Annotated in this window: 50 protein-coding genes and 2 pseudogenes (1 of these 52 cut by a window edge); 35 read left to right on the forward strand and 17 right to left on the reverse strand. The window is 72.9% G+C overall.

Annotated features, from left to right (window positions below; translation table 11 throughout):
- Positions 1-184: 184 nt before the first annotated feature.
- A complete protein-coding gene (locus tag AB0C46_RS25685) occupies positions 185-1,786 on the reverse strand; it encodes an oxidoreductase (RefSeq protein ID WP_362830583.1) in 1,602 nt (533 codons plus the stop codon).
- A gap of 263 nt (positions 1,787-2,049) precedes the next feature.
- Here AB0C46_RS25685 and hisD point away from each other — a divergent pair, with 263 nt between their 5' ends.
- The 8 genes from hisD to hisF are packed head-to-tail and all read left to right on the forward strand — an operon-like array spanning position 2,050 to position 7,818.
- Entirely contained in the window at positions 2,050-3,372 is a 1,323-nt protein-coding gene (gene hisD, locus AB0C46_RS25690) for a histidinol dehydrogenase (protein ID WP_362830585.1), read from the forward strand.
- An 8-nt stretch (positions 3,373-3,380) separates the two neighbouring features.
- Positions 3,381-4,499, forward strand: coding sequence for a histidinol-phosphate transaminase (locus tag AB0C46_RS25695; protein ID WP_362830586.1), 1,119 nt, complete (start codon positions 3,381-3,383; stop codon positions 4,497-4,499).
- The gene (gene hisB / locus AB0C46_RS25700) at positions 4,496-5,089 is read left to right on the forward strand and encodes an imidazoleglycerol-phosphate dehydratase HisB (RefSeq protein ID WP_086716854.1); all 594 of its coding nucleotides are present in this window, start codon (positions 4,496-4,498) and stop codon (positions 5,087-5,089) included. The genes AB0C46_RS25695 and hisB overlap by 4 nt, the downstream gene beginning before the upstream one ends.
- Positions 5,086-5,250, forward strand: a complete 165-nt coding sequence (locus tag AB0C46_RS25705; protein ID WP_362830587.1) for a hypothetical protein — start codon at positions 5,086-5,088, stop codon at positions 5,248-5,250. Before hisB ends, AB0C46_RS25705 begins: the two co-directional genes overlap by 4 nt.
- Entirely contained in the window at positions 5,241-5,897 is a 657-nt protein-coding gene (gene hisH, locus AB0C46_RS25710) for an imidazole glycerol phosphate synthase subunit HisH (protein WP_362830589.1), read from the forward strand. The genes AB0C46_RS25705 and hisH overlap by 10 nt, the downstream gene beginning before the upstream one ends.
- A gap of 8 nt (positions 5,898-5,905) precedes the next feature.
- On the forward strand, positions 5,906-6,628 hold the full coding sequence (gene priA / locus AB0C46_RS25715; RefSeq protein ID WP_085924869.1) for a bifunctional 1-(5-phosphoribosyl)-5-((5-phosphoribosylamino)methylideneamino)imidazole-4-carboxamide isomerase/phosphoribosylanthranilate isomerase PriA: 723 nt from the start codon (positions 5,906-5,908) through the stop codon (positions 6,626-6,628).
- A gap of 21 nt (positions 6,629-6,649) precedes the next feature.
- Positions 6,650-7,057 (forward strand): Rid family hydrolase, encoded by a 408-nt coding sequence (locus AB0C46_RS25720; RefSeq protein ID WP_208685020.1) that lies wholly within the window; start codon positions 6,650-6,652, stop codon positions 7,055-7,057.
- Entirely contained in the window at positions 7,054-7,818 is a 765-nt protein-coding gene (gene hisF, locus AB0C46_RS25725; RefSeq protein ID WP_362830590.1) for an imidazole glycerol phosphate synthase subunit HisF, read from the forward strand. Before AB0C46_RS25720 ends, hisF begins: the two co-directional genes overlap by 4 nt.
- A 126-nt stretch (positions 7,819-7,944) precedes the next feature.
- Here hisF and AB0C46_RS25730 read toward each other — a convergent pair whose 3' ends face one another.
- From AB0C46_RS25730 to AB0C46_RS25740, 3 genes are read right to left on the reverse strand one after another with little or no spacing between them, the layout of a single operon-like run.
- On the reverse strand, positions 7,945-8,688 hold the full coding sequence (locus tag AB0C46_RS25730; RefSeq protein WP_362830591.1) for a succinate dehydrogenase/fumarate reductase iron-sulfur subunit: 744 nt from the start codon (positions 8,686-8,688) through the stop codon (positions 7,945-7,947).
- Entirely contained in the window at positions 8,685-10,634 is a 1,950-nt protein-coding gene (locus AB0C46_RS25735) for a fumarate reductase/succinate dehydrogenase flavoprotein subunit (RefSeq protein WP_362830592.1), read from the reverse strand. The genes AB0C46_RS25730 and AB0C46_RS25735 overlap by 4 nt, the downstream gene beginning before the upstream one ends.
- A 1-nt stretch (position 10,635) precedes the next feature.
- The gene (locus tag AB0C46_RS25740) at positions 10,636-11,343 is read right to left on the reverse strand and encodes a succinate dehydrogenase (RefSeq protein ID WP_362830593.1); all 708 of its coding nucleotides are present in this window, start codon (positions 11,341-11,343) and stop codon (positions 10,636-10,638) included.
- A 95-nt stretch (positions 11,344-11,438) separates the two neighbouring features.
- Here AB0C46_RS25740 and AB0C46_RS25745 point away from each other — a divergent pair, with 95 nt between their 5' ends.
- The gene (locus tag AB0C46_RS25745) at positions 11,439-12,335 is read left to right on the forward strand and encodes a LysR substrate-binding domain-containing protein (RefSeq protein WP_362830594.1); all 897 of its coding nucleotides are present in this window, start codon (positions 11,439-11,441) and stop codon (positions 12,333-12,335) included.
- A gap of 102 nt (positions 12,336-12,437) precedes the next feature.
- A complete protein-coding gene (locus AB0C46_RS25750) occupies positions 12,438-13,070 on the forward strand; it encodes a TIGR03085 family metal-binding protein (RefSeq protein WP_362830595.1) in 633 nt (210 codons plus the stop codon).
- A 22-nt stretch (positions 13,071-13,092) separates the two neighbouring features.
- Here the strand turns inward: AB0C46_RS25750 and AB0C46_RS25755 are convergent, their stop codons facing one another.
- Complete coding sequence (locus AB0C46_RS25755; protein ID WP_362830596.1) at positions 13,093-13,236, reverse strand: hypothetical protein; 144 nt, start codon at positions 13,234-13,236, stop codon at positions 13,093-13,095.
- 33 nt (positions 13,237-13,269) lie between these two features.
- Between AB0C46_RS25755 and hisI the strand changes: the two genes are divergently transcribed.
- From hisI to lgt, 11 genes and pseudogenes are all read left to right on the forward strand, one after another.
- Positions 13,270-13,659, forward strand: a complete 390-nt coding sequence (gene hisI, locus AB0C46_RS25760; RefSeq protein WP_362830598.1) for a phosphoribosyl-AMP cyclohydrolase — start codon at positions 13,270-13,272, stop codon at positions 13,657-13,659.
- A gap of 11 nt (positions 13,660-13,670) precedes the next feature.
- Positions 13,671-15,215: an anthranilate synthase component I gene (locus AB0C46_RS25765; protein ID WP_362830599.1), complete on the forward strand. Its 1,545-nt coding sequence runs from the start codon at positions 13,671-13,673 to the stop codon at positions 15,213-15,215.
- A gap of 77 nt (positions 15,216-15,292) precedes the next feature.
- A complete protein-coding gene (locus AB0C46_RS25770) occupies positions 15,293-15,958 on the forward strand; it encodes a TIGR02234 family membrane protein (RefSeq protein WP_362830601.1) in 666 nt (221 codons plus the stop codon).
- A gap of 84 nt (positions 15,959-16,042) precedes the next feature.
- A complete protein-coding gene (locus tag AB0C46_RS25775) occupies positions 16,043-16,288 on the forward strand; it encodes an HGxxPAAW family protein (RefSeq protein ID WP_030988665.1) in 246 nt (81 codons plus the stop codon).
- 190 nt (positions 16,289-16,478) lie between these two features.
- The gene (locus AB0C46_RS25780) at positions 16,479-16,919 is read left to right on the forward strand and encodes a DUF2752 domain-containing protein (RefSeq protein WP_362830603.1); all 441 of its coding nucleotides are present in this window, start codon (positions 16,479-16,481) and stop codon (positions 16,917-16,919) included.
- A 181-nt stretch (positions 16,920-17,100) separates the two neighbouring features.
- Positions 17,101-17,910: an indole-3-glycerol phosphate synthase TrpC gene (gene trpC, locus AB0C46_RS25785; RefSeq protein ID WP_362830604.1), complete on the forward strand. Its 810-nt coding sequence runs from the start codon at positions 17,101-17,103 to the stop codon at positions 17,908-17,910.
- A gap of 84 nt (positions 17,911-17,994) precedes the next feature.
- Positions 17,995-18,224 (forward strand): annotated as a pseudogene (locus tag AB0C46_RS25790) (tryptophan synthase subunit(beta)).
- A gap of 228 nt (positions 18,225-18,452) precedes the next feature.
- Complete coding sequence (trpB, locus tag AB0C46_RS25795; protein ID WP_362830605.1) at positions 18,453-19,739, forward strand: tryptophan synthase subunit beta; 1,287 nt, start codon at positions 18,453-18,455, stop codon at positions 19,737-19,739.
- Positions 19,736-20,554 (forward strand): tryptophan synthase subunit alpha, encoded by an 819-nt coding sequence (gene trpA, locus AB0C46_RS25800; protein WP_362830606.1) that lies wholly within the window; start codon positions 19,736-19,738, stop codon positions 20,552-20,554. Before trpB ends, trpA begins: the two co-directional genes overlap by 4 nt.
- Before the next feature lie 115 nt (positions 20,555-20,669).
- Positions 20,670-21,668, forward strand: a complete 999-nt coding sequence (locus AB0C46_RS25805) for a thioredoxin domain-containing protein (RefSeq protein ID WP_362830608.1) — start codon at positions 20,670-20,672, stop codon at positions 21,666-21,668.
- Positions 21,669-21,798: 130 nt separating this feature from the next.
- On the forward strand, positions 21,799-22,887 hold the full coding sequence (lgt, locus tag AB0C46_RS25810) for a prolipoprotein diacylglyceryl transferase (RefSeq protein ID WP_362830609.1): 1,089 nt from the start codon (positions 21,799-21,801) through the stop codon (positions 22,885-22,887).
- Positions 22,888-22,974: 87 nt separating this feature from the next.
- Here lgt and AB0C46_RS25815 read toward each other — a convergent pair whose 3' ends face one another.
- The 6 genes from AB0C46_RS25815 to AB0C46_RS25840 are packed head-to-tail and all read right to left on the reverse strand — an operon-like array spanning position 22,975 to position 30,379.
- Entirely contained in the window at positions 22,975-23,994 is a 1,020-nt protein-coding gene (locus AB0C46_RS25815; RefSeq protein ID WP_362830610.1) for an aldolase/citrate lyase family protein, read from the reverse strand.
- Entirely contained in the window at positions 23,991-25,247 is a 1,257-nt protein-coding gene (locus AB0C46_RS25820; protein ID WP_362830611.1) for a CoA transferase, read from the reverse strand. The genes AB0C46_RS25815 and AB0C46_RS25820 overlap by 4 nt, the downstream gene beginning before the upstream one ends.
- Positions 25,244-26,704, reverse strand: a complete 1,461-nt coding sequence (locus AB0C46_RS25825; protein WP_362830612.1) for an ADP-ribosylglycohydrolase family protein — start codon at positions 26,702-26,704, stop codon at positions 25,244-25,246. The genes AB0C46_RS25820 and AB0C46_RS25825 overlap by 4 nt, the downstream gene beginning before the upstream one ends.
- Complete coding sequence (locus tag AB0C46_RS25830) at positions 26,701-28,005, reverse strand: ADP-ribosylglycohydrolase family protein (protein WP_362830613.1); 1,305 nt, start codon at positions 28,003-28,005, stop codon at positions 26,701-26,703. The genes AB0C46_RS25825 and AB0C46_RS25830 overlap by 4 nt, the downstream gene beginning before the upstream one ends.
- Positions 28,002-29,276 carry an ADP-ribosylglycohydrolase family protein gene (locus AB0C46_RS25835; protein ID WP_362830615.1) on the reverse strand — a complete coding sequence of 425 codons (1,275 nt, stop codon included), beginning with the start codon at positions 29,274-29,276 and terminating at the stop codon, positions 28,002-28,004. Before AB0C46_RS25835 ends, AB0C46_RS25830 begins: the two co-directional genes overlap by 4 nt.
- Positions 29,273-30,379, reverse strand: a complete 1,107-nt coding sequence (locus tag AB0C46_RS25840) for an ADP-ribosylglycohydrolase family protein (protein WP_362830616.1) — start codon at positions 30,377-30,379, stop codon at positions 29,273-29,275. The genes AB0C46_RS25835 and AB0C46_RS25840 overlap by 4 nt, the downstream gene beginning before the upstream one ends.
- 364 nt (positions 30,380-30,743) lie before the next feature.
- On the opposite strand from AB0C46_RS25840, the gene AB0C46_RS25845 reads away from it, so the two are divergent.
- The 3 genes from AB0C46_RS25845 (at position 30,744) to AB0C46_RS25855 (ending at position 37,862) form a co-directional block, all read left to right on the forward strand.
- Positions 30,744-31,475, forward strand: coding sequence for a VIT1/CCC1 transporter family protein (locus AB0C46_RS25845; protein WP_362830726.1), 732 nt, complete (start codon positions 30,744-30,746; stop codon positions 31,473-31,475).
- Positions 31,476-31,795: 320 nt separating this feature from the next.
- Complete coding sequence (gene gltB / locus AB0C46_RS25850) at positions 31,796-36,409, forward strand: glutamate synthase large subunit (RefSeq protein WP_362830618.1); 4,614 nt, start codon at positions 31,796-31,798, stop codon at positions 36,407-36,409.
- On the forward strand, positions 36,402-37,862 hold the full coding sequence (locus tag AB0C46_RS25855; protein ID WP_362830619.1) for a glutamate synthase subunit beta: 1,461 nt from the start codon (positions 36,402-36,404) through the stop codon (positions 37,860-37,862). The genes gltB and AB0C46_RS25855 overlap by 8 nt, the downstream gene beginning before the upstream one ends.
- A gap of 126 nt (positions 37,863-37,988) precedes the next feature.
- On the opposite strand, the gene AB0C46_RS25860 is transcribed toward AB0C46_RS25855, so the two are convergent.
- Positions 37,989-38,561, reverse strand: a complete 573-nt coding sequence (locus AB0C46_RS25860) for a hypothetical protein (RefSeq protein WP_362830620.1) — start codon at positions 38,559-38,561, stop codon at positions 37,989-37,991.
- 67 nt (positions 38,562-38,628) lie between these two features.
- Here AB0C46_RS25860 and AB0C46_RS25865 point away from each other — a divergent pair, with 67 nt between their 5' ends.
- Complete coding sequence (locus tag AB0C46_RS25865) at positions 38,629-39,363, forward strand: winged helix-turn-helix domain-containing protein (RefSeq protein ID WP_362830621.1); 735 nt, start codon at positions 38,629-38,631, stop codon at positions 39,361-39,363.
- Positions 39,364-39,490: 127 nt separating this feature from the next.
- On the opposite strand, the gene AB0C46_RS25870 is transcribed toward AB0C46_RS25865, so the two are convergent.
- Both AB0C46_RS25870 and AB0C46_RS25875 read right to left on the reverse strand, forming a co-directional pair.
- On the reverse strand, positions 39,491-39,967 hold the full coding sequence (locus AB0C46_RS25870) for a PPOX class F420-dependent oxidoreductase (protein WP_362830623.1): 477 nt from the start codon (positions 39,965-39,967) through the stop codon (positions 39,491-39,493).
- A 75-nt stretch (positions 39,968-40,042) separates the two neighbouring features.
- The gene (locus AB0C46_RS25875; protein WP_362830624.1) at positions 40,043-40,534 is read right to left on the reverse strand and encodes a hypothetical protein; all 492 of its coding nucleotides are present in this window, start codon (positions 40,532-40,534) and stop codon (positions 40,043-40,045) included.
- Positions 40,535-40,677: 143 nt separating this feature from the next.
- Here AB0C46_RS25875 and AB0C46_RS25880 point away from each other — a divergent pair, with 143 nt between their 5' ends.
- Together AB0C46_RS25880 and AB0C46_RS25885 are read left to right on the forward strand one after the other, a co-directional pair.
- Positions 40,678-41,412 (forward strand): MBL fold metallo-hydrolase, encoded by a 735-nt coding sequence (locus tag AB0C46_RS25880; RefSeq protein ID WP_362830626.1) that lies wholly within the window; start codon positions 40,678-40,680, stop codon positions 41,410-41,412.
- On the forward strand, positions 41,409-41,531 hold the full coding sequence (locus AB0C46_RS25885) for a hypothetical protein (protein WP_362830628.1): 123 nt from the start codon (positions 41,409-41,411) through the stop codon (positions 41,529-41,531). The genes AB0C46_RS25880 and AB0C46_RS25885 overlap by 4 nt, the downstream gene beginning before the upstream one ends.
- Positions 41,532-41,550: 19 nt before the next feature.
- On the opposite strand, the gene AB0C46_RS25890 is transcribed toward AB0C46_RS25885, so the two are convergent.
- A complete protein-coding gene (locus tag AB0C46_RS25890) occupies positions 41,551-42,597 on the reverse strand; it encodes a LacI family DNA-binding transcriptional regulator (RefSeq protein ID WP_362830629.1) in 1,047 nt (348 codons plus the stop codon).
- A gap of 181 nt (positions 42,598-42,778) precedes the next feature.
- Between AB0C46_RS25890 and AB0C46_RS25895 the strand changes: the two genes are divergently transcribed.
- Entirely contained in the window at positions 42,779-43,474 is a 696-nt protein-coding gene (locus tag AB0C46_RS25895) for an alpha/beta hydrolase (RefSeq protein WP_362830630.1), read from the forward strand.
- 45 nt (positions 43,475-43,519) lie between these two features.
- Here the strand turns inward: AB0C46_RS25895 and AB0C46_RS25900 are convergent, their stop codons facing one another.
- Positions 43,520-44,419, reverse strand: coding sequence for a hypothetical protein (locus AB0C46_RS25900; RefSeq protein ID WP_362830631.1), 900 nt, complete (start codon positions 44,417-44,419; stop codon positions 43,520-43,522).
- Positions 44,420-44,684: 265 nt separating this feature from the next.
- Between AB0C46_RS25900 and AB0C46_RS25905 the strand changes: the two genes are divergently transcribed.
- The 4 genes from AB0C46_RS25905 (at position 44,685) to AB0C46_RS25920 (ending at position 50,340) form a co-directional block, all read left to right on the forward strand.
- Positions 44,685-45,488 carry a serine protease gene (locus tag AB0C46_RS25905; protein ID WP_362830632.1) on the forward strand — a complete coding sequence of 268 codons (804 nt, stop codon included), beginning with the start codon at positions 44,685-44,687 and terminating at the stop codon, positions 45,486-45,488.
- Positions 45,489-45,706: 218 nt separating this feature from the next.
- On the forward strand, positions 45,707-45,883 hold the full coding sequence (locus AB0C46_RS25910; RefSeq protein WP_362830633.1) for a hypothetical protein: 177 nt from the start codon (positions 45,707-45,709) through the stop codon (positions 45,881-45,883).
- 76 nt (positions 45,884-45,959) lie between these two features.
- Positions 45,960-47,117: a histidine kinase gene (locus tag AB0C46_RS25915; RefSeq protein ID WP_362830635.1), complete on the forward strand. Its 1,158-nt coding sequence runs from the start codon at positions 45,960-45,962 to the stop codon at positions 47,115-47,117.
- A 130-nt stretch (positions 47,118-47,247) separates the two neighbouring features.
- Complete coding sequence (locus tag AB0C46_RS25920) at positions 47,248-50,340, forward strand: endo-alpha-N-acetylgalactosaminidase family protein (RefSeq protein ID WP_362830636.1); 3,093 nt, start codon at positions 47,248-47,250, stop codon at positions 50,338-50,340.
- 61 nt (positions 50,341-50,401) lie between these two features.
- Here the strand turns inward: AB0C46_RS25920 and AB0C46_RS25925 are convergent.
- Positions 50,402-52,190 (reverse strand): annotated as a pseudogene (locus AB0C46_RS25925) (beta-galactosidase family protein).
- Positions 52,191-52,326: 136 nt separating this feature from the next.
- Between AB0C46_RS25925 and AB0C46_RS25930 the strand changes: the two are divergent.
- The 3 genes from AB0C46_RS25930 to AB0C46_RS25940 form a co-directional block, all read left to right on the forward strand.
- Positions 52,327-53,205: an AraC family transcriptional regulator gene (locus AB0C46_RS25930; protein WP_362830637.1), complete on the forward strand. Its 879-nt coding sequence runs from the start codon at positions 52,327-52,329 to the stop codon at positions 53,203-53,205.
- A 728-nt stretch (positions 53,206-53,933) separates the two neighbouring features.
- Positions 53,934-56,468: an aminopeptidase N gene (pepN, locus tag AB0C46_RS25935; protein WP_362830639.1), complete on the forward strand. Its 2,535-nt coding sequence runs from the start codon at positions 53,934-53,936 to the stop codon at positions 56,466-56,468.
- Between the two features lie 198 nt (positions 56,469-56,666).
- Positions 56,667-57,211: the 5' end (the start) of a pyridoxal-dependent decarboxylase gene (locus tag AB0C46_RS25940; RefSeq protein ID WP_362830640.1), read on the forward strand. Its footprint extends 889 nt past the window's final position; only the first 545 of its 1,434 coding nucleotides appear in the window; its start codon is at positions 56,667-56,669; its stop codon lies beyond the right edge, outside the window.

The raw sequence follows: 57,211 nt of genomic DNA on the forward strand, positions 1-57,211 counted from the left end.
GTCCTGCTGGCCATCGAGGGGCACCGCCTGCCGCGTTCGATGACCCATGTCGTGGACATCGGGGCGCTTTACGTCCCGCACCCCTGCCCCTCCGGCCCGTCCCCTCCCGTTGTGGGGTGGGGGAGAAGGCCGGCGGGGGTGCATGGAGGTGGTCGGGTGCGCCTCGTTGGTCACAGTGAACTGGCTATTGCCGCCGCAGCAGCCGGGACGCACCGGCCGCGACCGTCGTGGCCAGCACCCAGCCCGCCAGGATGAGCACCGCGGCCGCCCACTGCGCACCGCCGCCCGGCTTCCAGGCGGCGCTCTGATTGAGGTCTATCACCGGCAGCAGCAGGTCGAGGGAGTAGAGATACGGATTCCAGGGCGGCGCCTCGCCCGGCTTGAGGGGCGGCGGCGGGGACATCGAGAAGTAGAGCGTGCCGATCGCCCACAGGATGGCCATCCACACCGCGGCCCGCCCCGGGCGGTAGCCGTAGGCCACCGTCCAGTCCTGCAGGAACCCCCAGGCCTTCGCCGCCAGCGGCAGCGTCTCGCGGCGGCGCCGCTGCTTGGCGAGCAGGACCTCACGGGCGCCTGCGTCCTCACCGGTGGTGCGCAGCGAGGTGGCGAGCATCTCGTACGGCTCGGGTGCGTACTCGGGGGTCGCCGCGGCCACCCACTGCAGCCGCAGCGAGAGCGGGAAGTGGCCGCGCGGGATCAGCGTCTCGTAGGCGAAGCCGGCCATCCACAGCCCGCCGAGCCCCGGCCAGCTCGCCGACTTGTCGACGAGATTGACCACCCGGGCGCCGGAGAGGATCACCCGGCCGCGCTGCGGCCGCTCACCGAGGAACCGCAGCTCGGGCGTCTGGATGCGGCGCAGCGACAGCTCCTGGTCGGACTCCATGATGAACCGGGCGTGCTCAAAGTCGACCGCGTCGCCGAACCGCCCGTCGTCCAGGCGCATCCCGCCCTCGCACTCGAAGCGCTGCACCCGGGTGCCGCGTGACGGGGTGTACACGGTGCCGTACGGGGGAGTGGCGCTGCTGGAGAACGGGGAGTTGGCCAGCCCGGCGGCGGTGAGATAGAGGGTGCGCTCGACGGTCAGCTGCGGGGCGTTCAGGGCCCGGCGGCCGAAGGGGTTGCTCAGCCGGCTGCCGCGCAGGCTCAGCGACACGCCGATGGTGGCGCCGCGCAGCGACAGCTCCCCGTAGGACTCCAGCATCTCGGCCTGCAGGTCCTGGGTGACGGTCATCCCGTCCGCCATGATCGACCGGCCCTGCCGGTCCTTGTGCACCACGGCCTGATTGAGCATCAGGTCCGTGCCGATGTGGGCGTCGGTGAGCCGGATGCCGGAGTGCACCACACAGCGCGGCAGATGGAGGTCGCCCTCGGTGTGCAGCCGGGCCGCCTCCACCCGGGGTATCGCGCAGTTCACCAGCCGCAGGGTGGTGAACCGGCTCTCGGGGAGTACCAGCTCGGCCTCGAAGCGGCAGTCCCGCAGCTCCACGAATGGCTTGATCGTGCCGCCCGCGACGTCGAGCGTGTCCGTGATGTATGCGCCGGTGAGCTTGAGCGCGGTGACTCGCCCGGGCTGCGCGGGCGGCCCGTCGAGCAGCAGCAGCGCGACGACCCGGCCCCGCACCCGGCGCTCCGGGCCCCACAGATGCTGCCCGTGCGGATCGTCCCTGGCCGGATCGCCGATGTGCAGATCGCAGGTGCTGCCGTTGCGGAAGGCCTGCCACATGCTCCATTCCGCGGAGGTCAGCTGCAGGTCGGCGGGCGCGTCGCCGTCCCCGGGCTCGGTCACAGTGGGTCCCCCTTGCTCTCCCGTGGTGTGTCGCAACCTGTTCGGACGCATTTCGTGCACCGGTCGTGGTGCGTCCCGCAGGTTTCCCCGTACGCCGTTGTGTGGCCCTTGCCCGCCCCGTGACTGCTTGAACACGCGTGGTCAGGGCCAACTCCGGTCAACTTCGAACGGCCGGGTCACGAGGCGTCCGGGGTGCGCTCCGCTGTGTATCACTGACTGATACGGCCGGTCGGGCCCCGGAGCGGGTCTGAGACACTGGGAGGGTGATCTCCCGAATCGACCTGCGCGGCGACGCCCTTCCCGAGGGTGGCGCCCTGCGCGACCTGCTGCCCCGTGCCGAGTTCGACGTGGAAGCCGCCCTGGAGAAGGTGCGGCCCATCTGCGAGGACGTACGCCATCGCGGCACCGCGGCGCTGATCGATTATGCGCGGCGGTTCGACGGTGTCGAGATCGAGCGCGTACGGGTGCCCGCCGAGGCCCTGCAGAGCGCGCTCGCGGAGCTGGACCCGGCCGTCCGGGCCGCCCTGGAGGAGTCCATCCGGCGCGCCCGGATCGTCCACCGCGAACAGCGCCGCACCGATGTGACGACCAAGGTCGTCCCCGGCGGCACCGTCACCGAACGCTGGGTGCCCGTCGAGCGGGTGGGGCTCTACGTCCCCGGCGGCCTCGCGGTCTACCCGTCCTCGGTGGTCATGAACGTGGTCCCGGCGCAGGAAGCCGGTGTCGCGGGCATCGCCGTGACCTCCCCGCCGCAGAAGGAGTTCGGCGGCCGGCCGCACCCGACCATCCTCGCCGCCTGCGCCCTGCTCGGTGTCGACGAGGTCTACGCGGCCGGCGGCGCCCAGGCCATCGCGATGTTCGCGTACGGCACCGAGGAGTGCCTGCCGGTCAACCTCGTCACGGGCCCCGGCAACATCTTCGTCGCCTCCGCCAAGCGCCTGCTCAAGGGCCGTATCGGCATCGACGCCGAGGCCGGCCCGACCGAGATCGCGGTCCTCGCGGACGCCACCGCCGACCCCGAGCACGTCGCCGCCGACCTGATCAGCCAGGCCGAGCACGACACCCTCGCCGCCGCCGTCCTGGTCACCGACTCCACCGAGCTCGCCGACGCCGTCGAGGACGCGCTCAAGCAGCAGGTGGCGGCCACCAAGCACATCGAGCGGATCACCGAGGCGCTGGCCGGACAGCAGTCCGCCGTCGTTCTCGTCGACGGCATCGACGAGGGCCTCAGGGTCGTGGACGCCTACGGCGCCGAACACCTCGAAATCCAGACCGCCGACGCCTCCGCCGTCGCCGCCCGGGTCCGCAACGCCGGCGCGATCTTCGTCGGCCCGTACGCCCCGGTTTCGCTCGGCGACTACTGCGCCGGCTCCAACCACGTCCTGCCCACCGGCGGCTGCGCCTGCCACTCCTCGGGCCTGTCCGTGCAGTCCTTCCTGCGCGGCATCCATGTCGTGGACTACTCGCGCGACGCGCTGGCCGAGGTCACCCACCATGTGGTGACCCTCGCCGAGGCCGAGGATCTCCCGGCTCACGGCGCCGCGCTGAAGGCCAGGTTCGACTGGAAGGTCCCGCAGAGCAAGTGAGCAGGCACGTGACCCGTATTGACGATCTCCCCATCCGGGACGAGCTGCGCGGCAAGTCCCCCTACGGCGCACCGCAGCTGGACGTCCCGGTGCGTCTGAACACCAACGAGAACCCCTACCCGCTGCCCGAGCCGCTGGTCCGGCGGATCGCCGAGCGGGTGACCGAGGCCGCCCGGCAGCTCAACCGCTACCCCGACCGGGACGCGGTCGAGCTGCGCACCGAACTGGCCCGCTACCTCACCCGCACCGCCGGCCACGAGGTCACCAAGGACCAGGTGTGGGCCGCCAACGGCTCCAACGAGGTCATCCAGCAGCTGCTGCAGACCTTCGCCGGCCCCGGCCGCACCGCCATCGGCTTCGAGCCGTCGTACTCGATGCACGGGCTGATCTCCCGCGGCACGGGCACCGGCTGGATCTCCGGCCCGCGCAACGACGACTTCACCATCGATGTCGAGGCGGCGGTGGCGGCGATTGCCGAGCAGCGGCCCGACGTGGTTTTCATCTGTTCGCCGAACAACCCCACCGGCACCGCCGTCGGCGAGGCGACGGCGGTCGCGCTGTACGAAGCGGCGCAGGCGGCCCGCGCCGATGCCGCCGGGGCCCTGGTGGTGGTCGACGAGGCCTACGGCGAGTTCAGCCACCGGCCCTCGCTGCTGCCGCTGATCGAGGGCCGGCCGAATCTGGTCGTCTCCCGGACGATGTCCAAGGCCTTCGGCGCCGCCGGGCTGCGGCTGGGCTATCTGGCCGCCGACCCCGCCGTGGTCGACGCCGTCCAGCTCGTCCGGCTCCCGTACCACCTCTCCTCCGTCACCCAGGCCACCGCACTGGCCGCGCTGGAGCACACCGACACGCTCCTGAAGTACGTCGAGCAGCTCAAGACCGAGCGGGACCGCCTGGTCACCGAGCTGCGGGCGACCGGCTGCCAGGTCGTCGACTCCGACGCCAACTTCGTGCAGTTCGGCCTCTTCGAGGACGCGCACGCCACCTGGCAGGCGATCCTCGACCACGGCGTGCTGGTCCGTGACAACGGCGTACCGGGCTGGCTGCGGGTCACCGCGGGCACCCCGGCCGAGAACGACGCGTTCCTCGACGCGGTTCGCGCAGTACTGAAGGAGAGCAAGCGATGACTCGCGTAGGACGCGTGGAGCGCACGACGAAGGAAACGTCCGTGCTCGTCGAGATCGATCTCGACGGCAGGGGCGAGGTGGATGTGTCGACCGGTGTCGGCTTCTACGACCACATGCTCGACCAGCTCGGCCGGCACGGCCTGTTCGACCTCAAGGTCAAGACCGACGGCGATCTGCACATCGACACCCACCACACCATCGAGGACACCGCACTCGCCCTGGGTGCCGCCTTCAAGCAGGCCCTCGGTGACAAGTCCGGCATCTACCGCTTCGGCAACTGCACCGTCCCCCTGGACGAGTCGCTCGCCCAGGTGACCGTCGACCTCTCCGGCCGCCCGTACCTGGTGCACACCGAGCCGGAGAACATGGCGCCGATGATCGGCTCCTACGACACCACGATGACCCGGCACATCTTCGAGTCCTTCGTCGCGCAGGCCCAGATAGCGCTGCACATCCACGTCCCGTACGGCCGCAACGCCCACCACATCGTGGAGTGCCAGTTCAAGGCGCTGGCCCGCGCCCTGCGCTACGCCAGCGAGCGCGACCCGCGGGCGGCCGGGATCATCCCTTCCACCAAGGGAGCCCTGTGAACGGCCTCTCCACCGTCTTCATCCTGGTCGGGCTTTTCCTCCTCGGCGGCGTCTACTCCTTCTGGAAGCAGCAGCTGCCCAAGAGCCTGCTCGTGCTGCTGTCCATCGGCTCGGCGATGTGCCTGCTCGCCGGCGTCATGCGGCTGGAGGTATGGAATTGACCGCCTCGGCACCCCGTAAGAACGTCGTCGTCTTCGACTACGGCTTCGGCAACGTCCGCTCCGCCGAGCGTGCCCTGGCGCATGTCGGCGCCGATGTGGAGATCACCCGGGACTTCGACCGGGCGATGAACGCCGAGGGGCTGCTGGTCCCCGGCGTCGGCGCGTTCGCCGCCTGTATGGCCGGGCTGAAGGAGGCCCGCGGTGACTGGCTGGTGGGCCGCCGGCTGGCCGGCGGGCGCCCCGTCATGGGCATCTGCGTCGGTATGCAGATCCTCTTCGGCCGTGGCATCGAGCACGGTGTGGAGACCGAGGGCCTCGACGAGTGGCCCGGCACGGTCGGCCCGCTCAAGGCCGACATCGTCCCGCACATGGGCTGGAACACCGTCGACGCCGCCGAGGGCTCGCAGCTCTTCGCCGGTCTGCCCGCCGACGCCCGCTACTACTTCGTGCACTCCTACGCGGTGCACGACTGGGAGCTGGAGGTCGGCAACCCGCACCTCACCGCACCGAAGGTCACCTGGGCCACGCACGGCGAGCCCTTCGTGGCGGCGGTCGAGAACGGCCCGCTGTGGGCCACCCAGTTCCACCCCGAGAAGTCCGGCGACGCCGGCGCCCAGCTCCTGACCAACTGGATCAACACCCTGTGAGCCCCCTGATGCCGAAGCTCGAACTCCTCCCCGCCGTCGACGTCCGCGACGGCCAGGCCGTCCGCCTCGTCCACGGCGAGTCCGGCTCCGAGACCTCCTACGGCGACCCGCTGGAGGCGGCCCTCGCCTGGCAGCGGTCCGGCGCCGAATGGCTGCACCTCGTCGACCTCGACGCGGCCTTCGGCACCGGCGACAACCGGGCGCAGATCGCCGAGGTCGCCCGGTCCATGGACATCAAGGTGGAGCTGTCCGGCGGCATCCGCGACGACGACACGCTCGCCGCCGCCCTCGCCACCGGCTGCCGCCGGGTCAACCTCGGCACCGCCGCGCTGGAGACCCCCGAGTGGGTCGCCAAGGTCATCGCCGAGCACGGCGACCAGATCGCGGTCGGCCTGGACGTCCGCGGCACCACGCTGCGCGGCCGCGGCTGGACCCGCGACGGCGGCGACCTCTACGAGACGCTCGCCCGCCTCGACGCCGAGGGCTGCGCCCGCTACGTCGTCACCGACATCAACAAGGACGGCACCCTCCAGGGCCCCAACCTCGAACTGCTGCGGAACGTCTGCGCGGCCACCGACCGGCCCGTGGTCGCCTCGGGCGGGGTCTCCTCGCTCGACGACCTGCGGGCGCTGGCCACGCTGGTTCCGGAAGGTGTCGAGGGCGCGATTGTCGGCAAGGCGCTCTATGCGAAGGCGTTCACCCTCGAAGAGGCGCTGGCAGCAGTGTCGTAACCGCGAACGGAAGGCGGCGTGATGACCATCGAGCGTGTACGGACCGACAGTCCCTGGGAAGAGAAGATCGGCTTCGCACGCGCCGTGGCGGCCGGCGACCGGGTCCTGGTCGCCGGCACGATGCCACTGGTCGACGGCGTCCTGCAGGGTGAGGGCGACCCCTATGTGCAGACCAGGGTCGCCTTCACCAATGCCCTGGAGGCACTCACCCCGTTCGGCCTCGGCGCCGAAGCGGTCCTCCGCACCCGTATGTACCTCACCCATCTACGCGATGTGGACGCGGCCGGCCGTGCCCACCGGGAGCTGTTCGCCGCCACGCCGCCCGCCTCGACCCTGGTCGTGGTCTCGGGTTTCGTCGACTCCCGCGTCCTGGTCGAAGTAGAACTGGAAGCTTTCCGAGAACTGTCAGAGAGGCCTGAACCGACATGACCCTGGCGGTCCGAGTCATCCCTTGCCTGGACGTCGACAACGGCCGGGTCGTCAAGGGCGTCAACTTCCAGAACCTGCGCGACGCGGGCGACCCCGTCGAGATGGCGAAGGTCTACGGGGACGAGGGCGCCGACGAGCTCACCTTCCTCGACATCACCGCCTCCTCCGGCAACCGCGAGACCACCTACGACGTGGTCCGCCGCACCGCCGAGCAGGTCTTCATCCCGCTGACGGTCGGCGGTGGCGTCCGCACCCCCGAGGACGTCGACAAGCTGCTGCGGGCCGGCGCCGACAAGGTCGGGGTCAACACCGCCGCCATCGCCCGCCCCGAGGTGATCCGCGAGATCGCCGAACGCTTCGGCAGCCAGGTCCTGGTCCTCTCGGTCGACGCCCGCCGTACCGACGCGGGCACGCCGTCCGGATACGAGGTCACCACCCACGGCGGCCGCCGCGGCACCGGTATCGACGCCGTCGAATGGGCCCACCGCGCCGCCGAGCTGGGCGCCGGCGAGATCCTCCTCAACTCCATGGACGCCGACGGCACCAAGGACGGCTACGACGTCGCGATGATCGAGGCGGTCCGCCGGCACGTCACCATCCCGGTGATCGCCTCCGGCGGCGCCGGCAAGCTGGACGACTTCGCCCCGGCCGTCGTGGCCGGCGCCGACGCGGTCCTGGCCGCCTCCGTCTTCCACTTCGGCGATCTGCGTATCTCCCAGGTCAAGGACGCTCTGCGGGGGGCGGGTCACCCGGTGCGGTGACCGCGGTGCGCGCCGGGGCCCGCCCCATGAGACGTGTCAGCGATGTGGGTGGCCGGGCCGGGGACGCCGCGTCGGTCCGGGCCCGCGCCACGGTCCGCGCCCTGTTGACCGGCGAGGCGGTCTGACTCAGCGGCCCTTGCGCGCCGCCCGCAGGAACTCGCGGTTCATCGCCGTGATGCTGAACAGCGGGATGCCCTTGGGGCAGGCGGTGGCGCACTCGCCGGTGAGGGTGCAGCCGCCGAAGCCCTCGTCGTCCATCTGCGCCACCATGTCCAGCACCCGGGTCGCGCGCTCGGGCGCGCCCTGCGGCAGCACATTGAGATGGTTCACCTTGGCGGAGGTGAACAGCATCGCGGCACCGTTCGGGCAGGCCGCCACACAGGCACCGCAGCCGATGCACTCGGCGTGCTCGAACGCGAGGTCGGCGTCCGGCTTCGGCACGGGGGTCGCATGGGCCTCGGGCGCGGACCCGGTCGGCGCGGAGATGTAGCCGCCGGCCTGGATGATCCGGTCGAGCGCGGAGCGGTCGACGACCAGGTCCTTGACGACCGGGAACGCCGCGGCGCGCCACGGCTCGATGTCGATGGTGTCGCCGTCCCGGAAGGACCGCATGTGCAGCTGGCAGGCCGTCGTGCGCTCCGGGCCGTGCGCCGCACCGTTGATGACGAGCGAGCAGGCGCCGCAGATGCCCTCGCGGCAGTCGTGGTCAAAGGCGACCGGGTCGTCGCCGTCGAGGATCAGTTTCTCGTTGAGGGTGTCGAGCATCTCCAGGAACGACATATCGGGTGAGATGCCGTCGATCTGGAAGGTGGCCATGGCGCCGTCGGCGTCGGCGTTCTGCTGGCGCCAGACGCGCAGGGTGAGCCTCATGCGTAGCTCCGCTGGGTGGGGTGGACGTACTCGAAGACCAGGTCTTCCTTGTGGAGGGTGGGAGCCGTTCCCGTGCCGGTGAACTCCCAGGCGGCCGCGTAGGAGAACTCCTCGTCCCGGCGCGCCGCCTCGCCGTCCGGGGTGCGGTACTCCTCGCGGAAGTGGCCGCCGCAGGACTCGGCCCGGTGCAGGGCGTCGAGGCACATCAGCTCGGCGAGCTCCAGGTAGTCGACGATGCGGTTGGCCTTCTCCAGGGACTGGTTGAACTCCTCGCCGGTGCCCGGCACCTTGAGGCGGCGCCAGAACTCCTCGCGGATCTGCGGAATCCGGTCGAGGGCCTTGCGCAGGCCCTCGTCGGTGCGGGCCATGCCGCAGAACTCCCACATCAGCTCGCCGAGTTCCCGGTGGAAGGAGTCGGGCGTACGGTCACCGCCGACGGCCAGCAGCCGCGCGAGCCGGTCCTCCGTCTCCCGCACGGCCTCCGTGACCACCGGGTGGTCCGCACGGACCTCGTCGTGGTGCGGGTGGCGCGCGAGGTAGTCGTTGATCGTGGACGGCAGGACGAAGTAGCCGTCGGCCAGCCCCTGCATCAGGGCGGACGCGCCGAGCCGGTTCGCCCCGTGATCGGAGAAGTTGGCCTCGCCGATCGCGAAGAGGCCCGGGACGGTGGTCTGCAGGTCGTAGTCGACCCACAGGCCGCCCATCGTGTAGTGCACCGCGGGGTAGATCCGCATCGGCACCTCGTACGGGTTCTCCGCGGTGATCCGCGCGTACATGTCGAAGAGGTTGCCGTACTTCTCCTCGACCCTGGCCCGGCCCATGCGCTGGACGGCGTCCGCGAAGTCGAGGTAGACGCCCTGCCCGCCGGGGCCGACCCCGCGGCCCTCGTCGCAGACGTTCTTCGCGGCGCGGGAGGCGATGTCACGGGGCACGAGGTTGCCGAAGGACGGGTAGCTGCGCTCCAGGTAGTAGTCGCGCTCGTCCTCGGGGATCTCGGCGGGCGGCCGGGCGTCACCCTTGGCCTTCGGCACCCAGATCCGGCCGTCGTTGCGCAGCGACTCGCTCATCAGCGTCAGCTTCGACTGGTGGTCGCCGGTGCGCGGGATACAGGTGGGGTGGATCTGGGTGAAGCAGGGGTTGGCGAAGTAGGCGCCGCGCCGGTGCGCCCGCCACACGGCGGTGGCGTTGGAGTTCATGGCGTTGGTCGAGAGGTGGAAGACGTTGCCGTAGCCGCCGGACGCGAGGACCACGGCGTCCGCGACGTAGGTGGCGGTCTTCCCGGTGACCAGGTCCCGGGCGACGATGCCGCGCGCCCGTCCGTCGATGACGATCAGATCGAGCATCTCGGTCCGCGGGTGCAGTTCCACGTTCCCGGCGGCGATCTGCCGCGACAGCGCCTGGTAGGCACCGAGCAGCAGCTGCTGGCCCGTCTGCCCGCGGGCGTAGAAGGTCCGGGAGACCTGGACGCCGCCGAAGGAGCGGGTGTCGAGCAGACCGCCGTACTCCCGCGCGAAGGGGACGCCCTGGGCGACGCACTGGTCGATGATCCCGACGGAGATCTGCGCGAGCCGGTGGACGTTCGACTCGCGGGCCCGGAAGTCGCCGCCCTTGACGGTGTCGTAGAACAGCCGGTGGACCGAGTCGCCGTCGTTGCGGTAGTTCTTCGCCGCGTTGATGCCGCCCTGCGCGGCGATCGAGTGGGCGCGCCGCGGCGAGTCCTGATAGCAGAACTGCACCACGTGGTAGCCCTGTTCGGCGAGCGTGGCGCCGGCCGAGCCGCCCGCGAGGCCGGTACCGACCACGATGACGGTGTGCTTGCGGCGGTTGGCGGGGTTGACGAGCTTCGCCTCGAAGCGCCGGGTGTCCCAGCGCCCGTCGACCGGCCCGGCGGGCGCCTTGGTGTCGCGGACCGGCTCCCCGGTCGTGTAGTCCACGTAAGAGGTCAAGTCAGCTCACCACTCCGGTCATGACGGCGATGGGTACGGAGATGAAGCCCACGGTCAGCACCAGCGCCAGGACCTGGGCGAGGGTCTTCAGGAGGCGGTCGCGGGCCCGGCTGCCGACGCCGAGCGTCTGTGCGGCGCTCCAGAAGCCGTGCCGGATGTGCAGCCCGAGTGCCAGCACCGCGACGAGGTAGATGACGTTGCCGTACCAGGTCGAGAAGGTGTCCACGACGTTCTGGTACGGATGGCCGGGCTGGAAGCCACCGGAGTGCACGGTGCCGGTCGTCAGGTCGAGGAGGTGCCAGACGATGAACAGGCCGAGGATGATCCCGCCCCAGCGCATGGTGCGGGTGGCGTAGCTGGTCCGGGCCTTCTTGTGCGCATAGCGGCTGGGCCGCGCCCTGAGGTCGCGGCGGCTGAGCTGGTAGGCGGACGTGGCATGGGCGACGACGGCGGCCACCAGGACCAGGCGGACCAGCCACAACGTCCACTCGTGGTGCATGAACGGTTCCCCGACGACGCGCAGCCAGTGGGCGTAGCCGTTGAACTCGGCCGCCCCGAAGAAGATCTTCAGGTTGCCGATCATGTGGACGACCAAGTAGAGCAGCATGATCAAACCGCTCACGGCCATCACCGTCTTCTTGCCGACGGTCGAGCCCCACAGCAGGCCCGCGAAGGACGGCCGTCGGTCCGTCCGGGTGTCCAGTGCCATGGGTCCCGACGGTAGGGACCGGGTGTCCCATCAGTCCAAGACATGGTGCGGCTCATCTCGATAGGCGCTGCCTATCGATGCCGTACCGTCGCCTCATGCAGCTGCAGCAACTCCGCTACTTCACCGCCGTGGCCGACACCCGGCACTTCACCCGCGCCGCCGAGCGCGAACATGTCGCCCAGCCCTCCCTGTCCCAGCAAATCCGCTCCCTGGAACGGGAGTTGGGGGCGGAGCTGTTCCACCGGGCCCGCGGTCACATCACCCTCACCGACGCCGGCGAGACCCTGCTGCCGCTCGCCCGGCGCATCCTCGCCGACGCCGAGACGGCCCGCCGCGAGGTCCAGGAGGTCGCCCAGCTGCGCCGCGGCCGGCTCCGCCTCGGCGCCCCGCCCAGCCTCTGCGCCAGCCTCGTCCCCGACGTCCTGCGCGCCTTCCATGCCGGCTACCCCGGCGTGGACCTGATCGTCACCGAGGACGGCTCGCAGGACCTGGTCCGGGCACTGGCCGACGGCGCCCTGGACCTGGCCCTGATCATCACCCCGCTCCCGGTCCAGGCCCCCGCCCTGGCCACCACCGAGCTGCTGCGCGAGGAACTCGTGGTGGTCTCCGCCCCCGACCGCCCCGCCCCCGTCGGCCGGCGGACCCGCATCCGGGTGGCGGATCTGCGCGGCCGGCCGCTGGCCATGTTCCGCCGCGGCTACGACCTGCGGGAATTCACCACCGCGGCGTGCCGGGCGGCCGGCTTCGAGCCGACCTTCACCGTCGAGGGCGGCGAGATGGACGCGGTCCTCGGCTTCGTCCGGGCCGGGCTGGGCGTCGCCGTGGTGCCCAGCATGGTCGCCGCCCGCTCCGGCCTGCGGGTCACCCGCTTCTCGACGCCCGGCATGCACCGCGTGGTGTCCGTCGCCCACCGGGGCGATGTCTCCCCGCCACGCGCCGCCCGGGAGCTGGCACGCATCCTGATGGAGCACGTGGACCCGGGCCTGTCCTGAGCCGGGCGGGCCCGGCTTACCGGGGGCGACCGGGCGGCCGCCGGCACGGCCGCGGGGCGTGGCCCCGTGGCAGGGGTGCGGGGCCGGTCGTAGGCTGGCCGCATGTCGACCCATGCGAAGCGTGAACGGCTCCTTCTCGCCGACCTGTTGGAGAGCGCCGGCCCCGAGGCGCCGACGCTGTGTGAGAACTGGAGCGCGCGGGACCTGGCCGCGCATGTGGTGGTGCGCGAGCGGCGCGCCGACGCGGCCGGCGGGCTCCTCGTCAAGCCGCTGGCCCCCCGGCTGGAGCGGGTGCAGGCGGAGTTCGCCGGCAAGCCGTACGAGGAGCTGATCCACCTGATCAGGACCGGTCCGCCGCGGATGTCGCCGTTCGCACTCAAGCAGATCGACGAGGCGTCCAACACTGTCGAGTTCTACGTCCACGCCGAGGACGTCCGGCGCGCCCAGCCCGACTGGGCCGCGCGGGAGCTGGACCCCGTGTTCGCGGACGCCCTGTGGTCCAGGATCGAGCGGATGGCCCGGGTACTGGGCCGGAAGTCGCCGGTGGGCCTGGTGCTGCGGCGGCCGGACGGGCGGACGGCGGTGGCCCATCGCGGCACCCCGGTGGTCACGGTCGTCGGCGAGCCGGGCGAGCTGACGATGTTCGCCTTCGGCCGGCAGGAGGTGGCCGAGGTCGAGCTGGACGGCGACAAGGACGCGATCGACCGGCTGCGGGCGGCGAAGCTGGGAATGTGAGCCCGCCTCCCGGCCTGCTGCCCTACGAGTGGAGCACCACCACCGCGACCACCACCGCCACCACCACCGCCGCCAGGAACACCGCACCCAGCACCCGCGCCGCCACCCGCGCGGCGCGGTCCGGGTCCGGCGGCGGTGGCGGCACGGACGGCTGCTGATGATGCATATCTGCAGGATGCCGCACGGCACAATGGACACCATGAGCAGCCGCGCCACCACCCCGGACACCACCCCCGCCCTCGACCCCGCCATCGCCGCCCGCCTCAAGCGCGGCGCCGACGGCCTGGTCCCGGCCATCGCCCAGCAGTACGACACCGGCGAGGTGCTGATGCTCGGCTGGATGGACGACGAGGCGCTGCGCCGCACCCTCACCACCGGCCGCTGCACGTACTGGTCCCGCAGCCGCCAGGAGTACTGGGTCAAGGGCGATACCTCCGGCCACGTCCAGCACGTGAAGTCGGTGGCGCTGGACTGTGACGCCGATACCGTCCTGGTGCGGGTCGACCAGGTCGGCGCGGCCTGCCACACCGGCGACCGCACCTGCTTCGACGCGGACGTTCTGCCCACCCGGAACGGCCAGGACCAGTAGGCTCCGCTGCCATGACCACGGGAACCACCGGCACCGCCCTTCCGGACCTCGACACCTTCCGCACCCTCGCCAAGGACCGGCGGGTCATCCCCGTCACCCGGCGCCTGCTCGCGGACGGCGACACACCGGTCGGGCTCTACCGCAAACTCGCCGCCGAGCGCCCCGGCACCTTCCTCCTGGAATCCGCCGAGAACGGCCGTACGTGGTCGCGCTACTCCTTCATCGGCGTCCGCAGCGCCGCCACCCTCACCACCCGCGACGGACAGGCGTACTGGCTCGGCACCCCGCCCGTCGGCGTGCCCACCGACGGCGACCCGCTCGCCGCGCTGCGCGCCACCGTCGAGACGCTGCACACCCCCCGGGACCTCATCGAGGGCGAGGGGCTGCCGCCGTTCACCGGCGGCATGGTCGGCTACCTCGGCTACGACATCGTGCGCCGCCTGGAGAAGATCGGCGAGCAGACCGCCGACGACCTCCGGCTGCCCGAACTGACCATGCTGCTCACCTCCGACCTCGCCGTCCTCGACCACTGGAGCGGCACCGTCCTGCTGATCGCCAACGCGATCAACCACAACGACCTCGACACCGGTATCGACGAGGCCTACGCGGACGCGGTCGCCCGGCTGGACACCATGGCCGACGACCTCGCCCGGCCCGCGCCCGCCGGCGCCGCCGCGCTGCCGCCGTCCGAGATCCCGCCGTATACGGCCAAGTGGGGCGGCGCCGCCTACCAGGACGCCGTCGAGGACATCAAGGAGCGCATCCGCGACGGCGAGGCCTTCCAGGTCGTGCCCTCCCAGCGCTTCGAAACCCCGTGCACGGCGAGCGCGTTGGACGTCTACCGGGTGCTGCGGGCCACCAACCCCAGCCCGTACATGTACCTCTTCCGCTTCGAGGGCCCCAACGGCGGTGACGACGGCGCCTTCGACGTGGTGGGCTCCAGCCCCGAGGCGCTGGTGAAGGTCGAGGACGGCCGGGCCATGGTCCACCCCATCGCCGGCACCCGCCCGCGCGGCGCGTCCGTCCAGGAGGACCAGGCCCTGGCGGACGAGCTGATGGCCGACCCCAAGGAGCGCGCCGAGCATCTGATGCTGGTCGACCTGGGCCGCAACGACCTGGGCCGGGTCTGCGAACCGGGCAGTGTCGAGGTCGTCGACTTCATGTCCGTCGAGCGCTACAGCCACGTCATGCACATCGTCTCGACGGTCACCGGGCAGGTCGCCGAGGGCCGTACCGCCTTCGACGTGCTCACCGCCTGCTTCCCCGCGGGCACCCTCTCCGGCGCCCCCAAGCCGCGTGCCCTGCAGATCATCGAGGAGCTGGAGCCGTCCCGGCGCGGTCTGTACGGCGGCTGTGTCGGCTATCTCGACTTCGCCGGCGACTCCGACACCGCCATCGCGATCCGCACCGCCCTGCTGCGCGACGGCACCGCCTACGTCCAGGCGGGCGCCGGGGTCGTCGCCGACTCCGACCCGGTGGCCGAGGACACCGAGTGCCGCAACAAGGCCGCCGCCGTGCTGCGCGCCGTGTACACCGCCGGCCACCTGGGCACCTAGGGAATGTTTCCGGGCCGGACGCCCGCACCACCCCCCGCGCACCGGCCCCCGGCGGCCGGTGCGCGATAGTGGTACGCGTGAGTGCCGCATCCCAGACCCCCACCGACACCGTGCCGCCCGGCGATTCCGGGCCCGCGCCGGCCAGGCCCGTGCGCAGCGCGAACCGCAGCCTCGCCCTGGCGCTGCTGCTCGGCGCGGCGGGCGCCGCGCTGGCCCTGCTGGCCTCCGGCCGCACCTGGGCCGAGGGCTCCGCGGTGCTGGCCCAGGGCGAGCTGCCGCGCAGTGTGACCGGCGCCGATGTGACCGGTGTACCCGGCGCGCTGGCCGTCGTCGGCCTGGCCGCGCTGGTCGCCGTCTTCGCGGTCCGCCGGGCCGGCCGGATGGCGGTCGCCGCCCTGCTCACGCTCAGCGGCGTGGGCATCGCCGTCGCCTCCGTGCTGGGCAACTCCGACACCTCGGCACTGCGCGAGAAGGCCGCCACCGCGGTCGGTCTGACCGGAACCGATGTGCATCACGTCACGCACACCGGATGGCCGTGGGTGGCCGCGGCCGGCGGTCTGCTGCTGCTGATCGCCGGGCTGCTGGCGCTGGCGTACGGACGCCACTGGCCTGCAATGTCGGGCAAATACGAGCGCACGCCCGGCGGCGCACGCGGCCCGCGGCGTGCTCCGGCCGCGCCGGATCTGGACCGTCCGGAGGAGATCTGGAAGTCCCTGGACCGCGGTGAGGACCCCACCCGGTAAAGGTGCCCCGCACGGCATCGGTGACAATGGGCGTCGAGGATCACCGCGCCCGGACCCGGCGCGACAGAGCAACGAGGAGCATTCATGTCGAGCAGTGGCCACGGACACACCCCCGCCGCCTGGACGGGCGTCATCATCTCGTTCATCGGCTTCTGTGTCGCCGGAGCCTTCATCGTGCTGGCGAATGTGCCCGGCTTCTGGGCCGGCATGGCCCTGATCGGCCTCGGTGCCGTCGTGGGCGGTCTGATGCGCATGGCCGGTCTGGGCTCGGAGCCCAAGCGTGCGGCCAAGCCGCGCCCCCAGGCGCAGGCGCAGCCGCAGGAGGGCTGAGCCCCCGCTCCCGTGGCGCCGGGGCCCGGCGCCACTCCCGCAGCACCCCGGGGCCCTGATCCACCGGACAGGCCCCGGAAGGCGCCGCTTCCCGGCCGTACGCACCGTGGTGCCGTACCCGCCGTCCGTGACCGTTCCGTACGGCGGCCGAGAAGCTGCGCCTTCGTGTGTCCGGCCGGACAATCAGCACGTGAGCCAACCCGCGGCCCGGCCCCACGCCTCCCCGCGCGGCGGTCTGCCGCGCCGCCTCGCGGCACCCCTGGGTGTCCTGGCCGCCGCCACCGCCGCCTTCGCCGTCCTCGGCGCCGTCGACCCGAACGAGCCCGGCCACTATCCGGTGTGCCCGCTGCTGCACCTCACCGGCGTCTACTGCCCGGCCTGCGGCGGACTGCGCAGCGCGCATGCCGTCGCGCACGGCGACCTCATCGCGGCGCTGGGCGCCAACCCGCTCGCGGTGGCCGGGTACGCCGCCTGTGCGGTCTTCTGGGCGCTCTGGCTGGGCAGGGCCGCCCGCGGGCGCCGCACGCCGGGGCCGCGGCCGCGAGCCGTCCACTGGTGGACGCTGGGCGGGCTGCTGCTGGCCTTCACGGTCGTCCGCAACCTCCCCTTCGGCAGCGGGCTCGCACCGTGACCCCGCAGCCGTCCGGAACCGGTGTCACCGCCCCCGCACGACCCGGAGAAGTCCAGGTCGTGGGATCACGGTCCACCGGATGTGAGACCTGCATGCCATGGCGGATACCATCGGAGTGCCGGATGGAACCACTCGTCCGGGTCACTGTCCACCGACACCGCTCCAGAAGGAGGCCGCTCGCGTGAGTGTGCTCGACGAGATCATCGACGGCGTTCGTGCCGACCTCGCAGAGCGGCAGGCGCGCGTCAGCCTCGACGAGCTCAAGGAGCGGGCCCAGAAGGCGCGCCCCGCGAAGGACGGCGTCGCCGCGCTCAAGGGCGAGAGCGTCACGGTGATCTGCGAGGTCAAGCGCTCCAGCCCCTCCAAGGGCGCGCTCGCCGCGATCGCCGACCCGGCCGGTCTGGCCGCCGACTACGAGGCGGGCGGCGCGGCCGTCATCTCCGTCCTCACCGAGCAGCGCAAGTTCGGCGGTTCGCTGGCCGACCTGGAGGCCGTCCGCGCCAAGGTCGACATCCCCGTCCTGCGCAAGGACTTCATCGTCACCGCCTACCAGCTGTGGGAGGCCCGTGCCTACGGCGCCGACCTCGCGCTGCTGATCGTCTCCGCGCTGGAGCAGGAGGCGCTGGTCTCGCTGATCGAGCGCGCCGAGTCGATCGGACTGACGCCGCTGGTCGAGGTGCACGACGAGGAAGAGGTCGCCCGCGCGGTGGACGCCGGCGCCCGGATCATCGGCGTGAACGCCCGCAATCTGAAGACCCTTGAGGTCGACCGCGGCAACTTCTCCCGGGTCGCCCCCGAGATTCCCGACCACATCGTCAAGATCGCCGAGTCCGGTGTCCGCGGACCGCACGACCTGATCGCCTACGCCAACGACGGCGCGGACGCGGTGCTGGTCGGCGAGTCGCTGGTCACCGGCAAGGACCCCAGGACCGCGGTCTCCGACCTGGTCGCCGCGGGTTCCCACCCGGCGATCCGGCACGGCCGGTCCTGAGCGGCCGGGGACAGCACACCGACATGACCGCCACCGCCGCAGGCATCCGCTGCCAGGTCCGGGTCCCGCACCCGGGCCAGGCCGGTGTGCGCGCCGGGGCGGCGGCCGTCCGCGTCCCCTGCCCGGTGCCCGTCCGCGGCTTCCCGTCCGCGCCGCGCCGGAGCCCCGGCCCGCAGCGCTGTGCGCTGCCGCCGTGGCACCGGGGCTGCCGGGCGCCCGCCCGGCGGGTCCACGGGCGCAGGGTCAGGTATCACATCGGTTCCGAACCGGGACAGATCAACGGCATGCGATGGCGGCCGGGGTCCGCGCACTGACGCGCCGGCCCCGGGCCGGTGCCGGGTCACCCCGCGGCACGGCGGTCCGCTGACCGCCGGCCGACGGCGTCCCACGACGACCGCCGGACCATGCCCGCCCACCCGCAGAACCGGACTCTCCGGCTCTGCGGCGGCGGCGGTCCCGCGCGGTGCGCGCCGCATACCGTGATGCCCAATCCCGACACAACCGGACTTCCGGGGCAGCCGCCCCGGCGAGGAGTGCGTCTGATGTCCGCCGATTTCTTCCTTCCCGATCCCGAGGGACGGGTGCCGAACCCCGAAGGCTATTTCGGTGCGTTCGGCGGCAAGTTCATCCCCGAGGCGCTGGTCGCCGCGGTCGACGAGGTCGCCGCGGAGTACGAGAAGGCCAAGGGCGACCCCGCGTTCGCGGCCGAGCTCAACGACCTGATGGTCAACTACACCGGGCGCCCCAGCGCGCTCACCGAGGTGCCGCGGTTCGCCGAACACGCCGGCGGGGCCCGGGTGTTCCTCAAGCGCGAGGACCTCAACCACACCGGCTCGCACAAGATCAACAACGTGCTGGGCCAGGCGCTGCTCACCAAGCGGATGGGCAAGACCCGGGTCATCGCCGAGACCGGCGCCGGCCAGCACGGCGTCGCCACCGCCACCGCCTGCGCCCTGTTCGGCCTCGACTGCACCATCTACATGGGCGAGATCGACACCCAGCGCCAGGCCCTCAACGTCGCCCGGATGCGGATGCTCGGCGCCGAGGTCATCGCCGTGAAGTCCGGCAGCCGCACCCTCAAGGACGCCATCAACGAGGCCTTCCGCGACTGGGTCGCCAATGTCGACCGCACCCACTACCTGTTCGGGACCGTCGCGGGACCGCACCCCTTCCCCGCGATGGTGCGCGACTTCCACCGCGTGATCGGCGTCGAGGCGCGCCGACAGATCCTGGAGCGCGCCGGGCGTCTGCCGGATGCCGCGGTCGCCTGTGTCGGCGGCGGCTCCAACGCCATCGGGCTCTTCCACGCCTTCATCCCGGACGACGGGGTGCGGCTCATCGGCTGCGAGCCCGCGGGCCACGGCATCGAGACCGGCGAGCACGCCGCCACGCTGAGCGCCGGTGAACCGGGAATCCTGCACGGGTCCAGGAGTTACGTCCTCCAGGACGAGGAGGGCCAGATCACCGAGCCGTACTCCATCTCGGCCGGTCTCGACTACCCGGGCATCGGGCCCGAGCACGCCTTCCTCAAGGACAGCGGCCGTGGCGAGTACCGCGCGGTCACCGACGACGCCGCGATGCAGGCGCTGCGCCTGCTCTCGCGGACCGAGGGCATCATCCCGGCCATCGAGAGCGCCCACGCGCTCGCCGGTGCCCTGGAGGTCGGCAAGGAGCTCGGCCCGGACGGGCTGATCGTCGTCAACCTGTCCGGGCGCGGCGACAAGGACATGGACACCGCCGCCCGCTACTTCGGCCTCTACGACGCGGACGCCGCCGTCGAGGCGGACGCCGGCACCAAGGACGCGGAGATCGAGGGGGACGTCAAGTGAGCGGGAACATCAAGCTGTTGAGTGACACCCTCGCCGCCGCGAAGGCCGAGGGCCGGTCCGCGCTCATCGCCTACCTGCCAGCCGGGTTCCCGACCGTCGACGGGGGCATCGAGGCGGCCAAGGCCGTCTTCGACGGCGGCGCGGACGTCGTGGAGGTCGGGCTGCCGCACAGCGACCCGGTCCTCGACGGCCCGGTCATCCAGACCGCCGACGACATCGCCCTGCGGGGCGGGGTGAAGATCGCCGACGTCATGCGGACCGTGCGCGAGGCACACGCGGCCACCGGCAAGCCGGTGCTCGTGATGACCTACTGGAACCCGATCGACCGCTACGGCATCGAGCGCTTCACCGCCGAGCTCGCCGAGGCGGGCGGCGCGGGCTGCATCCTGCCCGACCTGCCCGTCCAGGAGTCCGCGACCTGGCGGGAGCACGCCGACAAGCACGGCCTCGCCACCGTCTTCGTCGTCGCCCCCAGCAGCAAGGACGCCCGGCTCGCCGAGATCACGACGGCCGGCTCCGGCTTTGTGTACGCCGCCTCGCTGATGGGCGTCACGGGCACCCGTGAGTCCGTGGGCGAGCAGGCGCAGGACCTGGTGCGGCGCACCAAGGCCACCACCGGGCTGCCGGTCTGCGTCGGCCTCGGGGTCTCCAACGCCGAACAGGCCGCCGAGGTGGCCCGGTTCGCGGACGGGGTGATCGTCGGCTCGGCGTTCGTCAAGCTGCTGCTGGCGGCGGACGGCGACCTGACGGCCGGTCTCGCCGGGGTCCGCGCCCTGGCGGGCGAGCTGGCCGAGGGCGTGCGCAAGCACTCCTAGGGGCGGTGCACGCGGCCTGGCCGTGCGGGACACCGGCCCGGCCGCTGTCCCCCGATAGGGCGAACATCGGTGCGGAGGGGTGCGGCGACACCCCTCCGCCTCGTTGTCCAGGGGCGTGAGCCAGAAGAACCATGAGGGTAAGAAAAGCGCCCGCGAGCGACTGCAGGAACAGCGGGAGAAGGAGAAGGCGCGCGCCCGGCGCGGCCGCCAGGCGATCGTCGCGGGGGCGGTGGTGGTGGTGCTGGCGGTCGCCGGCGGCATCGCCGTCTGGGCATCGTCGAACTCCGGGGAACCCGCCGCCAACGACAACGAGGTCGCCGTACCGAAGCAGGCCCGCGGCGGCGGCAGACCCGCCGTCCCGGTGGGCACGCCCGGCGCCCCGTCCACACTCACGGTGTGGGAGGACTTCCGCTGCCCCGCCTGCCGGCAGTTCGAGACCGGCTTCCGCCCGGTCATCCATGAGCTGGAGGACTCCGGCAAGCTCAAGAGCGAGTACCACCTCGTGACCATCATCGACGGCAACGCCGGCGGCCAGGGATCCCGCAACGCCGCCAATGCCGCCCTGTGCGCGCAGGATGCCGGGAAGTTCCGCGCGTACCACGACGTCCTCTACTCCCACCAGCCGCCCGAGCCGCAGGACAAGTTCGCCGACAAGCAGTACCTCCTCCAACTGGCCGGCAAGGTCAAGGGGTTGGTGACCCCCGCCTTCACCAAGTGCGTCAACGACGGCACGTACGACCGCTTCGTGCAGAAGTCCAACGACTCCTTCGCCACCTCCGGATACCGCGGCACCCCGACCGTCCTGCTCAACGGCAAGGACCTCTCGAAGGAGAAGGGCGGCCAGTTCAGCCCCGCGGACCTCAAGAGGATGGTGCTGGACGCCCACAAGGCCAAGCAGCCGGGCAAGAAGAGCGCCGCACCACACACGGGCGCCTCGCCCCAGGGCAGGCACCCCGGAAGGAGCGCCGCACCGCAGGGAGACCTGACGGGCAAGAACGCCGCACCGCAGGGAGACCTGACGGGCAAGAACGCCGCACCGCAGGGAGACCTGACGGGCAAGAACGCCGCACCGCAGGGAGAGGTGACCGGCAGGAACGCCGCGCCCTCGCCCTAGACGGCGGGCCCACGGGGGCCGTGGCTGCTGCGGACACACAGCGTCACGGCGCGAGGACGGGGTCGTTACGCAGCCGTAGCCGGGCCGGGTTGTCGCCGACCCCGCCCGGCGCGGTAGCGTCGTCCCTGCCATGGACCTCGCATTCATTCCCAGCCCGTCGGTCGGCGTCGTACATCTCGGCCCGATCCCGCTGCGCGGCTACGCGTTCTGCATCATCATCGGAGTCTTCGTCGGCGTCTGGCTCGGCAACAAGCGCTGGGTGCAGCGCGGTGGCCGCTCCGGAACCGTCGCGGACATCGCCGTATGGGCCGTGCCCTTCGGGCTGGTCGGCGGCCGCCTCTACCACGTCGTCACGACGTACGAGCCGTACTTCGGCCCCAACGGCCATCCGCTCGACGCCTTCAAGGTGTGGGAGGGCGGCCTCGGTATCTGGGGCGCGGTGGCGCTCGGCGCGGTCGGCGCCTGGATCGGCTGCCGCCGGCGCGGCATCCCGCTCCCCGCGTACGCCGACGCGCTGGCGCCAGGTCTCGCCCTCGGGCAGGCGATCGGCCGCTGGGGCAACTGGTTCAACCAGGAGCTGTACGGCAAGCGGACCGACGTGCCGTGGGCGCTGGAGATCAGCTCCGACCCCGCCATCGGACGCGTCGGCGGCACCTACCACCCGACCTTCCTCTACGAGTGCCTGTGGTGCATCGGCGTCGCGGCGCTGGTGATCTGGGCCGACAAGCGCTTCCGGCTCGGCCACGGGCGGGCCTTCGCCCTGTATGTCGCCGCGTACTGCGCGGGCCGCGCCTGGATCGAGTACATGCGGGTCGACGAGGCGCACCACATCCTGGGCCTGCGGCTGAACGTCTGGGTCGCGCTGATCGTCCTCGTCCTGGCCGTCGCCTACTTCGTGGTCTCCGCCAAGAAGGCACCCGGCCGGGAAGCCGTCGTCGAACCGGGGGCGCAGCCCGCGGAGGGCGCGGACGGCGAAACCGCCGAGAGCGGCACGGGCGGTGACGGCGCCGAGGAGGGCAAGGTCTCGGTCGAGAAGCCCGCGGCGAAGCCGGCGGCCGACGACGGCACGGCGGAGTCCGGCGCCGACAAGGCCGACAAGGCCGATGAGGCCGAGGAGTCCGCGCAGGACGAGCCCGGCGACACGAAGTCCGAGGACGCGGTGGACGAACCCGCCGCGGAGGCCAAGCCCGCCGGCAGCGGCAGCACCAAGAAGTCTTAGGCGGCCACCGGCTGCCGAACGCGCCGGGCGGATCCGGGACACCGGGTCCGCCCGGCGCTGTGCTGTCCGGACGCGGCGGCCGGGCGGTCAGCGCCGGCGCCCGGCCAGATCCAGCACCCGCCGGGCGCCCGCGACCACCGCCGCATCCACGAACCGGCCGTCCGGCAGCGCCAGCGCCCCGCCCTCCGCGGCGGCGGCCCGCACGATCTCCTGTGCCGCCGCGATCTCCTGTGCCGAGGGGAGATACGCCGCTTCGATGACCGGGAGCTGGCGGGGGTGGATCGCCGCCCGGCCCAGGAACCCCAGCGCCCGGCCCCGGGCGCAGGACCGGGCCAGCCCGTCGAGATCGTGCACATCCGGGTGGACCGACTGCGGCGGCGGGGCCAGACCGGCCGCGCGGGCGGCGACCACGGCCCGGCTGCGCGGCCAGGCCAGCCCCGTGTCGTCCCGCACCCCCAGCTCCCCGCACAGATCGGCCTCGCCGAGCGCGATCCCGCACAGCGCCGGATGCGCGGTGGCGATGGCGAAGGCGTGCTCGATGCCCAGCGCGGATTCGAGCAGCGCGTGCAGGGCCGGGGTGGCGGGCAGGGCGCTCGCGGCGGGCGGGGCCGCGGGGGCGAGGGTGGCGGTGGTGCCGGGGGGTGTACCGGCCGCCGGGGCGAGATGCCCCGCGCGGGCGCGCCCGGCCGGTGGTACGGGGCCCTCCGCGGCGTACGGCACGTTCTCGGGTACCGGCTCCGCGGCCGTCGTCGCCCAGCCGGCGGCGCGGTGGACATCGGCCGGGCTCTGCACCTTGGGCAGCCGGAGACCGGCCAGGCCCGGCAGCGCGGCGAGGGTGCGGATCTCGTGCTCGGCGAGCGGGCCGTCCAGCGCGTTGACCCGGACATGGACCGGAACCGGCACCGGGGCGCTCAGCAGCTCGGCGGTGGCCCGCAGCGCATGGTCCTTGCGGTCCGGGGCGACCGCGTCCTCCAGATCGACCACGACCACATCGGCCCCGCAGCCGAGCGCCTTGGCGACCGTCTCCGGGCGGTCCCCGGGCACATAGAGCCAGGTCAGCGGGGTGGGAGCGGGGGCCTGCCGGAGTGTGGGCGGGGCCGGACTCACAGCGCGCCCGCCGCGCGCAGCCCGTCGATCTCCGCGCCGGACAGTCCGAGCCCGGCCAGCACCTCGTCCGTGTCCGCGCCGTGCGGGCGGCCCGCCCACCGGATGCCGCCCGGTGTCTCGGAGAGCCGGAAGAGGACGTTCTGCATCCGGACCGTGCCGAGCTCGGCGTCCGGGACCTCGGTGATCGTTCCCAGTGCCGCGTACTGCGGGTCCGTCATCACCTCACGGATGTCGTAGAGGGGTGCCACGGCCGCCTCGGCCTTCTCGAAGGCGGCCAGCACCTCGGCCCGGTCGTGCCGGGCGATCCAGTCGCCGACCGCGGCATCCAGCTCATCGGCGTGCCGGGCCCGCCCCGCGCCGGTCGCGAACCAGGGCTCGTCGATCACCTCGGGCCGGCCGACCAGCCGCATCACCCGCCCGGCGATCGACTCGGTCGAGGTGGAGACGGCCACCCAGGAGCCGTCGGCGGTGCGGTAGGTGTTGCGCGGGGCGACGCTCGGGGAGCGGTTGCCGGTCCGCGGCTGGACATGGCCGAGCTGGTCGTACCAGAGCGGCTGCGGACCGAGGGCCGTCAGGATCGGTTCGATCAGTGCCAGGTCGATGACCTGGCCGCGGCCGGTGGCCTCCCGTCCGCGCAGCGCGGCCAGCACGGCGTACGACGTGGTCAGCGCGGCGATCGCGTCGGCGAGACCGAACGGCGGGAGGGTCGGCGGCCCGTCCGGCTCACCGGTGATCGCGGCGAAGCCGCTCATCGCCTCGGCGAGGGTGCCGAACCCGGGGCGCCGGGCGTACGGGCCGAACTGCCCGAAGCCGGTGACCCGCGCCAGCACCAGGCGCGGGTTGACGGCGGACAGCTCGTCCCAGCCCAGGCCCCATCTCTCCAGGGTCCCGGGCCGGAAGTTCTCCACGATGACGTCCGCTCCGGCGGCGAGCCGCAGCAGCACGTCCCGGCCGCCCGGGTGGGACAGATCCAGCGTCATGGTCCTCTTGTTGCGGCCCAGCAGCTTCCACCACAGTCCGACGCCGTCCTTGGCGGGCCCGTGGCCGCGCGACGGGTCGGGCCGGTGCGGATGCTCGACCTTGATCACCTCGGCGCCGAAGTCCCCCAGCAGGGTGGCGGCGAGCGGACCGGCGAACAGGGTGGCGAGATCGAGCACCCGCAGCCCGGCGAGCGGACCGGGGGCGGGGGACTCGGGGGCGGTGTGGTCACCGGCGGCGGGCCGGGGCACCCCGGACAGGGACGGATCGGTCATGGTGCGGGAGCCTTCGTTCGGTCGGCGGGGGTACCGGGCACGACCAGCGCGGCGGTGCGTGCCGCGAGGGCGTCGAAGCCGATGCCGTCCAGCCCGCGGACGCCGGTGGCCAGCCGGTTGCGCAGCGGTGCCGTCCAGCGGGCGGGCAGCGCGGCGGGCGAGCCGGCGAGCAGTCCGGCCAGTGAACCGGCGGTGGCGCCGTTCGAGTCGGTGTCCCAACCACCCGACACCGCACGGCAGATGGAGCCGGTGAAGTCACCGTCGGCGTGGGTGAGCGCGGCGGCCAGCAGCGCCGCGTTCGGGACGGCGTGCACCCAGTGGTGGTGCCCGTACGCGGTATGCAGCCGGTCGACGACGGTGGCGAAGGCAGCCGGGGTGCCGGTGGGCTCGTCGTGCGCCATCGCGATACCGCGGCGGACGGCCCGCGCGAACCGGGACCGCGCGGGGATCACGGCCAGCCCGGCCCGCAGCGCGCCGTGCACATCGGTGCTGCCGCCGGCCGCCGCGGCGAGCGCGGCCGCCACGAACATCGCGCCGTACACCCCGTTCGCGGTATGGCTGAGCGTGGCGTCCCGCCAGACCTGGGCCGCGGCGGCGGCCGGGTCGCCGGGGTGGGTCCAGCCGTGGATGTCGGCGCGGATCTGCGCGCCGATCCACTCCCGGAAGGGGTTGCGGTGCCGCGCGGTGTGCGGCGGCTCGATGCCGTCCAGGAGGTTGCGGTACGCCAGGCGCTCGGCGGTGAAGGTCCGGCCGGCCGGCAGCTCGTCCAGCCACAGCCGCGCCACATCGGCCGTGGCGAAGCCGGGTCCGTGGCGTTCGAGGAGGAGCAGGCCGAGCAGCGGGTGGTCGAGGTCGTCGTCCTCGGGCATACCGTCGATGTTCTCGGCGAGCGAGGTGGCGCGGCTGCGGCGGTTCCACGGGTGGCGTGCGGCCACCGCCGGGTCGAGTCCGGCCTCGGTGAAGTATCCGGCCAGCGGCCAGTTCCCGGTCGAGCGGGCGAGCGCTCTGACCCCGCTGAGCGGCAGTTTCTCGACCGGCTTGCCGAGCAGACAGCCGGCCGCCCGCCCGAGCCAGGCGGCCTCCAGACGGGCGGCCGGCACCCCGCCGTCCGGCCGCGGCCCGCCGTCCACGGGCCATGGCTCCCACTCCTGCTGAATCGCCGTCAGCCCGGTGGGTTCGTCGGCCTCCGACGGGCAGGGCAGCAGGGCGAGTTCATCGAGCAGCGTCCCGGCGAGCGCCCGCAGGGCCGGACCGGCCGGGCCGGGGGAGGCGCCCGCCCGGCCCGGCGCCGCCGTACCGCCCGCCGCTTGCCACCGCCGCGCGATGCCGGCGGCGTCCCGGCCGTCCTCCGCCGCCTGCCGCAGCTCATGCCCGAGCAGATCCTCGGGCTGGACCCAGGTCACCCGGAGCGGTGCCGGGGGAGCGGGCCGGGCGGGCGCCGTGGCCGTGGCCGTCACGGTCCGACCGCCTCCGCCATCGCCGGGATCGCCGAGATCGCGGTGAAGGCCTGCTCATGGGTGCGGGCGCGGGCCCGGTCGCGGGTGAAGATCTCGCGCGCGACGGCGGCCAGCGCGGCCCCGGGCGCCTGCAGATCGAGGCGGCTGGCGCGGGCGACCTCCGTGCTCCACTCGGCCGGCACCGCCTCCGCGCCGCGCAGGGCGCCGACCAGCGCACCGCTCATCGTGGCGATCGAGTCGCAGTCGCGGCCGTAGTTGACCGAGCTGAGGACCGTGGACCGGAAGTCGCCGCCACCGATCAGCAACATGCCGAGGGCGATGGGGAGTTCCTCGATGGCGTGCAGCCGGGAGGGGCGCCGGGCGCCGAGCGACGGGTTGCGGTAGTCCGGACCCACCGTGTCGAAGGGGGCGACGGCCGCGCGCAGCGGCACCAGCGCCGATTCGGGATCGGTGACCGAGGAAGCGGCCTCACAGACCGCCTCGATCGCGGCCCGGGTGCCGTCCTTGGCGAGCCGCAGTGCCTGGACGACGACCGAGGACGGGGTGGCGTCCGGGACGAACGCGGCGGCCACGGCCGCGGCGAACACCCCCGCCGCCTCCCGCCCGTACGAGGACTGATGGGCACCGGCGATGTCCAGCGCCTCGGCGTAGGCCCGGTCCGGATTGCCGGCGTTGACGATGCCGGCCGGCGCCATGTACATCGCCGCACCACAGTTGACGATGTTGCCGACTCCGGCCTCGCGCGGGTCCGCGTGCCCGTAGTGCAGCCGCGCCACGATCCACTTCTCGGCGAGGAAGATCCGCTGCACCGGCAGCGCCTCGGCCTCCAGCTCCGGGATCCAGCGCGGGGTACCGATCAGATCCGGTACCAGGTGGTCGGCGATGTCATAGGCGTCGAGGTGGTCGCGTACCGCCTCGTAGACCCGCACCAGCGCATGGGTCATCAGGGTGTCGTCGGTGACATGGCCGTCGCCCTTGTGGTACGGCGCGAGCGGGCGGGCGGTGCGCCAGTCGTCGTGGAACGGGCCGACGATGCCCGCGACCCGGCCGCCGTGCCGCTTCACGATCTCCTCCGGTGTCCGGCCCTCCACCGGCCCGCCGAGCGCATCACCGACGGCGGCGCCGACCAGCGCGCCGGTGGCCCGGTCCTCCAGGGACGGCGGGACGGGGGCGACGGGGGGCACCGGATTCACGGGTGACGGGTGCGCGACCGCGGTGACGGGGGTGACCGGCAGGATCCGGGTGGCCGGCGCGTCGGGGACGTGCGCCGCGGCCGGTGTCTGCTCGCTTGCGTAGGTCATGTGCGGGTGAGTCCTTCCACGGTGGGGGAGGGGGCGGGAGCCAGAAGGGCGCCCGGGACGGCTTCCGGACGGGCTGGCGGGGGAGCCGCGGCGGCTTCGGGCGCGGTCAGCTCCGTACGGGCGAGCAGCCCGGCCAGCTCGACCAGATCCGTGCCGGCCAGCCGTGGCAGCGCACAGCCGGACAGCACCCGGCAGGCGTCTCGCCAGGTGCGGGGCAGGGCGTGCGCGCCGCCGAGCGCACCGGTCAGCGCCCCGGCGAGGGCCGGTGCGGAGTCGGCGACCCGGGAGAGACAGGCGGCGGCCGGTACCGCCTCGCCGACCAGCCCGTCCGTCGCGAGGGCCAGTGCCAGCGCCACCGGGACGGTCTCGGCCGCGGCGATGCCGTAGCTGTAGACGTGGTCGACGATCTCGTGCTCCAGCACGGGCACCAGGGCGAAGGCGGTGCCGGGGCGGCCGGACCGGCCGGGACCGGCCGTGGCGAAGGACCGGGCGAGACGGACCGCGTGCAGGGCGTTGCGGCGGATCTCGGTGCCCTCGGGGAGCTGGTCCAGCGCCGCCTCCACACAGCCGTCGGCCGGCGTGCCGCCGAGCGCGGCGGCGACCGCGGCGGCCATCGCCCGCGCACCGTGCACCCCGTCGCCGTCCTGGGTGTAGCGCGCGTCGTACTCGGCCAGCGCGGCCGCGGCGGACGGCTCGCCCGGGTGCACCACGGCCAGGACGGCGGCGCGTACGCAGGCCGCGTCGTCGAAGTAGTGCGGGTTGTCGTGGCCGGTGGCGGGCGGCCGCAGCCCGGCGGCGAGGTTGCCGAGCCCGGCACGTACGGAGATCCGGGCGCGCAGCGGCAGTACGGCGGACTCGACCTCGGGCGCCCGGTCGGCGGCCGCGGCGACCTCGTTGGCCAGCGCGTTCCAGGCGAGATCGATGGCGGCCCGCATCCGGCGGTCCAGGCCCAGGTCGCTGAGCGGGGCGCCGGCCGCGGTGAGCACCGATTCGGCGGTGAAGGCCGCCCATTCGGCGTCGTCGGAGGGCCCCAGCCGCAGGGGTTCGGGCGGCTGGTTGAGGGCGATCGGCACGGGCAGCGTGGTGGTCGCGTTCTGCTCGGCGAAGGTGTCCAGCTCACGGGTCAGCCGCCGGGTCCACTCCGGCATCCGCGCCGCCCGGTGCCGGGCCGCCGGCCACCCAGCGGCGTCCCCCGCGGCCACCCCGAGCAGCAGCCCCTCGATACGGCTGCGGGCGCCGGCGGCGATCCCCACTGCTTCCCGGCCGTTCATCGGGCGCCCACCACGGCCTTGACGCCCGCCCCGGCGCCGGGCCCCGCCGCGGCACCCGCCCGCGGATCCGCCCCCGGCGAGGTCAGCAGCTCGGCGATGTCCAGCACGTGATAGCCCGCCATCGACGGCAGACAGCTGCCGCGCGCCGGGCCGATGGCGGCGGTCCAGGCCTCGGGGATCGCGGCGGCGCCGCACAGCGCACCGGCCAGTGCCCCGGCGACGGCGGCTGTGGTGTCGGCGTCGCGCCCCATGTTGACCGCGGTCAGCACCGAGGCGGAGAAGTCGCCGCGGGCCGCCTCGAACGCGCCGAAGGCCAGGCCGACCGCCTCCGGCGCCAGGTCCGTCCAGGGGTAGCCGCCGACCACGACGGCGGAGCGCACCGCGCGCTCGGTGCCGAGCCGGGTGATGCCCGGGTCGTGGCGGGAGCGCTGGGCGGCGCCGACCGCCCGGCGCAGCGAGCGGGCGGTCCAGGAGTCCTCCGGTACGACGGACAGCGCGGCGGCGATCACCGCGTCGGTGGAGGAGGCGACCATGGCGGTGGCGACACCGGCGGCCACTGCCCGGCCGCCGTAGATCCCCTCGCCGTCGTGGCTGACCGTGCCGTCGATGGCGACCAGCCGGGCGGCCTCGGCGGGCCGTCCGGCGGCGAACACCCCGAACGGCGCGGCGCGCATCGCCAGCCCGTCGCTCCAGGCGTGCCGGTGCTGGGCGGAGATGGGCGCGGCCAGGCCCCGGCGCAGGTTCTCCAGGGTGCCGCGCTCGCTGAAGCCCGCACCGCGGAACGGCCCCTCGTCGCGGTCGGCGATCCACTGGTGCCAGGCGGCCTCGACATGGGCGACGGTCAGCGCCGAGCCGTGTGCGGCGAGCAGCAGCCCCGAGAAGATGGCGTACTCGGTGTCGTCGGTGCCGGCCGGGTCGTCCTCGACATAGCCCTCGATCCGGCCCCAGCGGCGGCGGATCTGCGAGGGCTTCATGTTCTCCGCGGGGGCACCGAGCGCATCACCGACGGCGAGCCCGAGCAGCGCGCCGCGGGCCCGGTCGCGGAGGGCGTCGCCCGCGCCGGGCCCGGCCGGATCCGCGGGCGGAGGGTGCGCTGCGCTCATGGTGCGTGCCGTTCTGTCGTACGGGCCGGACCGCCGCCCGGGGACTGCGGGGCGCCGCCCGGCTTCGGACCGCTGCGCTGTATCCGTGCCACGCGACGGCCCGGCTCTCCTGTCCCGGGCGGCAGGGTCACCCGGTCGACTCCCTCGGACGGCCCCGGAGCGGTGCGGCCGGCCGCACCCGCAACGGTGTGTGACCCGGATCTCATCGCCGGCATCGCGGAAAAACCGCAGGTCAGCGCGGTAAGTTCGGCCTTCCTTGCTAGCGGCGGAGGGTGCTCCCCGCATAACTTCGAAGCGTTGGAGGGGGAAGTGCCGCCATCGGCCCACACCTCGCTTGCAGGGAGTAGGTACCGATATGTCCGTCATGGAGATCATGGATGCCGCGGCGCCGACGCATGTGGCCCACCGCGACAACCACACCCACCGCGATGTGAACGGTGGCTGGCTGCGCCCCGCCGTCTTCGGCGCGATGGATGGGCTGGTCTCGAACGTCGCCCTGATGACGGGTGCCGCCGGCGGTGCGCTGCCACAGCAGGCGATCATCATCACCGGCCTCGCGGGCCTGGCCGCCGGCGCCTTCTCGATGGCGGCGGGGGAGTACACCTCGGTCGCCTCGCAGCGTGAGCTGGTGCAGGCCGAGCTGGATGTCGAGCGGTCCGAACTGCGCAAGCACCCGAAGGACGAGCTGGAGGAGCTCGCGGCCCTCTACGCGTCGCGCGGGGTCGAGCCGGTGCTCGCCCGGCAGGTCGCGGAACAGCTGTCCCGGGATCCGGAGCAGGCCCTGGAGATCCATGCCCGCGAGGAATTGGGCATCGACCCGTCCGACCTTCCTTCGCCCGCCGTCGCCGCGATCTCCTCCTTCGGATCGTTTGCGCTGGGCGCGCTGATGCCTGTCCTTCCTTATCTGCTGGGGGCGTCCGCGATCTGGCCCGCGGTGCTGCTCGCGCTGGTCGGGCTGTTTGCCTGCGGGGCGGTGGTGGCGCGGGTGACGGCGCGCTCCTGGTGGTTCAGCGGGCTGCGCCAACTCGCCCTCGGTGGCGCCGCCGCGGGTGTGACGTACGTCCTGGGAGCACTGTTCGGAATCGTCGTAGGCTGATGTGTCATACGGGTGACTGCATAATTTCAGCGTTACCCAGCGGTTTCGTTTTGTTGACGGCCGGGCATAAGGCCCAGGCGTCGCGGGCAATGTCGCTCGCCGAACGCCGCCTTGTGGGACGGCCCCGTTTCCGTCCGCGTACTGACTCACCGCAGTTGCGGTGTCCGCATGCTGGAAGCCCCTTTTCGCTTTTTGAGAAGGGAGCCATCCTGTAACCTGCACGAAATTTCGCGGAGGGCCAACGTCGTCCCTCGGCAATTCCCCCAGGCCTAAAGGGCCTGGGAGGTACCCCGATTGCCACTACGACGTTGGGAGAGCCGATGCGTTTTGCGTCCACGCACTCCGCGACCACCAGCAGCAGCGACGCCGCCGCCTGGTCGCCCATGGACGGCCGCCCCGCCCAGCAGGGGATGTACGACCCCCGCAATGAGCACGACGCCTGTGGCGTCGGCTTTGTGGCCACCCTCACCGGCGAGGCCAGCCACGCACTGGTCGAGCAGGCGCTCACCGTCCTGACGAATCTGGAGCACCGCGGTGCCACCGGCTCCGAGCCCGACTCGGGCGACGGCGCCGGCATCCTGCTCCAGGTGCCGGACGCGTTCCTTCGCGAAAACGTCACTTTCGAGCTCCCCGAGGCCGGCGCCTACGCCGTCGGCATCGCCTTCCTCCCGTCCGAGGCCCAGGAAGCGGCCGACGCCGTCTCGCGCATCGAGACGATCGCCGCTGAAGAGGGCCTGGACGTCATCGGCTGGCGGGTCGTCCCGGTCGCCCCGCAGCTGCTCGGCAACGGCGCCCGCGCCACCATGCCGGCCTTCTCCCAGATCTTCGTGAGCGACGGCGTGAACACCGGCCTCGCGCTCGACCGCAAGGCCTTCGCGCTGCGCAAGCGCGCCGAGCGGGAGGCCGGGGTCTACTTCCCCTCGCTGTCCGCCCGCACGATGGTGTACAAGGGCATGCTGACCACCGGGCAGCTGGAGCCGTTCTTCCCGGACCTGTCCGACCGCCGCTTCGCCACCGCCGTCGCGCTGGTCCACTCGCGGTTCTCCACCAACACCTTCCCGAGCTGGCCGCTGGCCCACCCGTACCGCTTCGTCGCGCACAACGGCGAGATCAACACGGTCAAGGGCAACCGCAACTGGATGCGCGCCCGCGAGTCGCAGCTGGCCACCAAGCTCTTCGGCAAGGAGAACGCCGAGAATCTGGAGCGGCTGTTCCCGGTCTGCACCCCGGACGCCTCCGACTCCGCCTCCTTCGACGAGGTCCTGGAGCTGCTCCACCTCGGCGGCCGCTCGCTGCCGCACTCCGTGCTGATGATGGTCCCCGAGGCGTGGGAGAACTCCCCCTCCATGGACCCGGCCCGGCGCGCCTTCTACCAGTACCACTCCACGATGATGGAGCCCTGGGACGGCCCGGCCTGTGTCACCTTCACCGACGGCGTCCAGGTCGGCGCGGTCCTCGACCGCAACGGTCTGCGCCCCGGCCGCTACTGGGTCACCGACGACGGCCTGGTCGTGCTCTCCTCCGAGGTCGGCGTCCTGGACATCGACCCCGCCAAGGTCGTCCGCAAGGGCCGTCTGCAGCCCGGCCGGATGTTCCTCGTGGACACCGCCGAGGGCCGCATCATCGAGGACGACGAGATCAAGGCACAGCTCGCCGCCGAGCAGCCCTACCAGGAGTGGCTGGACTCCGGTCTGATCGAGCTCGCGGACCTGCCCGAGCGTGAGCACATCGTGCACACCCACGCCTCGGTCACCCGCCGCCAGCAGACCTTCGGCTACACCGAGGAAGAGCTGCGCGTCATCCTCGCCCCGATGGCCAAGGCCGGCGCCGAGCCCATCGGCTCGATGGGCACCGACTCGCCGATCGCCGCGCTCTCCGAGCGCCCCCGGCTGCTCTTCGACTACTTCACCCAGCTCTTCGCGCAGGTCACCAACCCGCCGCTGGACGCCATCCGCGAGGAGCTCGTCACCTCGCTGATCTCCTCCCTCGGCCCCCAGGGCAACCTCCTGGAGCCGACCCCGTCCTCCTGCCGCAGCGTGACCCTGCCCTTCCCGGTCATCGACAACGACGAGCTGGCCAAGCTCGTGCACATCAACGCCGACGGCGACATGCCCGGCATGAAGGCCGTGACCCTCTCCGGCCTCTACCGGGTCTCCGGCGGCGGCGAGTCGCTGGCCGCCCGGATCGAGGAGATCTGCGCCGAGGCGGACGCCGCCATCGACGACGGCGCCCGGCTGATCGTGCTGTCCGACCGGCACTCGGACGCCGAGCACGCGCCGATCCCGTCGCTGCTGCTCACCGCCGCGGTCCACCACCACCTCATCGGCACCAAGGAGCGCACCCAGGTCGGTCTGCTCGTCGAGGCCGGCGATGTGCGCGAGGTGCACCATGTCGCGCTGCTCATCGGCTTCGGCGCCGCGGCCGTCAACCCGTACCTGGCCATGGAGTCGGTCGAGGACCTCGTCCGCGCCGGCACCTTCCTGCCCGGCATCGAGGCCGAGGCCGCCATCAAGAACCTCATCAAGGCGCTCGGCAAGGGCGTCCTGAAGGTCATGTCCAAGATGGGCATCTCGACCGTCGCCTCCTACCGCGGCGCGCAGGTCTTCGAGGCCGTCGGCCTGGACGAGGAGTTCGTCGAGAAGTACTTCCACGGCACCGCCACCAAGATCGGCGGCGCCGGCCTGGACATCATCGCCAAGGAGGTCGCGGCCCGGCACGCCAAGGCCTACCCGGCCTCCGGCATCGCCGCCACGCACCGCGCGCTGGACATCGGCGGCGAGTACCAGTGGCGCCGCGAGGGCGAGCCGCACCTCTTTGACCCGGACACCGTCTTCCGGCTCCAGCACTCCACCCGCTCGCGCCGCTACGACATCTTCAAGCAGTACACCGAGCGGGTGAACGAGCAGTCCGAGCGGCTGATGACGCTGCGCGGTCTGTTCTCCTTCGCCGCCGACCGCCCCTCGATCCCGATCGAGGAGGTCGAGCCGGCGTCCGAGATCGTCAAGCGCTTCTCCACCGGCGCCATGTCGTACGGCTCCATCTCGCAGGAGGCGCACGAGACCCTCGCCATCGCCATGAACCAGCTGGGCGGCAAGTCCAACACCGGTGAGGGCGGCGAGGACCCCGACCGTCTCTACGACCCGGCGCGCCGCTCTTCCATCAAGCAGGTCGCCTCCGGCCGCTTCGGTGTGACGTCCGAGTACCTCGTCAACTCCGACGACATCCAGATCAAGATGGCCCAGGGCGCCAAGCCCGGCGAGGGCGGCCAGCTGCCCGGCCACAAGGTCTACCCGTGGGTCGCCAAGACCCGGCACTCCACCCCGGGCGTCGGCCTGATCTCCCCGCCGCCGCACCACGACATCTACTCCATCGAGGACCTGGCTCAGCTGATCCACGACCTCAAGAACGCCAACCCGCAGGCCCGCATCCACGTGAAGCTGGTCTCCGAGGTCGGCGTCGGCACGGTCGCCGCGGGTGTCTCCAAGGCGCACGCGGACGTGGTCCTGATCTCCGGTCACGACGGCGGTACGGGTGCCTCCCCGCTCACCTCGCTCAAGCACGCGGGCGGTCCCTGGGAGCTGGGCCTGGCCGAGACCCAGCAGACGCTGCTGCTCAACGGCCTGCGTGACCGGATCGTGGTGCAGACCGACGGCCAGCTCAAGACCGGCCGCGATGTCGTCATCGCCGCCCTGCTGGGCGCCGAGGAGTACGGCTTCGCGACCGCACCGCTGGTCGTCTCCGGCTGCGTCATGATGCGCGTCTGCCACCTGGACACCTGCCCGGTCGGCATCGCCACCCAGAACCCGACGCTGCGCGAGCGGTTCAACGGCAAGGCCGAGTACGTCGTCAACTTCTTCCAGTTCATCGCCGAAGAGGTCCGTGAGCTCCTCGCCGAGCTGGGCTTCCGCACCCTCGACGAGGCCATCGGCCACGCCGAGCTGCTGAACACCTCCCGCGCGGTGAAGCACTGGAAGGCGCAGGGCCTGGACCTGGCCCCGCTGCTGCACGTCCCCGAGCTGGCCGAGGGCGCCGTCCGCCACCAGGTCATCGAGCAGGACCACGGTCTGGAGAAGGCGCTCGACAACGAGCTGATCAAGCTCGCCGCCGACGCGCTGGCCGCGGACACCGCCGAGGCCGCCCAGCCGGTCCGGGCACAGATCGCGATCCGGAACATCAACCGGACCGTCGGCACCATGCTCGGCCACGAGGTCACCAAGAAGTTCGGTGGCGCGGGCCTGCCCGACGACACCATCGACATCACCTTCACCGGCTCGGCCGGCCAGTCCTTCGGCGCGTTCCTGCCGCGCGGCATCACGCTGCGCCTGGAGGGCGACGCCAACGACTACGTCGGCAAGGGCCTGTCGGGCGGCCGGGTCATCGTCCGCCCGGACCGCGGCGCCGACCACCTCGCCGAGTACTCGACCATCGCCGGCAACACCCTTGCCTACGGCGCCACCGGCGGCGAGCTGTACCTGCGCGGCCGGGTCGGCGAACGCTTCTGCGTCCGTAACTCCGGTGCCACGGTCGTCTCCGAGGGCGTCGGCGACCACGGCTGCGAGTACATGACCGGCGGCAACGCGGTCGTGCTGGGCGAGACGGGCCGTAACTTCGCGGCCGGTATGTCCGGCGGCTTCGCCTACGTCATCGACCTCGACAAGGCCAACGTCAACAAGGAGCTCGTCGACGCGGTCCACGCGCTGGACGACGCCGACAAGCAGTGGCTGCACGACGTCGTGCGCCGCCACCAGGAGGAGACCGGCTCCACCGTTGCCGCCAAGCTCCTCGCCGACTGGGATGCCGCAGCCGCGCGCTTCAGCAAGGTCATCCCGCCCACGTACCAGGCAGTGCTCGTCGCCAAGGACGCCGCTGAGCAGGCCGGGCTCTCCGAGTCCGAGACCCACGAGAAGATGATGGAGGCGGCGACCAATGGCTGACCCCAAGGGCTTCCTGAACCACGAGCGCGAGATCGCCAAGACCCGCCCCGTCGAGGAGCGCGTCAAGGACTGGAACGAGGTCTACCAGCCCGGCTCCCTGCTGCCGATCATCAGCAAGCAGGCGTCGCGCTGTATGGACTGCGGTATCCCGTTCTGCCACAACGGCTGCCCGCTCGGGAACCTCATCCCCGAGTGGAACGACTACGCCTACCGCGAGGACTGGACCGAGGCCAGCGAGCGGCTGCACGCGACCAACAACTTCCCGGAGTTCACCGGTCGCCTGTGCCCCGCGCCCTGTGAGGCCGCCTGTGTGCTGGGCATCAACCAGCCGCCGGTGACCATCAAGAACGTCGAGGTCTCCATCATCGACAAGGCGTGGGACAACGGGGACGTCACCCCGCAGCCCCCCGAGCGCCTCTCCGGCAAGACCGTGGCCGTCATCGGCTCCGGCCCGGCCGGACTCGCCGCCGCCCAGCAGCTGACCCGGGCCGGCCACACCGTCGCCGTCTACGAGCGCGCGGACCGTATCGGTGGTCTCCTCCGCTACGGCATCCCCGAGTTCAAGATGGAGAAGCGCCACATCAACCGCCGCATCGAGCAGATGCGCGCGGAGGGCACCAAGTTCCGTACGGAGGTGGAGATCGGCCGCGACCTCGACGCGAAGAAGCTGCGCAAGCGCTACGACGCCGTCGTCATCGCCGCCGGATCCACCACCTCCCGCGATCTGCCGGTGCCCGGCCGTGAGCTCAACGGCATCCACTTCGCGATGGAGTACCTCCCGCTCGCCAACAAGGTGCAGGAGGGCGACCTGACCGTCGCCCCGATCAGCGCCGAGGGCAAGCACGTCGTGGTCATCGGCGGCGGCGACACCGGCGCGGACTGCGTCGGCACCGCCCACCGCCAGGGCGCGGCCTCCGTCACCCAGCTGGAGATCATGCCCCAGCCGGGCGAGGAGCGGAACGCCAACCAGCCCTGGCCGACCTTCCCGATGCTCTACAAGGTCACCTCCGCGCACGAGGAGGGCGGTGAGCGGGTCTACTCCGTCTCCACCACCCACTTCGAGGGCGACGAGGACGGCAATGTCCAGTGGCTGCACCTGACCGAGGTGGAGTTCAAGGACGGCCGGCCGACGCCGAAGCCCGGCACCGAGCGGAAGATCCCGGCCCAGCTGGTCACCCTCGCGATGGGCTTCACCGGCATCGACCAGGAGAACGGCCTGGTCGAGCAGTTCGGCCTGGAGCTCGACGAGCGCGGCAATGTCGCCCGTGACGCGGACTTCGCCACCAACGTCCCCGGTGTGTATGTCGCCGGTGACGCCGGCCGCGGCCAGTCCCTGATCGTGTGGGCCATCGCCGAGGGCCGTTCCGCGGCCAAGGGCGTGGACCGCTTCCTCACCGGAGTCAGCGCCCTGCCGGCTCCCATCAAGCCGACGGACCGGGCACTGACCGTGTGACCGACCGTCCCCCGATGTCCCGTACAACGTCGTGCGGAACAACCGCGGCGCCTGCCTCCTCCCCCGACCGGAGGACAGGCGCCGCGGCGTGTGTGCCGCCGGACCCGGTGCGCCGCGGACGGCGCCCTACGAGCCGCCGCGTGCGGCGGGGAAGCGCCGCCCCAACTGCCGTGCCATCTCCCGCGCGGACGCCGGCACGGCCTGCGGCGGGGGAGTGCCCGGCGGCCGGAAGTCATGCACCGGCGGATGCCACGCCCCCAGGTCGATCCGCCGGTCGCCCAGCGGCAGTACCCACCGCGGATCGGCATGCACCCGCAGCACCTGCGCCTCGATCTGCGTCCACGCGCCGTCGGTGACCGTCCGCTCGCCGACCCGGCGCGCCTCCAACTGCACCGGACAGTGCACCAGTCGGGGCGGCCGGACCAGCTCGGACGGCTCCGTCCACGGCGCGTCCGTGGAGTACGGCATACCGCTCGCCCCCTCCTCGGCCCCCGTCCCGTCCGGCGGCAGATTGAAGACCACGTCCGGGCGTACCGCGAGATTCTGCGCGGTCCGGCCGCGAGCCGGCAGCCAGACGCTGACGACCGGTCCGAGCTCCCACCGGATGCGCAGCTCGACCAGCACAAATGTCCCGTCGTCGTTCTCCGTGGACAGCAGCGCCGGGGCGACCGAACTGCTTTTCTCCAGCGCGCCTTTCATGGTGCCGAGGATAGAAGCCGGATGATTCGGTGCTCACCGAAATGTTATCAGAGGTTACTCTGTGTACATGAAACGATGGGACGCCGATCAGGAAAGCGTCGCGGAGACCCCCGATCTGGCCGCCCTCGCGGCGCTGCTCGCGGACCGCACCCGTGCCGCGATCTGTATGGCCCTGCTCGACGGCGGCGCCTGGACCGCGGGCGAACTGGCCGAGTACGCCGCGGTGGCGCCGTCCACCACCACCGAGCACCTCAACCTCCTGGTCTCCGGTGGACTGCTCGCCGAGGAGCGCCAGGGGCGGCGGCGTTACGTACGGCTGGCCGGGCCGGAGACCGCGGAGACCCTGGAGAACCTCGCCGGTCTCGCCCCCTACCGCCAGGTCCCGATCCGCTCCCTGGCCGAGGCCAACCACCGCCGGGCCCTGCACCATGCCCGGACGTGCTACGACCACATCGCCGGCGCCCTCGGCGTCGCCATCGCCGAGACGATGACCGAACGCGGCCTGCTGGCACGGGACTACGGCCTGGTGCTGACCGCCGCCGGCGCCGACTGGCTCGCCGCGCTCGGCATCCCCGACGCCGCTCCGCCGGCCGCCCACCGGGCCCATGTCCGCACCTGCCTCGACTGGACGGTGCGCCGTCAGCATCTCTCCGGCGCGGTCGGTGCCGCGCTCTACCGGCACGCCCTGGAGCGCGACTGGGTCGTCAAGGCCGTCGCCACCCGCATCCTCACCCTCACCGCGGCGGGCCGGTCGGCCTTCCGGGCGCAGCTCGGACTGCCCGACGAGGCGCTCTTCCCCTGAACGTCAACGGCGGTACCCGAACCACCTGTTGACGCCCGCCCGGCCGGTACGGGGGAGTGGGCGGTGGCGGGCGCCGCAGGCCCACGGTGCTCGGGGAGGCGCCCCCTAGGCACCCCTAGACACCCCCTTAGGCGCCGCCGCCCTCCGTGAGCCGGGCCGGGAAACCGCCGGTCGCGACCGGCCCCCAGCGCAGCGGCGTCACCCGGATCAGCGACTTGCCCTGCTTGCGCATCGCCTCCCGGTACTGGTCCCAGTCCGGGTGCTCACCGGCGATGTTGCGGTAGTACTCGACGAGCGGCTCGATGGCGTCCGGGGTGTCGATGACCTCGGCCTCGCCGTCGATCTGCACCCACGGACCGTTCCACTCGTCGGACAGCACGATGACGCTGACCGAGGAGACCCGGCGGGCGTTACGGACCTTGGCGCGCTCCGGGTATGTGGCCATCACCAGCCGCCCGGAGTCGTCCACCCCGCAGGTCAGCGGCGAGCCCTGCGGGGTGCCGTCGGAACGGCGGGTGAGCAGGATCGCGCGGTGACGGGGGCGGACGAACTCCAGCAGCTCGGGCAGGTCGACACGGGTGTTGGTGGCGGTGGAAGGGCTCATGGGGGCGAGCCTAGGGCGTGGAGTGCCCTCGAAGCCGGACCGCGCACCGAACCGACCGCCACGTCGGACCGGCGGTCAGCCCTTCTTGAGGAGCTCCTTGCCGGTGGCCGCGTCCACGACCTTGCGGTCGCCCAGCGCGCTCTTGAGCTGCACCTTCACCTTGTCGGTGGCCAGCTGCTCGGTGCACATCCCCTTGGCGCTCTTCCGCTTGCCCCAGCCGGTGATCACCACCAGGTCCTTCGACTCATGGCTGCGGGCACCGAAGCGGACATCGCAGGCGCTGTGCCCGACGGTGACGGTGATCTCCCGTACTCCCGTGTCCTTGGGACGGTCCGCGCCGGCCAGCGGCAGCAGCGCCTGCTTCCGCCCGGTGACCGGGGAGACCTTCGGCCACTGCCGCACGATCTGGTCCGCCCGCTGCTCGAAGGCGTCCGGCTTCTTCGGCGGCGGGGCGCTGCCCACGGTCTGCTGCTTCTGGCCGCAGCCGGACAGTACGGCGGTGCCGGATACCGCCAGGGCGAGCACGGTGGTGAGCGTACGGGTGCGGGAGAGGTGGGATCCTCGCATGACATGCCTCCTTGGTTCGGCGATGAGACGCACCGAGGGCAAGACAGGTTCCGGCCGGGTTCCGGACGCCTTCCGCTCTGCGCTCAATCCGCCCACGGCGCAAAGCCGGTGATCGCCGGGCGGTGCCCGTTAGCGTCCGGGGCATGGATGCGCTCACCGAGATCACCCCCACCGTCTGGCAACTCGCCTTCCCCGTCGGGCATGTGTACCTCGTCGCCCTCCCCGACGACGGATACGCCGTGGTCGACACCGGCATCCCCGGCTCGGCCCCCGCCGTCCTCGGCGCGCTGGCCCGGCTCGGCGGCCGGCCGGACCAGCTGCGGCAGATCGTGCTCACCCACTCCCACGTGGACCACATGGGCTCCGCCGCCGACCTGGTCGCCGCCACCGGCGCCCGCGTACTGGCCGGCGCCCTGGACGCCCCGTACATCCGCGGCACCGCACCCGAACCCGCGCCGGTGCTCAGCCCCGCGGAGCAGTCGCTGCACGAAGGGATCATGGCCGATTTCGCGGCCGCCGGGCTCCCGCCGCTGCGCCCCGTCGAGGTCGACGTCGAACTGTACGACGGCGACACCCTCGACGGCTGGCCGGAGCCGGTGCGGGTGCTGCACGTCCCCGGCCACACCCCCGGCGGGATCGCGCTGCACCTCCCCGCGAGCCGGCTGCTCTTCCCCGGCGACATCATCGGCGCCACCCCCGACGGCACCCGGGCGGTCCTCGGCCCCTTCAACGTCGCCCGGGAGGAGGCCCTCGCCTCCTTCCGGCGGCTCGCCGCCCTCGACGACGTCGACACGGTGTGCGTCCCGCACGGCGCCCCGCTCCGCACCGGCGCCCGGGACGTACTGGCCGCGGCCACACCCGAGAAGGACTGGCAATGAGGGCCCCGGACGGCCTCCGGGCGTACGGGCGGCAGCCCGAGGCCTGGGACGAGCAGGGGCCGGACGGGGTGGTGCGACGGCACGAGACGAGGTGCACGCTGATGCGCAAGGAGCCGTAGCGGCGCCCGCGGCCGGCCGTCAGCCCGACTCGCGTGCCATGACGTGGAAGGTGCCCAGCCGGTGGGTTCCGGGTGTGGCGGCAGGGTCGAGGAGGAGGTCGGCGACCAGGCCGGCGATCCGCTCCGGGGGAGTGAGCTCGGTACGGACACTGGTCAGCCGGGGGCGCAGCAGCCGCGCCAGCAGCAGATCGTCCGCGCCGACCACCGCGAGGCCGTCCGGGCCGTCGGCGCCGACGGTGTGGCCGGCGTCCTGGAGGGCGCGCATCAGCAGCATCGCGTACTCGTCGTTGAACCCGAACACCGCGTCCAGGCCCAGCTTCGGCCAGGCGGCGGCCAGTCCCGCCGCGGACTCCTCGGTGCGGGCGAGGTCGAGCGGGCGCACCTGCGCGCCGGGGTGCGCGGCGGCCGCGGCCCGTACGCCCGCCAGCCGGAGCTCCGCGCAGTCCGCCGGCCCCGGTTCGGCCGGCCGGACCACACCGATCCGCCGGCGGCCGCGGGCCAGGAGGTGTGCACCGGCCCGGAGCCCGGCCTCCCGCTGGTCGAGGAGGAGAGTGTGGGCGCCGGGCGGCGCCGACCGGCCGAGGACGAGGACCGCGGCGGTGCCGGCGCGGCGCAGCAGCTCGACGGCGGGCGCGTCCAGCGGCGGCCCGTGCAGGTTCAGTACGGCGGCGGGCCGCAGCTCGGCCCAGGCGCGGGCGGCCGCCATGGGAGAGCTCGCGGGCGCACCGTGCAGCACACCGGTGTAGCCGAGACGGTGCAGCGCGGTCTGGAAACCGGCCAGGAAGCGGGTGAAGAGGGGGCCGAAGGCCTCGGCCGCGTCGGCGGGGGCGGCCAGCAGCACGATGCTGCCCCGGCCGGCCCGCAGACTGCGGGCGGCGGCGTGCGGCACATACCCCAGTTCCTCTGCGGCGGCCCGGACCCTGGCCTGGGTGCGCTCGCTGACCCGCCCGGCGGCCTGCCCGTTCAGCACGTAGGAGACCGTCGCGCGCGAGACCCCGGCGAGCCGGGCAACGGCCGTACTGGTCGGGGGTGTTGGGGTGGCCCGCGGGCCGGCTCGGTCAGTCATCCTGCCGGGCATCCTCGCACAGCGGAATTTTCCGGCGGGTCGGGGCGGAGCGCACTCCCCGGCTCCACTGACACGTGTAACGTCGGGCCGATGCGAACCGGCCCCGGGGAACGGGACCGGACCGTCGGGAGTCGGAGAACGCGGGAACCGAAGGGCGCGCGAACCGAAGAAAGGCAGGGCCATGCAGCTGCACACCCACGAATGGGGCGCCGGTGAACGCGTGGCGGTGCTGGTCCACGGCCTGATGTCCGATCACCGCACCTGGCACCGGGTCGGTCCGGCGCTCGCCGGCCGGGGCTATCGGGTGCTCGCCGTCGATCTGCGCGGCCACGGCCGCAGCCCGCGCGGCGAGTACGGCGCCGAACTGTTCGCCGAGGACCTCGTGGAGACCCTGCCCGCCGCCCCCGAGGTCGTCATCGGGCATTCCCTGGGCGGGCTGGCGCTGTCCCTGGCGGTGGAGCGGCTGCAGCCGCGGCGGGCGGTGTACTGCGATCCGGCCTGGTCGCTCGCCCGGCTCGGACAGCCCGTCGACCCGGCCCTGTTCGTCGCGTTCAAGGGGGCCGACCGGGCGATGGTGCGGACCTTCAATCCGCGCTGGTGCGACGCCGATGTCGACCTTGAACTGGCCACCGTCGCGGACTGGGACACCGGGACCGCCCTCGCACTGTCCGCCGTCCATCTGCAGGACCACACGCCCGAGAAGCCGGCCGTCCCGTCCCTGGTGCAGTTCGCGGGGGAGGGGTTCCTCTTCTCCGAGCAGGCGGCGGCCGAACTGACCGAGCGGGGCTTCGAGGTGCGTACGGTGCCGCGCACGGGACACACCATCCACCGCGATGACTTCGACGGCTTCATGGCGGGCCTGGAGGGCTGGGTCTAGGACGGCCCGGGAGCCCCGGGAGCCCCGGGAACACCTCGGTCTCCGTCAGGTATCGCAGTCCAGCAGCGTCTTGCACAGTCCGCAGCGCGCCTGGAGCCGGCCGCGGACCGGGACCCGGATCCGCTGATGGCAGGCGGGGCAGGGGAACGACACCCGCAGGGGCGACGGGCCCTCGAAGGCATAGCCCTCACCGGCGGCGGGCGGCCGGCCCGCGCGCCGCGGTTCCTGCGCCGCCCGGCGGTCCTTGGCGTAGCGCAGCCGGGCGGCCCACCCCGCGCCGGCGAGCGGTGGCCGGCGCAGGTCCTGGCGGGCCCGTGCCGCGCCCGCCGTGTACGCGTCGTACGCCTGCGGGCTGGTGAACCACGGCGCCGGGTCCTCACCGAAGAACCGGGCCCGCTTGGCGAGGACGTAGCCGAACTCCTCCGGCGTCAGGTAGCCCAGCTTCTGCGAGAACGGGCCGTGCTCGCGGTAGGCGTCCAGCAGCAGCCAGCCCGCGCCGAGATAGGCGGCGGCGGTGTCGGTGAGGATCTCGTTGTCGCGGGTGCCGGGGAACGACAGGTCCAAGCGGTGGAGATAGACATGCATCACCTCATGGGCCAGCGCGGCGCCGATGTCCGTGCGGTGCTTGGTGAAGCGCTCGTTGAGCTCGATGAAGTACTCCGGCCCCGCGGTGAGTTCGACATTCGCGGCATGCTCCATCTCGCGGAAGGTGAGGACCACCCGCGCGTCCGGCAGATGCAGTTGCCGGACCATGGCGCGGGCCACCCGCTGCGCGCCCAGATGCAGATCCTCGGTCTCGTCGAAGGCCACATCGACCGGCAGCACGCTGGTGGCGAAGGTGCTCACCGTGTCGTACGACAGGCGTTTGAACAGCGCGTGGACGGCCGAACGCACCGTATCGAGGTGGGGATATCCGTGCTCGATCTCTCTGCCGCCCGTGGTCACCCGGCCACTGTACGGGGGGCCGGGAAAGTCCGGTATGAACCGTACGGGGCGTGGCGCGTACGGGAGTTGGCCGGATGCGCACCCTTGTCACTCTGATCGCCCACTCCACATAATCACAGTGCGCTCTACGGACTCATCCCCCACTGGGTCCGGACGCCTTACGGCGTGCTGTCCTCCTCCACGTGCGGTGTGCGACGGCCACGTCCGGCTCCGGTGTTGGCATGGGCTCGTCATTGACGTGCAACCCCCCACGAAAGGAAGCCCGTTGCGCAGCTACCGGAAGCACCTCAAGAGAAGCACTGCCGTCGGCGCGATTGCCCTGGCCGCTTTCAGCCTCCAGCCCGGCTCGGCCTCCGCCGCGCCCGCACCGGAACCGTCCGGATCCCACACCAAGGTCGTCGGCGGCACCAAGGCCGACCAGGGTGAATTCCCCTTCATGGTCCGGCTGTCGATGGGCTGCGGCGGCGCCCTCTACGCCAAGGACATCGTGCTCACCGCGGCGCACTGCGTCGACGGGAGCGGCGACAACACCTCCATCACCGCCACCGCGGGCGTCGTCGACCTGGAGGACGAGGGCGCCGTCAAGGTCAACTCCACCAAGGTCCTGCAGGCCCCCGGCTACAACGGCAAGGGCAAGGACTGGGCGCTGATCAAGCTCGCCAAGCCGATAGACCAGCCCACACTGAAGATCGCCGAGGACGACAAGCTCAACAACGGCGACTTCACCATCGCCGGCTGGGGTGCCGACAAGGAAGGCGGCGAACAGCAGCGCTACCTCCTCAAGGCGACCGTGCCGTTCGTCGACGACGCCGCCTGCCAGAAGGCCTACGGCGACCAGCTGACCCCCGGTGACGAGCTCTGCGCCGGCAAGCTGGACACCGGCGGCACCGACACCTGCCAGGGCGACTCCGGTGGCCCGATGTTCCGCAAGGACGACGCCGGCCAGTGGCTCCAGGTCGGCATCGTCTCCTGGGGCGAGGGCTGCGCACGACCCGGCAAGCCCGGTGTCTACAGCGAGGTGAGCGCCTTCGCCGCGAACATCAAGAAGGCCGCGGGCGAACTGGGCTGACCGCCCCCCCCGCACACCGAGGGCCCGGGGAGCCGCTCCCCGGGCCCTTCGCCGGCCGGAAGTCCCGGACCTCGCTCCCGGCCCTTCGTCCCTCCGCGCCAGGGACCTTGGTCCCTCCGCCCCGGGACCAAGTGCATGCTTCCGGCCGGACCTTGTGCCGTCACGGATGACCGGACGGCCCCTGGGCGGCCCCGCGCGGGCTCCCTAGCGTGAACGGTATGACCACCGAACCCCGCCGCCGCCCCCCGGCGCCCGACCGCTACCGCCGCGGGACGGTCGTCGCCGCACTGCTCCTCGCCGCCTCCGCCGCGACCCTCGCCTATGTCCTGCTCGGCGGCCATCACGACCTCGTCGAGTCACCGGACGATGCCCCCTCGAACGCGGCCCGGGCCTGAACCGCACCGCACCCCCCGGCGACGCTCCACCGCACCGGCCCCGGCGGCCCCTGCGCGAACGCGGCGGGCCGCACACATGAGCCCCCTGCCGGAGTGGACGGCGAACCGGCCGCGGCACCGCGCCGCGGCCAAGGCCGGTCCGGCGGTGCTCCTGCTGCTCCTCGTCGGGCTGGAGACCGTGGCGATGGCCCACCAGCCCGCCCGGCCGCACGCCATCATGGGAGCCACCGCCGTCGCCGTCTGCCTGTGCGCGGTGCCCGCCGCCCGGATCCCGCTGACCGTCCGGGCCGCCGCCGCGGCCGGGATCTCGCTGACCGGATCGGCGGTGCTGAGCGCCGGCCCGCACCCGCCGCAGGTGTGGGGCCTGGGCGAGGGCCTCGCCCTGCTCCTGCTGCTCGCCGCCGTGGTCCGCCGGGCGCCCGGCCGCACCGCCGCCGTCCTCGGCCCGCTGCTGGGCCTGGCCTGCGTCCTCACCCCGCTGCGGGACCTCCGGCCCGGCATCTTCACCGTCGTCCAGGCGGTGCTCACCGTGGTCGTCGCCGCCTACTCGCTGACCCTGCGCCGGCAGGACGCCCAGCGGCTGCGCGACCTCGCGGCGGTCCGGGCCGCCGAGCGCCTGGAACTGGCGCGGGAACTGCACGACCTGGTCGCCCACCACGTCACCGGCATCGTCGTCCAGGCCCGCGCGGCCCGCTGCACCGCCCTCGACGGCCCGCCGGCCGACGCCACCTTCGAACGGATCGAGACCGCCGGCAGCGAGGCGCTGGGCGCGATGCGCCGACTGGTGCGGGTACTGCGCGAGGACGGGGCGCGGGCCCACCCGCTCGCCGGCCTCGCCGAGGTCCGTGCCATGACCGACGCCTTCGCCCGCACCGGCCCGCCGGTCGTCCTCGCCCTCGACACCGGCGCGGCGGACGCGCTGCCGGCCGAGGTGGCCGCGGCGGTCCACCGCATCGTGCGCGAGGCGCTCACCAACATCCGCAAGCACGCCGCGGACGCCACGGCGGTACGCATCGGCCTGCGGTCCGTACCCCGCGGCGTGGAGCTGCGCATCGCCAACGACGGCGGCGCCCCCGCCCGCCTCTCCGAACAGGCCCGCGGCGGCGGCTTCGGCCTGGCCGGACTCACCGAACGGGCCGAGGCGATGGGCGGGCGGCTTACCGCGGGCCCGGCGGCGGAGGGCGGCTGGGAGCTCACCGCCGTCCTGCCCCTCGACAGCGGGGCGACGGCCTGACCCGCCCGCCGCCCCTCCCGCGCACACATCTGTCCAACACCTGCCCCTCCTTTGTCCATAGGCGCACGCCCCGCACCGGCAGCACGCTGTCCGCCGACAGGCAGTGCAGGCACGAAGGAGGACCGCGCGCGTGAACGAACAGACAGGTGCCCCGCCCGGGCCCAGCCGCCGGAAGGTCGTCGCCGCCACCACGCTCGCCGGGGTCGCCAGCGCCCTCCCGCTCGCCGCGCAGACCGCCACGGCCGCACCCCGCGCGGCGGAGGCGGTGCTGCGGTCCGACGCGCTGGACGTCCGCGTCGATACCGCCTTCCCGCGCATCGTCTCCTACACCGACCGCGGCACCGGCGCCGTCCTGCACGGCCAGGACACCCCGGTCACCCAGATCCTCCTCGACGGCACCGCCCACACCCCCCAGGTCACCCACCGCACCCGCGCCGACCGCGCCACCTACACCCTCGGCCTAGACGGCGGCACCAGGATCACCGTCGAGATCGCCGTCCACGGATGGCAGATCACCTGGCGGGTCACCGGCATCACCGACACCCCGGCACTGCGCATCGGCACCCTGGAGATCCCCGGCCTCGCGCTGCTCAGCGTCCGCAGCGACCAGCCCGGCGCCACCCTGCTGGCCGCCCGCATCGAACTCGACAAGGCCAAGAACGGCGACACCCTGGTGCAGGTCACCGGCGACACCCCCGCCGAGGCCACCCCCACCGGATGCGCCTACGCCGTCGTCGCCACCGGTCACCTGGCCGCCGGCATCGAGACCAACACCTCCTACGACCAGCCCGCCGGCGCCACCACCTGGGAGAACGGCCGGCTGTGGCGGCAGACCACCAAAGGCGACGGCTTCGTCAGGGCACAGCTGGGATGCGGCCAGTGGACCCACCGGGCGGCCGGGCAGCCGTCCCCCACTCCCGACTCCACCGACCCGCTGCCGTACGCGACCGTCATCGTCAGCCGCGACCGCAACGGCGACGGCACGGCCGACTGGCAGGACGCCGCCATCGCGCTGCGCGACATCATGGTGATGCCGCTGGGCGCCGGCGAACAGCATCTGCGGGTCGTCCCGCACATCCCCTTCAACTTCGCCAGCCAGGCCACCAACCCGTTCCTCGCCACCCTCGACAACGTCAAACGGATCGCCCTGGCCACCGACGGACTGCGGCAGTTCACCCTGCTCAAGGGCTACCAGTCCGAGGGCCACGACTCCGCACACCCCGACTACGGCGGCAACTACAACGAGCGGGCCGGCGGACTCGACGACCTCAACACCCTCGTCCGCGCCGGCAAGAAGTGGCACAGCGACTTCGCGGTGCACGTCAACGCCACCGAGTCCTACCCCGTCGCCCACGCCTTCTCCGAGCGCCTCGTCAACAAGGACGACAAGCAGTGGGACTGGCTCGACCAGTCCTACCGCATCGACGCCCGCCGCGATCTGGTCTCCGGCGACATCGCCCGCCGCTTCGCCCAGCTGCGCAAGGAGACCGACCCCGCGCTGAACACCCTCTACATCGACGTCTTCCGCGAGTCCGGCTGGAACTCCGACCGCCTCCAGCGCCATCTGCGCGACCAGGGCTGGCAGGTCACCACCGAATGGGGCCACGGCCTGGAACGCTCCGCCCTGTGGTCACACTGGGCGAATGAGACCGACTACGGGCCCGACACCTCACGCGGCATCAACTCCCAGCTGATCCGCTTCCTGCGCAACCACCACAAGGACGTCTTCGCCGACAAGTGGCCCACGCTGCTCGGCAACGGCCGGATGGGCAACTTCGAGGGCTGGGTCGGCAAGACCGACTGGCACGCCTTCCACACCCTCATCTGGACCGACGCGCTGCCCGCCAAATACCTGCAGGCGTACCCGATCAGGACCTGGGGCGCACACGAGATCACCTTCGCGGGCCCCACCAGGACCTCCGTCAGCGACACCGGCGGCACCCGCAAGATCACCACCGACGGCCGGCTCGTCTACGACGACGGCACCTATCTGCTCCCCTGGGAGCCCCGCCGGGCCACCGACCCGGACAGGCTCTACCACTACAACCCCCACGGCGGCACGACCACCTGGTCCCTGCCCCGCGGCTGGCGGGGCACCGGAGCCGTCTACGCCTACCGGCTCACCGACCAGGGCCGCACCCAGGAAACCCGGGTCCCCGTCAGCGGCGGCCGGATCACCCTCACCGCCCGGCCCGGGGTGGCCTACGCCGTCCACCGCACCAAGGCACCCGCCCAGGGCGACCCCCACTGGGGCGAGGGCACCCCGCTGACCGACCCCGGCTTCCACTCCGGAAACCTCGACGGCCGGCAGGTCACCGGCCCGGCCTCGGTCCGGCTCAGCGAACGGGGCGACTACGAGCTGGTCATCGGCGCGGGCGCCGCCGCCACCGTCGCCCAGAAACTCGCCCGGCTCGCCCCCGGCAACTACGCCGCCTCGGTACAGGTCGAGGTCGGCGCCACGGCCGGCGAGCGGCGACGGGCCGGCCTGGAGATCCGTACCGCCGACGGCCTCACCGCCACCAACTGGACCGACACCTCTACCGCCGGCAACTACGTCGCCGCCGACCGCAAGTCCGGCACCCGCTTCCAGCGTCTCTTCACCCACTTCACCGTCCCCGAGGGCGGCGGCCCGGTCACCCTCACCCTGACCGCGGCGGCCGGCCGGCCCCGGGTCCGATTCGACAACCTCCGGGTCGTGCCCGCCGCCCGGCCCACCACCAGGAAAGGCGCCCTGGTCTACGAGGACTTCGAGCACGTACCCCAGGGCTGGGGCGTCTTCGTCAAGGGCGACGCGGGCGGCAGCACCGACCCCCGCACCCATATCGCCCAGCGGCACGCCCCGTTCACCCAGCGCGGCTGGAACGGCAAGGCCGTCGACGATGTCCTCGACGGCGGCCAGTCGCTCAAATCACGCGGCGAGAACACCGGGCTCATCCACCGGACAGTCCCGCACACCGTCCGCTTCACGCCCGGCCGCCGCTACCGGGTCACCTTCCGCTACGCCAACGAGAAGGCCGCCCAGTACGCCTGGATCACCGCCGTCGACGAGCCCGCACCCCGCGAACTGACCCGCACCCCGCTCCCCGTCGCGACCCGGCCGGCCACCCACACCTACGAGTTCACCGCACCGGACGACGGCGAGGCCTGGGTGGGGCTGCGCAAGGTGGGCGACGACGGGACCGCGGAGTTCGTCCTGGACACCTTCGAGGTCCGCGAGGTGTGACGACCATGGGGGCGGCCACCCGCCCCGACCGTGGGGGCGGCCATCCGCCCCCACCCCACCCTCAGCGCCCCGCCGCACAGGGATACAGACCGGGCGCCCCCGCCTCTTCCCCCACGGAGGCCGGGGCGCCCTCCCACTCCCACCACAGCAGCTCATTGGCGCCCTCGCGCAACACCGGACCCGGCACATACAGCGTGCGCTGCGGCCCCTCGGCCCAATAGCGCCCCAGACAGAACCCGTTGATCCAGGCGAACCCGTGGCCCCAGCCCGGCAGCGCCAGATCGGCGTCACCGGGCCGCCCCGCCACCGTCACCGTCCCCCGGTACAGCCCCGCGCCGCCACCGGCCCCCTCCACCGCCCGGAACGGAACCCGCGCCAGCGCCCCGGCCTCCTCCATCGCGTCCAGCCGCAGCCCCCGCGACCGTACGCCGTGCAGAAACTGCCGCTCGTGCAGCAGCCCGCCCACGATCCCCTTGGACTCGCCGAGCCGCGGACCGTAGTTGACCCGCCCCAGGGACGCCACCCACACCTCCACCGACGCCGGCCCGGCCACCTCCCCGATCACGGCGTCCTCGGTGTCCACCACGGCCCGCAGCTCCCCGTCGACGAACACCACCGCCCGGTCCCGCAGCCCGCGCACCCGCAACGGATACCGGCCACGCGGCCCCGGCACCGCCACCCGGTAGCGCACCACCCCCCGGTCCACGCCCAGCTCCTCGAACGTCGCCGGGCCGCCCCCCGCCACCTCCGCACCCCCCCAGCGCCGCCAGCACGTCCTCCGCGGGCGCCCACTCCTCGACCACCGCCCGCACCGGGTCCGCCAGCACCCGCGGCGGCTCCGGCACCCGCGGCAGCGGCCCGTCCGCCCACGCGGCGAGCACCTCCCGGAACCGCCAGAACTTCTCCGTGGGCCGCCCGCGTTCATCGACCGGCGCCCCGTAGTCGTACGAGGTGACCGTCGGCCGCAGCGACCCGTCCTGCAGCTCACCCGCGCGGTTCGCGCCCGCCCACCCGCCGAAACTCGTCCCGCCGTGCGCCATGTAGATGTTGACCGACGCACCGCACTCCAGGATCTCCCGCAGCGCCGCCGCCGCGTCCTCCGGCGCCCGCGGCACCTGTGTCCGCCCCCAGTGCGCGAACCAGCCGCACCAGAACTCCATACACATCAGCGGCCCCTCCGCCTGATGGCGCCGCAGCGCCGCCAGCGCCTCCCGGGCCCCGGAACCGAAGTTGACGGTCGCCAGCACCCCCGGAACCGCACCACCGCTGAGCATGTGGTCCTCCGGCCCGTCCGACGTGCACAGCGGCACCCGCACCCCCAGCGCCCGCAGCCGGTCCACCAGCCACGCCAGATACGCACCGTCACTGCCGTACGAGCCGTACTCGTTCTCCGCCTGCACCATGATCACCGGACCGCCGGTGTCACACTGCCGCGCCACGACCTGTGGCAGCAGCCGCCCGAACCAGGCGTCCACGGCCCGCAGATACTCCGCGTCCCGGGTCCGCACCCGCCGTCCCAGCGGCCCCGTCAGCCACTCCGGCAGCCCGCCGTTCTCCCACTCCGCGCAGATGTACGGCCCCGGGCGGACGATCGCCCACAGTCCCGCCGCCCGCACCGCGTCCAGAAACCGCCCCAGCGCCTCCGGGTCCCGGAACTCACCGGGCCGCGGCTCGTGCAGATTCCACGGCACATACGTCTCCACACAGTTCAGGCCCATCGCCCGCAGCATCGCCAGCCGGTGGTCCCACTGCGCCTCATGCACCCGGAAGTAATGCAACGCCCCCGACAGCAGCCGCACCGGCCGCCCGTCCAGCAAGAAGTCCCGCTCACCCACCTCGAACCGCGCCACGTCACCCCGCCCTTGCGTCGTCGCCGCGCGCCACCGGCCGGGCGCTCACGGTCATCGGTCACCCTTGCCCTCTGGCGGCATGACGGTCCATGGACAAAGATCGGCGGTGTTTGGACGGAGCGACGGGAGGCCCGGCGTGTACCACACCTGGATGCGCTACTTCACGCCGGGCCCGGTCCACCACCGGCTCGGCCTGGTGTGTCTGGGAGTCGGACTCCAGCACGGCACCCTCCCCACGGTCGGCCCGCGCACCCTCGACCACCACGTCGCCCTCGTCATCAGCGCCGGCCGCGGCTGGTTCAACGCCCCCGACGGCCGCCGCCACCCGGTCACCGCCCCCGCACTGCTGTGGCTCGTCCCCGGCGTACCGCACCACTACGGGGCCGACCCCGAGACCGGCTGGGACGAGAGCTTCGTCGACTTCACCGGGCCCGCCGCCGCGACCTACACCGAACTGGGCTACATCGAGCCGGACCGCCCGCTCGTCCCGCTCGCGGACACCGGCCCCGCGCGGACCGCCATCGGACGGATCGCGCGTGCGGCCCGGCGCGGCAACCCCCTGCTGGAGGTCGAGACTTCCGCCGCCGTCCACGAACTCCTGGTCGCCCTGCGCCGCGCCCGTGCCGACACCGACGCCGACGGCGATCCCGTCCTCCAGGCCCTGGCCCGCGACGCCTTCCTCCCGCTCTCGGTCGCCGAGCATGCCGCCCGGCACGGCATGACCCCTGCCGAACTCCGCACCGCCGTACGGCGCGGCGCCGGCTGCAGCCCCAAGGACTATCTGCTGGGGATACGCCTGGGCCGCGCCAAGGAACTCCTGGTGGGCACCGAACTCCCGGTCGCCGCGGTGGCCCGCCGCGTCGGCTACGACGACCCGGCCTACTTCAGCCGCCTGTTCACCCGCCGCGTGGGCACCGCCCCCGTACGCTTCCGCGACCGCCAGGTCCACAGCGTGCCGGGCGGCTGGTCCACCCAGATCCCGGACCCGGACGACCCGCCGGTGGTGAGCGGGTAGCCGTGGGCTGGCTTTGGTGCGGGTTGCCGTGGGCTTGCGCCGGTGCGGGTTGCCGTGGGCTGGGGCCGGTGCGCTGTCCCTCGGTGGGTGGTGGGTCGGAGGGGACGCCCGGTAAGCCGTCCTCGGCGCGGGCGACGCGGGTCCCTGAGGTTCATCGCCCCGTTGTTCGCTCCGGGTCCTGCGGGCGGCTCACCGGGCATCCCCTCCGACCTCCGTACGTGGGCGGCTCTCCCGCCGTACCGATCACCGTCACGAAATCCGTGCGGCACCTCTTGGCAGGGACCTGGCCAGGCCACCCGATCTTTCGGCGCGGCCACGTCTGGCCGATCCTTGGGCGCGGCCAGGTCTGGGCCGTGACGGGCGGTGTCACCGGGCTGCAGTCGGCAATGCTGGACGGTTGGAGGGGATGTACCGGTGCCCGCCCGCAGGACTGGAGCGAACGCCGGGGTGCTCAAACGCACGGAGCCGCGTCGCCCGCGCCGAGGACGGGTACCGGTGCGTCCCCTCCGACCCCCGCGGCAACCACCCAACCCGCAACACCCCAGCCCCCACCAACCGCACAGAAGCCCATGACGGATCGGCCGCGCCCCGAAGGGGCGCGGGGAACGGCGCGCCCAGCCACAACACCCCCGCAGACAAATGCCACCCCCCAACCCCCACACCCCCCCAACCCCCACACCCGCCAAACCCCCATGCACCACCCACCGGCGGTACGGCAGCATGACACCATGCCCGCACTGCAGCGCGACGAGGCGCAGACCCGAGCCCGACTCATCGACGTCCACCGCTACGACATCGCACTCGACCTCACCCAAGGCGAGGAGCGGTTCGGCTCCCGTACGGTCATCCACTTCACCGCGCGAGCCGGCGGCGACACCTTCGTCGAGCTCAAACCCGCCGGGCTGCACTCCGTCACCCTCGACGGCCACCCCCTCGACCCGGCCGCCCTCGACGACAACCGGCTCCCGCTCACCGGCCTCACCCCCGGCGCCCACGAACTGCGCCTGGACGCCACCATGCACTACTCCCGCACCGGCGAAGGCATGCACCGCTTCACCGACCCCGCCGACGGCGAGAGCTACGTCTACACCCAGCTGTTCCTCGACGACGTCCAGCGCGTCTTCGCCGCCTTCGACCAGCCCGACCTCAAGGCCGTGTTCGCGGTCACCGTCACCGCCCCCACGGACTGGTCCGTCCTCGGCAACGGCATCGCCACCCAGCGCGACCCCGGCCACTGGACCCTCGCCCCGACCCCGCTCATCAGCAGCTACCTCGTCGCGGTCGCCGCCGGCCCCTGGCACTCGATCCGCACCGAACACGCCGGACTGCCCTTCGGCATCCACTGCCGCCGTTCCCTGGCCCCCCACCTCGACGCCGACGCCGAGGAAATCCTCGACCTCACCCGCCGCTGCTTCGACCGTTACCACGAGATCTTCGAGGAGCCGTACCCCTTCGACTCCTACGACCAGGCCTTCGTCCCCGAATTCAACGCCGGAGCCATGGAAAACCCCGGCCTGGTCACCTTCCGCGACGAATTCGTCTACCGCTCCGCCGTCACCGACACCGAACGCCAGACCCGCGGCGTCGTGATCGCTCACGAGATGGCCCACATGTGGTTCGGCGACCTGGTCACCCTCCAGTGGTGGGACGACATCTGGCTGAACGAGTCCTTCGCCGAATACATGGGGTACCAGGTCCTGGCGGAAGCCACGCGGTTCACCGACACCTGGACCGACTTCGCGGTCGCCCGCAAGGGCTGGGGCTACGACGCCGACCAGCGGCCCTCCACCCACCCCGTCGCCCCCACCCCCGAAGACGTCCCCGACACCGCCTCCGCGCTCCTCAACTTCGACGGCATCTCCTACGCCAAGGGCGCCTCCGCACTGCGCCAACTCGTCGCCTGGATGGGGGAGAAGGACTTCCTCACCGGCATCAACGACCACTTCGCCCGGCACCGCTTCGGCAACGCCACGCTCGCCGACTTCCTCGACTCCCTCTCCCGCGCCACCGACCGCGACGTCCACGCCTGGGCCGCGCGCTGGCTGCGCACCACCGGAGTCGACACCCTCACCCCGGTCGTGCAGGAGGCCGCGGACGGCAACTGGAGCGTGTCCGTCGAGCAGACGGGAAGCGAGGACGGCACCCGCCCCCACCGGTTCACCATCGGGCTCTACGACCACGACCGCACCACCACGGGCCGCCTCGTGCCACGCGCACCGCTGTCCTGGGACGTGCCCGACGACGGCGCCCACACGGCCACCGGCGGCCGCCCCGCCCTGCTCCTCCTCAACGACCAGGACCTCACCTACGCCAAGGTCCGCCTCGACCCCGTCTCCTGGGACACCGCCCTCGGCGCCCTGTCCGGCCTCCCCGACCCGCTGACCCGCGCCGTCGTATGGAACGCCGCCCGCGACATGGTCCGCGACGGCGAACTCGCCCCCACCGCCTACCTGGACGCCGCCCGCGCCCACCTCCCGCACGAAACCGACCTCGCCCTCGTCCAGGGCGTTCTCGCCTTCGCCCGCACCCAGATCGCCGACGCCTACCTCCCGCACCCCGAACGCCGCACCGCCCTCGCCACCCTCACCGCCCTCAGCCGCGACATACTCCGCCGCACCGAAGGCCCCGAACACGGCACCGAAGCCGGACTGCGGCTCACCGCCGTACGTGCCTGCATCGACAGCGCCACCACGCCCGAGGGCATCCAGGACTGGCTCGACGACGGCAGCGTCCCCGGCGGCCCCCGCCTCGACCCCGAACTGCGCTGGCGCATCCTCGGCCGGCTCGCCACCCTCGGCGCCACGACCCCTGACGCCCTCAACGCCGAACTCGCCCGCGACCCCAGCGCCACCGGCCGCGAGGGCGCCGCCCGCTGCCACGCCGCGCTCCCCGACCCGGCCGCCAAACAAGCCGCCTGGGACGCCCTGTTCACCACCGACGGCGAGGCCGCCCTCTCCAACTACCTCTTCACCGCCACCGCCACCGGCTTCTGGGCCCCCGAACAGCACGACCTGCTCCGCCCCTACGTCGCCCGCTACTTCACCGGCGTCTCCGCCCTCGCCGCCGCCCGCGGCCCGGCCCTCGCCGCGGCCGCCGGCCGCTACGCCTTCCCTGCCACCTTCGTCGAGGACCACACCCTCCGGCTCGGTGAGGCCTGCCTCACCGACGGCGACCCCAGCCCCGCCCTGCGCCGTAAGCTCCTCGACCAACTCGACGACCTGCGGCGGGCCCTGCGGGTACGCGCGGCGGCCGGCAGCGCCTGACGCTCCACCCGACGCACCCGGGCGCCGCCGGACCGGCAGCCGGCGGCACCCGAACACCTGCGGTACACCCGTACCACTTACGGGTGGTATGACCGCGACCAGTGGATACGCGCCGTACAGGGAAAGTAACTTAGGGTCGCCTCAGGGCTCGTCCGCACCGGATCGCGGCCCGAACTCCCCTGACAGAAGAGCACATTGATGCCTGTGCCCCCTGCCGGCACCGCCCTCGCAGGCGGCACCAACGGCCCCCGCGCACTCCGCCCCCTCCTCGACACCGTCCTCGACGCCCTCACCACCGGCGCCGAGGACCGCGCCGGCCCTCTGCCGCCCGGCGGCCCCGAGACGGTCGCCCGCACCGTACGCGACGCCTGCCACCCCCTGCTCCCCGACCACGGCACCGGCCCGCACGCCGCCCTGCGCACCCTCGTCCACACCCTCGCCGCCGGCGCCGCCGACCCCGCTGACCCGCACTGCGCCGCCCACCTGCACTGCCCGCCGCTGGCCCTCGCCACCGCCGCCGACCTCGCCGCCGCCGCCCTCAACCCCTCCATGGACTCCTGGGACCAGGCCCCCGCCGCCTCCGCCCTCGAAGCCCTCACCAGCCGCGCACTCGGCGCGCTGGTCTATCCCCGGGCCACCGACCCCGACGCCCTGATCACCACCGGCGGCACCGAATCCAACCAACTCGCCCTGCTCCTCGCCCGCGAAGCCACCGCCCCCGACGGCACCGCGACCGACCCCCA

It is taken from the genome of Streptomyces sp. NPDC048637 (assembly GCF_040650675.1).
Classification (GTDB): domain Bacteria; phylum Actinomycetota; class Actinomycetes; order Streptomycetales; family Streptomycetaceae; genus Streptomyces.

What these genes read in the sequence shown, in the direction of transcription:
- hisB (WP_086716854.1), top strand. Translation starts at nt 4,496, where the DNA reads ATGACTCGCGTAGGACGCGTGGAGCGCACGACGAAGGAAACGTCCGTG.
- hisH (WP_362830589.1), top strand. Translation starts at nt 5,241, where the DNA reads ATGGAATTGACCGCCTCGGCACCCCGTAAGAACGTCGTCGTCTTCGAC.
- priA (WP_085924869.1), top strand. Translation starts at nt 5,906, where the DNA reads ATGCCGAAGCTCGAACTCCTCCCCGCCGTCGACGTCCGCGACGGCCAG.
- AB0C46_RS25720 (WP_208685020.1), top strand. Translation starts at nt 6,650, where the DNA reads ATGACCATCGAGCGTGTACGGACCGACAGTCCCTGGGAAGAGAAGATC.
- hisF (WP_362830590.1), top strand. Translation starts at nt 7,054, where the DNA reads ATGACCCTGGCGGTCCGAGTCATCCCTTGCCTGGACGTCGACAACGGC.
- AB0C46_RS25730 (WP_362830591.1), bottom strand. Translation starts at nt 8,688, where the DNA reads ATGAGGCTCACCCTGCGCGTCTGGCGCCAGCAGAACGCCGACGCCGAC.
- AB0C46_RS25740 (WP_362830593.1), bottom strand. Translation starts at nt 11,343, where the DNA reads ATGGCACTGGACACCCGGACGGACCGACGGCCGTCCTTCGCGGGCCTG.
- AB0C46_RS25745 (WP_362830594.1), top strand. Translation starts at nt 11,439, where the DNA reads ATGCAGCTGCAGCAACTCCGCTACTTCACCGCCGTGGCCGACACCCGG.
- AB0C46_RS25750 (WP_362830595.1), top strand. Translation starts at nt 12,438, where the DNA reads ATGTCGACCCATGCGAAGCGTGAACGGCTCCTTCTCGCCGACCTGTTG.
- AB0C46_RS25755 (WP_362830596.1), bottom strand. Translation starts at nt 13,236, where the DNA reads ATGCATCATCAGCAGCCGTCCGTGCCGCCACCGCCGCCGGACCCGGAC.
- hisI (WP_362830598.1), top strand. Translation starts at nt 13,270, where the DNA reads ATGAGCAGCCGCGCCACCACCCCGGACACCACCCCCGCCCTCGACCCC.
- AB0C46_RS25765 (WP_362830599.1), top strand. Translation starts at nt 13,671, where the DNA reads ATGACCACGGGAACCACCGGCACCGCCCTTCCGGACCTCGACACCTTC.
- AB0C46_RS25775 (WP_030988665.1), top strand. Translation starts at nt 16,043, where the DNA reads ATGTCGAGCAGTGGCCACGGACACACCCCCGCCGCCTGGACGGGCGTC.
- trpB (WP_362830605.1), top strand. Translation starts at nt 18,453, where the DNA reads ATGTCCGCCGATTTCTTCCTTCCCGATCCCGAGGGACGGGTGCCGAAC.
- lgt (WP_362830609.1), top strand. Translation starts at nt 21,799, where the DNA reads ATGGACCTCGCATTCATTCCCAGCCCGTCGGTCGGCGTCGTACATCTC.
- AB0C46_RS25820 (WP_362830611.1), bottom strand. Translation starts at nt 25,247, where the DNA reads ATGACCGATCCGTCCCTGTCCGGGGTGCCCCGGCCCGCCGCCGGTGAC.
- AB0C46_RS25830 (WP_362830613.1), bottom strand. Translation starts at nt 28,005, where the DNA reads ATGACCTACGCAAGCGAGCAGACACCGGCCGCGGCGCACGTCCCCGAC.
- AB0C46_RS25835 (WP_362830615.1), bottom strand. Translation starts at nt 29,276, where the DNA reads ATGAACGGCCGGGAAGCAGTGGGGATCGCCGCCGGCGCCCGCAGCCGT.
- AB0C46_RS25840 (WP_362830616.1), bottom strand. Translation starts at nt 30,379, where the DNA reads ATGAGCGCAGCGCACCCTCCGCCCGCGGATCCGGCCGGGCCCGGCGCG.
- AB0C46_RS25845 (WP_362830726.1), top strand. Translation starts at nt 30,744, where the DNA reads ATGGAGATCATGGATGCCGCGGCGCCGACGCATGTGGCCCACCGCGAC.
- gltB (WP_362830618.1), top strand. Translation starts at nt 31,796, where the DNA reads ATGCGTTTTGCGTCCACGCACTCCGCGACCACCAGCAGCAGCGACGCC.
- AB0C46_RS25855 (WP_362830619.1), top strand. Translation starts at nt 36,402, where the DNA reads ATGGCTGACCCCAAGGGCTTCCTGAACCACGAGCGCGAGATCGCCAAG.
- AB0C46_RS25860 (WP_362830620.1), bottom strand. Translation starts at nt 38,561, where the DNA reads ATGAAAGGCGCGCTGGAGAAAAGCAGTTCGGTCGCCCCGGCGCTGCTG.
- AB0C46_RS25865 (WP_362830621.1), top strand. Translation starts at nt 38,629, where the DNA reads ATGAAACGATGGGACGCCGATCAGGAAAGCGTCGCGGAGACCCCCGAT.
- AB0C46_RS25870 (WP_362830623.1), bottom strand. Translation starts at nt 39,967, where the DNA reads ATGAGCCCTTCCACCGCCACCAACACCCGTGTCGACCTGCCCGAGCTG.
- AB0C46_RS25875 (WP_362830624.1), bottom strand. Translation starts at nt 40,534, where the DNA reads ATGCGAGGATCCCACCTCTCCCGCACCCGTACGCTCACCACCGTGCTC.
- AB0C46_RS25880 (WP_362830626.1), top strand. Translation starts at nt 40,678, where the DNA reads ATGGATGCGCTCACCGAGATCACCCCCACCGTCTGGCAACTCGCCTTC.
- AB0C46_RS25885 (WP_362830628.1), top strand. Translation starts at nt 41,409, where the DNA reads ATGAGGGCCCCGGACGGCCTCCGGGCGTACGGGCGGCAGCCCGAGGCC.
- AB0C46_RS25890 (WP_362830629.1), bottom strand. Translation starts at nt 42,597, where the DNA reads ATGACTGACCGAGCCGGCCCGCGGGCCACCCCAACACCCCCGACCAGT.
- AB0C46_RS25895 (WP_362830630.1), top strand. Translation starts at nt 42,779, where the DNA reads ATGCAGCTGCACACCCACGAATGGGGCGCCGGTGAACGCGTGGCGGTG.
- AB0C46_RS25910 (WP_362830633.1), top strand. Translation starts at nt 45,707, where the DNA reads ATGACCACCGAACCCCGCCGCCGCCCCCCGGCGCCCGACCGCTACCGC.
- AB0C46_RS25915 (WP_362830635.1), top strand. Translation starts at nt 45,960, where the DNA reads ATGAGCCCCCTGCCGGAGTGGACGGCGAACCGGCCGCGGCACCGCGCC.
- pepN (WP_362830639.1), top strand. Translation starts at nt 53,934, where the DNA reads ATGCCCGCACTGCAGCGCGACGAGGCGCAGACCCGAGCCCGACTCATC.